The sequence below is a fragment of the Longispora fulva genome, assembly GCF_015751905.1.
GTDB classification, from domain to species: Bacteria; Actinomycetota; Actinomycetes; order Mycobacteriales; family Micromonosporaceae; genus Longispora; species Longispora fulva.
Window position 1 is genome coordinate 3,324,026 of record NZ_JADOUF010000001.1, and the last position, 56,849, is coordinate 3,380,874.

General features: G+C 71.7%; 53 protein-coding genes (2 of these 53 running past the window's edge). 23 read left to right on the forward strand and 30 right to left on the reverse strand.

Annotated elements, in window-relative coordinates; genetic code table 11:
- Together IW245_RS14600 and IW245_RS14605 are read right to left on the reverse strand one after the other, a co-directional pair.
- A protein-coding gene (locus IW245_RS14600; RefSeq protein WP_197003716.1) for a GDSL-type esterase/lipase family protein crosses the window boundary here: on the reverse strand, positions 1–429 show its 5' portion. Its footprint begins 258 nt before the window's first position; the window shows 429 of its 687 coding nt (coding positions 1–429); it begins with the start codon at positions 427–429; its stop codon lies off the left edge, out of view.
- A 27-nt stretch (positions 430–456) separates the two neighbouring features.
- Entirely contained in the window at positions 457–1,737 is a 1,281-nt protein-coding gene (locus tag IW245_RS14605; RefSeq protein WP_233473021.1) for a PKD domain containing protein, read from the reverse strand.
- Between the two features lie 200 nt (positions 1,738–1,937).
- On the opposite strand from IW245_RS14605, the gene IW245_RS14610 reads away from it, so the two are divergent.
- The gene (locus tag IW245_RS14610; protein ID WP_197003718.1) at positions 1,938–2,639 is read left to right on the forward strand and encodes a hypothetical protein; all 702 of its coding nucleotides are present in this window, start codon (positions 1,938–1,940) and stop codon (positions 2,637–2,639) included.
- Between the two features lie 71 nt (positions 2,640–2,710).
- Here IW245_RS14610 and pepN read toward each other — a convergent pair whose 3' ends face one another.
- A complete protein-coding gene (pepN, locus tag IW245_RS14615; RefSeq protein WP_197003719.1) occupies positions 2,711–5,224 on the reverse strand; it encodes an aminopeptidase N in 2,514 nt (837 codons plus the stop codon).
- A 172-nt stretch (positions 5,225–5,396) separates the two neighbouring features.
- On the opposite strand from pepN, the gene gap reads away from it, so the two are divergent.
- Positions 5,397–6,392, forward strand: a complete 996-nt coding sequence (gene gap, locus IW245_RS14620) for a type I glyceraldehyde-3-phosphate dehydrogenase (protein ID WP_197003720.1) — start codon at positions 5,397–5,399, stop codon at positions 6,390–6,392.
- A gap of 6 nt (positions 6,393–6,398) precedes the next feature.
- Here gap and IW245_RS14625 read toward each other — a convergent pair whose 3' ends face one another.
- Together IW245_RS14625 and IW245_RS14630 are read right to left on the reverse strand one after the other, a co-directional pair.
- Complete coding sequence (locus IW245_RS14625) at positions 6,399–6,968, reverse strand: TetR/AcrR family transcriptional regulator (protein WP_197003721.1); 570 nt, start codon at positions 6,966–6,968, stop codon at positions 6,399–6,401.
- 9 nt (positions 6,969–6,977) lie between these two features.
- Positions 6,978–7,193: a hypothetical protein gene (locus tag IW245_RS14630; RefSeq protein ID WP_197003722.1), complete on the reverse strand. Its 216-nt coding sequence runs from the start codon at positions 7,191–7,193 to the stop codon at positions 6,978–6,980.
- 132 nt (positions 7,194–7,325) lie between these two features.
- Between IW245_RS14630 and IW245_RS14635 the strand changes: the two genes are divergently transcribed.
- On the forward strand, positions 7,326–7,964 hold the full coding sequence (locus IW245_RS14635) for a TIGR03086 family metal-binding protein (RefSeq protein ID WP_197003723.1): 639 nt from the start codon (positions 7,326–7,328) through the stop codon (positions 7,962–7,964).
- 57 nt (positions 7,965–8,021) lie between these two features.
- Here IW245_RS14635 and IW245_RS14640 read toward each other — a convergent pair whose 3' ends face one another.
- The gene (locus tag IW245_RS14640) at positions 8,022–10,502 is read right to left on the reverse strand and encodes a collagenase (protein ID WP_197003724.1); all 2,481 of its coding nucleotides are present in this window, start codon (positions 10,500–10,502) and stop codon (positions 8,022–8,024) included.
- Positions 10,503–10,660: 158 nt separating this feature from the next.
- Here IW245_RS14640 and IW245_RS14645 point away from each other — a divergent pair, with 158 nt between their 5' ends.
- Entirely contained in the window at positions 10,661–11,608 is a 948-nt protein-coding gene (locus IW245_RS14645; protein ID WP_197003725.1) for a LysR family transcriptional regulator, read from the forward strand.
- On the opposite strand, the gene IW245_RS14650 is transcribed toward IW245_RS14645, so the two are convergent.
- Positions 11,587–12,402 carry an alpha/beta fold hydrolase gene (locus tag IW245_RS14650; protein WP_197003726.1) on the reverse strand — a complete coding sequence of 272 codons (816 nt, stop codon included), beginning with the start codon at positions 12,400–12,402 and terminating at the stop codon, positions 11,587–11,589. The genes IW245_RS14645 and IW245_RS14650 overlap by 22 nt on opposite strands.
- Before the next feature lie 9 nt (positions 12,403–12,411).
- Positions 12,412–14,187 carry a gamma-glutamyltransferase gene (gene ggt / locus IW245_RS14655; protein ID WP_197008509.1) on the reverse strand — a complete coding sequence of 592 codons (1,776 nt, stop codon included), beginning with the start codon at positions 14,185–14,187 and terminating at the stop codon, positions 12,412–12,414.
- Positions 14,188–14,368: 181 nt separating this feature from the next.
- Here ggt and IW245_RS14660 point away from each other — a divergent pair, with 181 nt between their 5' ends.
- Positions 14,369–14,797 (forward strand): hypothetical protein, encoded by a 429-nt coding sequence (locus tag IW245_RS14660; protein WP_197003727.1) that lies wholly within the window; start codon positions 14,369–14,371, stop codon positions 14,795–14,797.
- Positions 14,798–14,930: 133 nt separating this feature from the next.
- Here IW245_RS14660 and IW245_RS14665 read toward each other — a convergent pair whose 3' ends face one another.
- The gene (locus IW245_RS14665) at positions 14,931–15,470 is read right to left on the reverse strand and encodes a gamma carbonic anhydrase family protein (protein ID WP_203787564.1); all 540 of its coding nucleotides are present in this window, start codon (positions 15,468–15,470) and stop codon (positions 14,931–14,933) included.
- Between the two features lie 145 nt (positions 15,471–15,615).
- On the opposite strand from IW245_RS14665, the gene IW245_RS14670 reads away from it, so the two are divergent.
- On the forward strand, positions 15,616–16,071 hold the full coding sequence (locus tag IW245_RS14670; protein WP_197003728.1) for a hemerythrin domain-containing protein: 456 nt from the start codon (positions 15,616–15,618) through the stop codon (positions 16,069–16,071).
- A gap of 86 nt (positions 16,072–16,157) precedes the next feature.
- Here IW245_RS14670 and IW245_RS14675 read toward each other — a convergent pair whose 3' ends face one another.
- Both IW245_RS14675 and IW245_RS42195 read right to left on the reverse strand, forming a co-directional pair.
- Positions 16,158–16,829 (reverse strand): response regulator, encoded by a 672-nt coding sequence (locus IW245_RS14675; RefSeq protein WP_197003729.1) that lies wholly within the window; start codon positions 16,827–16,829, stop codon positions 16,158–16,160.
- Positions 16,826–18,175, reverse strand: coding sequence for a sensor histidine kinase (locus tag IW245_RS42195; protein WP_197003730.1), 1,350 nt, complete (start codon positions 18,173–18,175; stop codon positions 16,826–16,828). The genes IW245_RS14675 and IW245_RS42195 overlap by 4 nt, the downstream gene beginning before the upstream one ends.
- 188 nt (positions 18,176–18,363) lie before the next feature.
- Here IW245_RS42195 and IW245_RS14685 point away from each other — a divergent pair, with 188 nt between their 5' ends.
- The gene (locus tag IW245_RS14685; RefSeq protein ID WP_197003731.1) at positions 18,364–19,278 is read left to right on the forward strand and encodes a zinc metalloprotease; all 915 of its coding nucleotides are present in this window, start codon (positions 18,364–18,366) and stop codon (positions 19,276–19,278) included.
- A gap of 37 nt (positions 19,279–19,315) precedes the next feature.
- Here the strand turns inward: IW245_RS14685 and IW245_RS14690 are convergent, their stop codons facing one another.
- From IW245_RS14690 to IW245_RS14700, 3 genes are all read right to left on the reverse strand, one after another.
- Positions 19,316–21,343, reverse strand: coding sequence for a HelD family protein (locus tag IW245_RS14690; RefSeq protein ID WP_197003732.1), 2,028 nt, complete (start codon positions 21,341–21,343; stop codon positions 19,316–19,318).
- 103 nt (positions 21,344–21,446) lie between these two features.
- Positions 21,447–22,790: an acyltransferase family protein gene (locus IW245_RS14695; protein ID WP_197003733.1), complete on the reverse strand. Its 1,344-nt coding sequence runs from the start codon at positions 22,788–22,790 to the stop codon at positions 21,447–21,449.
- Positions 22,783–23,706 carry an alpha/beta hydrolase gene (locus tag IW245_RS14700; protein WP_197003734.1) on the reverse strand — a complete coding sequence of 308 codons (924 nt, stop codon included), beginning with the start codon at positions 23,704–23,706 and terminating at the stop codon, positions 22,783–22,785. The genes IW245_RS14695 and IW245_RS14700 overlap by 8 nt, the downstream gene beginning before the upstream one ends.
- 623 nt (positions 23,707–24,329) lie before the next feature.
- Between IW245_RS14700 and IW245_RS14705 the strand changes: the two genes are divergently transcribed.
- Positions 24,330–25,150, forward strand: a protein-coding gene (locus IW245_RS14705; protein WP_372445307.1) for an IS5 family transposase whose coding sequence is annotated in 2 segments (ribosomal slippage) — positions 24,330–24,678 and positions 24,678–25,150 — 822 coding nt in all. Because the reading frame shifts where the segments join, the coding sequence is not laid out codon by codon here.
- Positions 25,151–25,531: 381 nt separating this feature from the next.
- Entirely contained in the window at positions 25,532–26,626 is a 1,095-nt protein-coding gene (locus IW245_RS14710) for a hypothetical protein (protein ID WP_197003736.1), read from the forward strand.
- Between the two features lie 202 nt (positions 26,627–26,828).
- On the opposite strand, the gene IW245_RS41630 is transcribed toward IW245_RS14710, so the two are convergent.
- Both IW245_RS41630 and IW245_RS42200 read right to left on the reverse strand, forming a co-directional pair.
- Positions 26,829–26,951: a hypothetical protein gene (locus IW245_RS41630; RefSeq protein WP_267920063.1), complete on the reverse strand. Its 123-nt coding sequence runs from the start codon at positions 26,949–26,951 to the stop codon at positions 26,829–26,831.
- Positions 26,952–27,017: 66 nt separating this feature from the next.
- Positions 27,018–27,455 (reverse strand): NUDIX domain-containing protein, encoded by a 438-nt coding sequence (locus IW245_RS42200; RefSeq protein WP_197003737.1) that lies wholly within the window; start codon positions 27,453–27,455, stop codon positions 27,018–27,020.
- A gap of 244 nt (positions 27,456–27,699) precedes the next feature.
- On the opposite strand from IW245_RS42200, the gene IW245_RS14720 reads away from it, so the two are divergent.
- The gene (locus IW245_RS14720) at positions 27,700–30,024 is read left to right on the forward strand and encodes a YML083C domain-containing protein (RefSeq protein WP_197003738.1); all 2,325 of its coding nucleotides are present in this window, start codon (positions 27,700–27,702) and stop codon (positions 30,022–30,024) included.
- A gap of 35 nt (positions 30,025–30,059) precedes the next feature.
- Here the strand turns inward: IW245_RS14720 and IW245_RS14725 are convergent, their stop codons facing one another.
- Entirely contained in the window at positions 30,060–30,794 is a 735-nt protein-coding gene (locus IW245_RS14725; protein ID WP_197003739.1) for an alanyl-tRNA editing protein, read from the reverse strand.
- A gap of 120 nt (positions 30,795–30,914) precedes the next feature.
- Positions 30,915–31,148 carry a hypothetical protein gene (locus tag IW245_RS14730; protein WP_197003740.1) on the reverse strand — a complete coding sequence of 78 codons (234 nt, stop codon included), beginning with the start codon at positions 31,146–31,148 and terminating at the stop codon, positions 30,915–30,917.
- Between the two features lie 233 nt (positions 31,149–31,381).
- On the opposite strand from IW245_RS14730, the gene IW245_RS14735 reads away from it, so the two are divergent.
- Positions 31,382–31,711, forward strand: a complete 330-nt coding sequence (locus tag IW245_RS14735) for a YrdB family protein (protein ID WP_197003741.1) — start codon at positions 31,382–31,384, stop codon at positions 31,709–31,711.
- Between the two features lie 102 nt (positions 31,712–31,813).
- Here the strand turns inward: IW245_RS14735 and IW245_RS14740 are convergent, their stop codons facing one another.
- The 3 genes from IW245_RS14740 to IW245_RS14750 form a co-directional block, all read right to left on the reverse strand.
- Positions 31,814–32,341, reverse strand: coding sequence for a hypothetical protein (locus tag IW245_RS14740; protein WP_197003742.1), 528 nt, complete (start codon positions 32,339–32,341; stop codon positions 31,814–31,816).
- A complete protein-coding gene (locus tag IW245_RS14745) occupies positions 32,338–34,269 on the reverse strand; it encodes an RICIN domain-containing protein (RefSeq protein ID WP_197003743.1) in 1,932 nt (643 codons plus the stop codon). The genes IW245_RS14740 and IW245_RS14745 overlap by 4 nt, the downstream gene beginning before the upstream one ends.
- Before the next feature lie 311 nt (positions 34,270–34,580).
- Positions 34,581–35,594 (reverse strand): ferritin-like domain-containing protein, encoded by a 1,014-nt coding sequence (locus tag IW245_RS14750; RefSeq protein WP_197003744.1) that lies wholly within the window; start codon positions 35,592–35,594, stop codon positions 34,581–34,583.
- Between the two features lie 190 nt (positions 35,595–35,784).
- On the opposite strand from IW245_RS14750, the gene IW245_RS14755 reads away from it, so the two are divergent.
- Positions 35,785–36,666 (forward strand): alpha/beta hydrolase family protein, encoded by an 882-nt coding sequence (locus IW245_RS14755; protein ID WP_197003745.1) that lies wholly within the window; start codon positions 35,785–35,787, stop codon positions 36,664–36,666.
- Between the two features lie 54 nt (positions 36,667–36,720).
- On the opposite strand, the gene IW245_RS14760 is transcribed toward IW245_RS14755, so the two are convergent.
- Positions 36,721–37,398, reverse strand: coding sequence for a response regulator (locus IW245_RS14760; RefSeq protein WP_197003746.1), 678 nt, complete (start codon positions 37,396–37,398; stop codon positions 36,721–36,723).
- Positions 37,395–38,984, reverse strand: a complete 1,590-nt coding sequence (locus IW245_RS14765) for a sensor histidine kinase (RefSeq protein WP_197003747.1) — start codon at positions 38,982–38,984, stop codon at positions 37,395–37,397. The genes IW245_RS14760 and IW245_RS14765 overlap by 4 nt, the downstream gene beginning before the upstream one ends.
- A gap of 122 nt (positions 38,985–39,106) precedes the next feature.
- On the opposite strand from IW245_RS14765, the gene IW245_RS14770 reads away from it, so the two are divergent.
- The 4 genes from IW245_RS14770 (at position 39,107) to IW245_RS14785 (ending at position 42,671) form a co-directional block, all read left to right on the forward strand.
- On the forward strand, positions 39,107–39,916 hold the full coding sequence (locus IW245_RS14770; protein ID WP_197003748.1) for an ABC transporter ATP-binding protein: 810 nt from the start codon (positions 39,107–39,109) through the stop codon (positions 39,914–39,916).
- Positions 39,909–40,730, forward strand: coding sequence for an ABC transporter permease (locus IW245_RS14775; RefSeq protein ID WP_197003749.1), 822 nt, complete (start codon positions 39,909–39,911; stop codon positions 40,728–40,730). Before IW245_RS14770 ends, IW245_RS14775 begins: the two co-directional genes overlap by 8 nt.
- A 148-nt stretch (positions 40,731–40,878) precedes the next feature.
- Complete coding sequence (locus IW245_RS14780) at positions 40,879–41,913, forward strand: ABC transporter substrate-binding protein (protein WP_197003750.1); 1,035 nt, start codon at positions 40,879–40,881, stop codon at positions 41,911–41,913.
- Between the two features lie 119 nt (positions 41,914–42,032).
- A complete protein-coding gene (locus tag IW245_RS14785; RefSeq protein WP_197003751.1) occupies positions 42,033–42,671 on the forward strand; it encodes a DJ-1/PfpI family protein in 639 nt (212 codons plus the stop codon).
- A 79-nt stretch (positions 42,672–42,750) separates the two neighbouring features.
- On the opposite strand, the gene IW245_RS14790 is transcribed toward IW245_RS14785, so the two are convergent.
- The 4 genes from IW245_RS14790 to IW245_RS14805 all read right to left on the reverse strand — a co-directional run bounded on the left by IW245_RS14790 (position 42,751) and on the right by IW245_RS14805 (position 46,885).
- A complete protein-coding gene (locus IW245_RS14790; protein WP_233473022.1) occupies positions 42,751–43,605 on the reverse strand; it encodes a spermidine synthase in 855 nt (284 codons plus the stop codon).
- Between the two features lie 177 nt (positions 43,606–43,782).
- Positions 43,783–44,655, reverse strand: coding sequence for a phosphotransferase (locus IW245_RS14795; protein WP_197003752.1), 873 nt, complete (start codon positions 44,653–44,655; stop codon positions 43,783–43,785).
- Positions 44,652–45,995, reverse strand: a complete 1,344-nt coding sequence (locus IW245_RS14800) for a helix-turn-helix domain-containing protein (RefSeq protein WP_197003753.1) — start codon at positions 45,993–45,995, stop codon at positions 44,652–44,654. The genes IW245_RS14795 and IW245_RS14800 overlap by 4 nt, the downstream gene beginning before the upstream one ends.
- A 356-nt stretch (positions 45,996–46,351) precedes the next feature.
- A complete protein-coding gene (locus IW245_RS14805) occupies positions 46,352–46,885 on the reverse strand; it encodes a GNAT family N-acetyltransferase (RefSeq protein WP_197003754.1) in 534 nt (177 codons plus the stop codon).
- Positions 46,886–46,977: 92 nt separating this feature from the next.
- On the opposite strand from IW245_RS14805, the gene IW245_RS14810 reads away from it, so the two are divergent.
- The 6 genes from IW245_RS14810 to IW245_RS14835 all read left to right on the forward strand — a co-directional run bounded on the left by IW245_RS14810 (position 46,978) and on the right by IW245_RS14835 (position 52,723).
- Positions 46,978–48,333, forward strand: a complete 1,356-nt coding sequence (locus tag IW245_RS14810; RefSeq protein ID WP_197003755.1) for a YcaO-like family protein — start codon at positions 46,978–46,980, stop codon at positions 48,331–48,333.
- A complete protein-coding gene (locus IW245_RS14815) occupies positions 48,311–48,982 on the forward strand; it encodes a TOMM precursor leader peptide-binding protein (protein WP_197003756.1) in 672 nt (223 codons plus the stop codon). The genes IW245_RS14810 and IW245_RS14815 overlap by 23 nt, the downstream gene beginning before the upstream one ends.
- Positions 48,982–50,625 (forward strand): tpaE, encoded by a 1,644-nt coding sequence (locus IW245_RS14820; RefSeq protein ID WP_197003757.1) that lies wholly within the window; start codon positions 48,982–48,984, stop codon positions 50,623–50,625. The genes IW245_RS14815 and IW245_RS14820 overlap by 1 nt, the downstream gene beginning before the upstream one ends.
- Positions 50,622–51,365 carry a nitroreductase family protein gene (locus IW245_RS14825; protein WP_197003758.1) on the forward strand — a complete coding sequence of 248 codons (744 nt, stop codon included), beginning with the start codon at positions 50,622–50,624 and terminating at the stop codon, positions 51,363–51,365. The genes IW245_RS14820 and IW245_RS14825 overlap by 4 nt, the downstream gene beginning before the upstream one ends.
- 18 nt (positions 51,366–51,383) lie before the next feature.
- On the forward strand, positions 51,384–51,581 hold the full coding sequence (locus IW245_RS14830) for a hypothetical protein (RefSeq protein ID WP_197003759.1): 198 nt from the start codon (positions 51,384–51,386) through the stop codon (positions 51,579–51,581).
- An 80-nt stretch (positions 51,582–51,661) separates the two neighbouring features.
- The gene (locus IW245_RS14835) at positions 51,662–52,723 is read left to right on the forward strand and encodes a PqqD family protein (protein ID WP_197003760.1); all 1,062 of its coding nucleotides are present in this window, start codon (positions 51,662–51,664) and stop codon (positions 52,721–52,723) included.
- Between the two features lie 16 nt (positions 52,724–52,739).
- Here the strand turns inward: IW245_RS14835 and IW245_RS14840 are convergent, their stop codons facing one another.
- Positions 52,740–53,324 (reverse strand): CHAP domain-containing protein, encoded by a 585-nt coding sequence (locus tag IW245_RS14840; protein ID WP_197003761.1) that lies wholly within the window; start codon positions 53,322–53,324, stop codon positions 52,740–52,742.
- A 64-nt stretch (positions 53,325–53,388) separates the two neighbouring features.
- Here IW245_RS14840 and IW245_RS14845 point away from each other — a divergent pair, with 64 nt between their 5' ends.
- The gene (locus IW245_RS14845; RefSeq protein WP_231398804.1) at positions 53,389–54,423 is read left to right on the forward strand and encodes a BUD32 family EKC/KEOPS complex subunit; all 1,035 of its coding nucleotides are present in this window, start codon (positions 53,389–53,391) and stop codon (positions 54,421–54,423) included.
- A 40-nt stretch (positions 54,424–54,463) separates the two neighbouring features.
- Here the strand turns inward: IW245_RS14845 and IW245_RS14850 are convergent, their stop codons facing one another.
- The gene (locus IW245_RS14850; RefSeq protein ID WP_197003762.1) at positions 54,464–55,933 is read right to left on the reverse strand and encodes a tetratricopeptide repeat protein; all 1,470 of its coding nucleotides are present in this window, start codon (positions 55,931–55,933) and stop codon (positions 54,464–54,466) included.
- A protein-coding gene (locus tag IW245_RS14855) for a hypothetical protein (protein WP_197003763.1) crosses the window boundary here: on the reverse strand, positions 55,930–56,849 show its 3' portion. 16 nt of this gene lie beyond the right edge of the window; the window shows 920 of its 936 coding nt (coding positions 17–936); the start codon falls outside the window, past its right edge; its stop codon occupies positions 55,930–55,932. The genes IW245_RS14850 and IW245_RS14855 overlap by 4 nt, the downstream gene beginning before the upstream one ends.

Below are 56,849 nucleotides of genomic sequence, written 5' to 3' on the forward strand. Positions count from 1 at the left end.
GAGCGGAATCGGGCTGACCAGAATGGTCCGGGGAGTTCCGCCGTCCCGGTTCGCGGCGTTGTCGTCGACGTCGTCGATGTAACCGTCCAGAGCCGCGGCGATGTCCTCCGGGGACCGGTCGAACTGGGTCTTCAGATCGTTGGTCCCGAGCATGATGACGACGACGTCGACCGGGTGGTGCGTCCGCAGACAGGGTGCGAAGTAGGGCCGGCCGTTGCAGCCGGGACGGTCGGCGTAGTCCACGTCGGTGGTCCGGCCGTTGAGTCCCTCCTCGATGACGTGGAATCCGTCCCCGAGCAGGGCCTGGAGCCGGCCCGTCCACCGCACGTCCGCGGCGAGGCGGACGTAGTCCTCGTCGTCGGAGGGGATGCCGTTCGTGTTGGAGTCGCCGAAACACAGCACCGTGTACGCGTCAGGATCGATGTTCATCTTCCCGAGGCTACCGGGCCGGCGCTGTCATGGCAGCTCGAAGCCGCCCAGCCGCGCGTGGTACTCGTGGCCCATGTACTCGGTGTCGCTGCCGACCAGCAGCCCTCCGGGGTACGCGACGAGCGCCTCGACGCCGACGCCCCGGTCCTTGGTCGGGTTCCAGGCCAGCGCCTTGCCGGTGTCCGGATCGATCGCGCCGATCCCCGGCCGGGGCACCGCGCCCGGGCCCCGGTTCTTGTTGTGGCCGTAGGTGTTGTCGAGCCACTGCTGGTGGCCGCCGACGTACACGGCCGAGCCGGTCACCGCCACCGACAGCAGGGTGTTGGCCCCGGTGTGGTTGACCCAGGTCGGGTCGTGCACGCCGTCGGTGTCGGTCTCGAACCGGGCGGCGGTGTCGCACATCTTGGTCGGCTCGTTGATGTGTCCGCTGGTGACGACGACGAAGTACGAGCCGTCGGGCGAGAAGTCCACACCGCGCAGGTACGTGCTGGGCGACCAGATGCAGGTGGAGTTCCGGTACGCGTAAGTGTTCCAGTCCCGCACGTACGGCTCGGCCCCGGACACGTCCAGCAGGGCCAGGTTGAAGCGGTCCACGCCGTCGACGTGGGTGAAGGAGCCGTCGATCAGCAGGGAGGCGCCGTCCTGGGAGACGGCCATCGCCTCCACCCGGACCAGCCCGCCGCCGGCCCGCCGCAGGTCCGGCACGAAACCGTGGTCCGCCGCGCCGGTCGCGGCGTCGAGCCGGGCGAGCGCCGTGCGCCACACGCCGGAGATGCTGCTGAACCAGCCCGAGACGTACAGCCGGTCGCCGCGAGCCACCAGGGTGTGCACCTCGCCGTCGGCGATCGCGCCCGTGAACGCGCGATCGGTCCTCCCGGTCCGCGCGTCGAGCTTGGCCAGGCCCCGGCGGTCCTCGCCGTTGACCTGGGTGAACGCGCCGCCGATGTACACGCTGCCGTCGGCGCCGGCCGACAGGGCGTAGACCGTGCCGTCGAGGGTGGGGGCGAAGTCGGGCAGGATCTCGCCCGTGCCGAGCCGGAACGCGAACACGTAGCGCCGGCTGAGCGCGGTGCCCGAGGCGGCCGCGCGGACGGCGGTGAAGTCCCCGCCGACGACGGCGATGTCGCCGATGACCGCGATCGCGTACACCGTGCCGTCCAGGACGTTCGGGGTCCAGCTCATCGGCCGCTCGGACACCACGACGGACTGGGCCTGTTCGGCGGTCGCGGTGACGGGGGCCAGCAGGGCCGCGAGCGCCAGAGTGGCTGCGGTGAGCGCGCGGGGCGCGATCCTGTCGCGATAATTCACAACATGTACTGTATGCGGCGATTGAGGGCCGAGGGTGGAGCCGCGCCGGAAGTCACCGCCGCGCGCTGGTTGAGGCACCACGGGTGGGTGTCCTTTTTGTGACATGAGCTGGGGGATCCGGCCGGGGTTCTGTTGTGATGATGGTCCGGCCGGTCCGCTCGTCACACCACCACCCGGCCGCCGATCACGTGGAGTCGTGGATGGTCGAGGGTACTGACAACGCCAGGCAGGCGCGTTTCGCCACGTGGGTCACCCTGATCACGGCGCTGCCGGAGCTGATCACCGGTGGGGTGCTGCTGTGGAAGACGTTCGGGCCGACGTCCCCGGCCGAGGCCCAGAGCCAGCCCGCCGGCCCGAGCGCCACCGGCTCGCCCGCCGGCCCCTCCGGCCCGTCGTGGGCTGCGCCGACCGCGACCGCCGGGCCGGGCACCCCCGTCCCGTCGCCCGTCGTCGCCCCCGTGCCGTCCCCGACCGTCGACCGGCCGCTCGTCGGGACGGCGTGCGTGCCCGGGGTGTGGAAACTCCAGCACGCGGTCGGGCACGTGGAGAACCACACCGGCACCCTCAGCCTCGCCAGCGAGGGGTACGTGATGACGTTCACGGCCCTCGGCGGCGGCCTCGTCGACATGGGCGGCGGGGTGTGGTTCGCCGGCCAGATCGACGGTCAGTCCACGAAGGTCAGGACCACCGGGGCGACCGGCTTCCGCTGGCAGGCCACGGCCGAAGGGCTGTCCATCACCTACGGGGCGAGCTCACTGTTCGCCACCACCTACGTCGACGACGTCGCCAAGGCCTCCGGACCGGACGCCTACAAGGACGGCGTGGAGTCGTTCAGCTGCACCGGGGACAGTCTGCGGCTCGTCGACCGGCTGAGCACCAGCGAACTGACCCGGATCGGATAGCCGGCTGCTTTTGCGGCCCCGCCGGGGCGCCCGGGCGCAGCACCGTCAGCCGATCGCCCGGGCCGGAACCGTCAGCCCGCCGCCCGGATCCGCACCGCCCGGTGCAGCTCGTCGAGCTGGTCGGCAAGGGCCCTGCGCAGCGCCGGCGTCAGGTCCGGGCCGGCCAGGCACTCCTCCGCCGCCCGCACGGTCCCCGGCGTGGAGTGGCCCACCGGGAACAGCGCCCGGCCGCCCAGCGTCATCGCCACGATGTCGCCGCGTTCGCCGACGCCGGCAACGTCGGCGAAGTACCGGCGGACATACTCCTCCGTCGCGCCCGACTGCCAGAAGCCCCGCGCCGTGGCGGCGAGGACGTACGTGGACGGGGCGTCCGCACCGAACAGCACGCCCCAGGCGCGTTCCTTGGCCTCGGCCCCGGGCAGCGCCGCCCGGGCCGTCGCCGCGCCCAGGTGCGCGCTGCTGCTCGGATCGGCGGCCAGCTCGGCGGCGAGGCGGTCGTCGTCGATCGCGTCCCCGGCGGCGAGCCGGGTCAGGGCCGCCCAGCGCAGCTCAGTGCCCAGGTCGGCACCGGCCAGCAGCTTCTCCAGGCCGGCCGGGTCGCCGACCGCGTTGTCGATCGTCGCGCGCAGCGCCGCCAACCGCAGCCCCGGGGCCGCGTCGGGGGCGTCGAGCAGCCGGCGACCGACCCCGGCGAGCAGCTCGTGTCCGGCCGGACGCTCGTCCGGCGGGAGGTAGCTGTCGACGACCCTCGTGCCGGCGAAGGTGAGCACCGCCTCGACGATCGAGTCGAGGCGCTCGGCGGGCAGGTGCTCGGCGACGAGGTCGAGGTACGCCCGCGGGGCGAGGTCCGCGTCGCGCACCATGTCGCGGGCGATCGACCACAGCACGGCCCGGGTCTCCGGGTCGGCGATCCGGGACAGCGTCCGGGCGACCTCCCGCCAGGAGGAGTCGTCGAGGCGGACCTTGGCCCAGGTCAGGTCGCCCAGGTTGGGCAGCACGAATCCGGCTTCCCGCTCCCGGCCGCCGCCGGGTCGCGCGGAAGTGGCCTCCGAGGTGAAGCTGTGCGCCGGAGGCGCGGAGGCGGTCTGCGGCGGGCCGCCGCGCGCCGGCTCCGGGAGCGCGATCCGCCCGCCGGGCGGCACCTCCAGGTCGTGCCGGTCCCGGAGCACCGGCGGCTCGCCGTCGAACACGCCGACGGCCACCAGGTGCGGCCGGGTGCCGGTGGCCACGAGGGTCCCCCGCTCCACCCGCAGGGAGTCCATGCCACTGGTCCGCAGCCACAGCTCCGCCCAGCCGTGCACGTCCCGGCCGCTCGCGGCGGCGAGCGCGTCGAGCAGGTCGGCCAGTTCGGCGTTGCCGAACCGGTGCCGGGCCAGGTGCGCGTTGACCCCGGCGAAGAACGCCTCGTCGCCCAGCCACGCGACCAGCTGCCGGAGCACGGCCGCGCCCTTGGCGTAGGCGATGCCGTCGAAGTTGGCCATGGCCTCCGACAGGCTCTCCAGGCCGGTGGCGGCGACCGGGTGCGTCGTGGGGCGCTGGTCGGCGTCGAACCCGAAGTGCTTGCGGGCCACGGCGAACCCGGTCCACGCGTCGGTGAAGCGGGTGTTCTCCGCCGCGATCCGGAAGCCCAGGTACTCGGCGAAGGACTCGTTGAGCCACAGGTCGTCCCACCAGCGCATCGTGACCAGGTCGCCGAACCACATGTGCGCCATCTCGTGCGCGACGACCACGGCCCGCTGGGTCCGCTGGGCCTCGGTGGGCGGCGAGTGGAACAGCGCCTCCTCGGCGAACACCACGCAGCCGGGGTTCTCCATCGCGCCCCAGTTCAGCTCGGGGACGAAGGCCTGGTCGTAGCGGCCGAACACATACCGCTCGGCGAACAGCTCGTGCAGCCGGTCGAAGGACGCCCGGGTCACCTCGAACAGCTCGTCGGCCTCCCTGTCCAGGTCCGCGGCCAGCGAACGGCGGCAGTGCAGGCCGAGCGGGATGCCGTCGTGCTCGTCGTGCACCGAGTGCAACGGCCCGCCGACCACCGTCACCAGGTAGGTGCTGATCGGCAGCGTCGGTGCGAACTCCCACCGCCCGGCCCCGCGCGCCTCACCGGCGGCGTTGGCCAGCACCGTCCACTCCGGAGGCGCGGTCACCGCCACGGTGAACGGGGCCTTGAGGTCCGGCTGGTCGAAACAGGGGAACATCCGCGGGGCGTGGTCGGGGCCGCACGCCGCGTACACGTACCGGGCGTCGTCGGTCGGGTCGGTGAACCGGTGCAGGCCCTCGCCCGTCCGCGAGTACGCCATGTCGGCCTCGACGAGCAGCTCGTTCTCCGCGGCCAGGTCGGTGAGGGCGAGCCGGTGGTCGTCGAGGCCTGCGGGGTCGAGCGGCCGGCCGTTGAGCACGACGCGGTTCAGGGCCGCCGGCCGCAGGTCCAGGAACGTGTCGGCGCCGGGTCGGGCGCAGGAGAACCGGATCACCGTCGTGCACCCGAAGACGTCCTCGCCGCGGGTCAGGTCCAGGTCCAGCTGGTAGCCGTGGACGTCGATCAGGTGGGCGCGGGTGCGCGCCTCCGTGCGCTGAAGTGCTGGCATCCCCTCATGCTGCCCGGACGGGGGCCCTTCGCCAACACCATTCCCTTCGCTGTCGGCAGATCCCGGGACCCACGACGGTGGGCGGCCTCCGCTAGGGTCGAGCGCGTGCGGCGCGGCGGCCGGGGAACCCCTCCACCGATGCGGATGCGCCGCCGGAACGACGGGGGAACACGTGACCACACGCGTGGGCATCAACGGCTTCGGCCGGATCGGCCGGAACTTCTACCGGGCGGTCCTCGCCTCCGACGCCGATATCGAGATCGTCGCCTACAACGACCTCGGCGACACTGCCACCACGGCGCACCTCCTGCGGTACGACAGCGTGCTCGGCCGCCTCGGCCACGAGATCCGGGCCTCCGACACCGGCATCACGGTCGCCGGCCGCACCACCCGGGCGTTCGCCGAGCGCGACCCGGCCAACCTGCCGTGGGGCGACCTGGGCGCCGACATCGTCATCGAGTCCACGGGGCGGTTCACCGACGCGGCGGCGGCCCGGGTGCACGTCGACGGCGGCGCGCGGAAGGTGGTCATCTCCGCCCCGGCCACCGGCGCGGACCTGACGGTCGTCATGGGCGTCAACCACGACCGGTACGACCCTGCGCTGCACACGATCCTGTCCAACGCCTCCTGCACCACCAACTGCCTGGCCCCGATGGCCATGGTCCTGCACGAGGCCGTGGGCATCACCCGGGGCCTGATGACCACCGTGCACGCATACACCGGGGAGCAGAACCTCCAGGACGGGCCCCGCCCCGACCTGCGCCGGGCCCGGGCCGCGGCACTCAACATCGCCCCGACCTCGACCGGCGCGGCGAAGGCGATCGGCCTGGTCCTGCCGGAGCTCGCCGGCCGGCTGGACGGCTTCGCCCTGCGGGTGCCGGTCCCCACCGGCTCGGCGACGGACCTGACCTTCACCGCCGCGCGCCCCACCTCCGTCGAGGAGGTCAACGCCGCCATGCGGGCCGCGGCCGACGGGCGACTCAAGGGCATCCTGGCCTACACCGAGGACCCGATCGTCTCCTCCGACATCGTCACCGACCCGGCGTCCTGCACGTTCGACGCGGGGCTGACGAAGGTGATCGGCGACCAGGTCAAGGTCGTCGGCTGGTACGACAACGAGTGGGGCTACTCCAACCGGCTCGTCGACCTGGTCAACCTGATCGGTTAGCGCCGGTCATCCGGCGTCCGGGGTCGCCGCAGCCAGCAGTGCCGCGGCGATCGCCCTGGCCCGGCCGGCCGCGCGCGGCGACCGCTCCCGCAGTGCCGTGACCAGGGCGCCATCGACGAGCAGGGTGAACTGCTCCGCGAGGTCGCGGTCGCGGTGGCCGGCGGAGACCAACACCTTTTCCAGGTACGCCGTCACGGCCCGCTTGTGCTCGTCGGCCACCCGGTGCGCGGGGCTGTCGGGGTCCGCGGCCTCCACGATGGTGTTGATGAACGCGCAGCCGCGGAAGTCGGCGCGCGCGAACCGCTCGGCCAGCGCGTCGAACACCGCCAGGGGGCGGTCGGCGGGCCCGGCCCCACTGGCGTCCACGGCGTCGGCGAGCCAATGGCGCCAGTCGGCGTCGCGGCGGCGGAGCACCGCGAGGACCAGGTCGTCCTTGCCGGGGAAGTGCCGGTACAGGGACGCGCGGCCGACCCCGGACTCGGCGAGGATCCGTTCGACACCGACCGCGCGGATGCCCTCGGCGTAGAACAGCCGCTCGGCGGTGTCGAGGAGGCGGTCGCGGGCGTGGGTGGGCATGGCGCGAGCCTAGCGCCCGGCCGGGCGGGCCGGGGCCGTCGCGCGGGTCGCCCGGGCGGTGGCGAGGGTCAGGGCGACGGCGTTGGCCACGGCGTACGCGGCCACGGCGAACGGGATGAGGATCCGCTGGCCGGCGGCGAGCAGGACGACCGTGGCGAGCGCGAGGAGGACGGCGCGGGCGACGGCCCCGTTGCGGGCGAGGCCGAGCAGGACGGTGCGGTTCATGGTGGACGCTCCCCTCAGGAACGGTACCGATCGGTTCCGTTGTGAATACGGTACCGATCAGTACCATCAAAGATCAACGTGAGGTGGAGCACGTGCGGGACCGGGCGGGTCGCACCGACCTATCGTCTATCCATGCCTTCCACTCCTCCGCGCGAGCCGGCCGACGCGTTCGCCTCCGCCACCGACGCCGACCTGGTGGCGCTCGACGCCCAAGCCGTCGCCGTCAGCGTCGACCTGGTCGCCCACGTCACCGCCGCCGACCTGGATCGGCCCACACCCTGCGCCGGCTGGACCCTGCACGGGCTGCTGGCCCACATGGGCACCCAGCACCACGGATTCGCCGCGGCGTCCACAGGCGACGGCGACTTCGCCCGGTGGCGGCTGCGCCCGCTGGGCCCGGACCACGTCGCGACCTACCGCGAGGCGGCCGATGTCGTGCTGGCGTCGTTCACCGCGCCGGGCGTCCTCGACCGCGCGTTCCCGCTGCCGGAGCTGACCACCACGCGATCGTTCCCGGCCCGCGACGCGATCAGCTTCCACCTCATCGACTACGTGGTGCACTCCTGGGACGTCGCCCGCACGCTGGGCGTCGAGGTGCGCTTCGATCAGCGCCTGCTGGACGTGGCCCTCGGCGTCGCCCGGACCGTGCCCGTCGGCGGGTACCGGACCGCGCCGGGCACGCCGTTCGGGCCGGTGGTGCCGTGGACGGCGGAGACGCGGCTGGACGAGATCGTGGCCCTGCTCGGCCGCTCCCCCGCCTGGCCGCACTGAGGCGCGGGGCGCCCGGGGGCGGCGACGCTGTCCGTCAGCCGCCCCCGGGGCCGCGTGCTAGTAGCTGGTCGTGACGGTGACGCCGGAGAAGGCGGTCACCGCGTACAGGCTGATGTAGCGGTAGCCCGCGGTGGTGTTGGTGACGGTCAGGGTCTCGGTGTTGCCCGCGTTGGTGGAACGTGCGGTGTAGGCGGTGCTGGTCGCCCACGTGTTCGGGTTGTAGTAGAGGTCGGCGTTGCCGGTGCCGCCGCTGGTGGTGACCCTCAGGGTCGTGGTGCCGGCCGGCAGGTAGATCCACAGGTAGTCGAGGTTGCCCGCGGTGGCCGAGCGGTTGGCCCGGGAGCAGTTGCGGTCCATGGCCTGGGTGTTCGGGTCGGTGCACGGCTGTGTGCCGCCGACGGTGACGGCCCGGCTGGTGCTGGCGGTGGCTCCCTTGTCGTCGGTGACGGACAGGGTGACGGTGTAGGTGCCGGCCGCAGCGTAGGTGCGGCTCGGGTTGGCGGCGGTGGACGTGCCGCCGTCACCGAAGGTCCACGACCGCGACGCGATGGCGCCGTCGGAGTCGGTCGAGCGGTCGGTGAGGTTCACCGTCAGCCCGGAGACCGCAGCGTCGAAGGCCGCGACCGGGGGCTGGTTGACCCCGCCGTTCCCCCGGCAGGCGCCGGCGTTGCAGGCGGTCAGCCACGCGGCGAAGTCGGCGTCGTAGCGGTTGCCGATGGTGGTGGAGTAGTAGGCGTAGCCGCCCTGGTAGTCGCCGACCCGGAACTTCGCGAGGATGGCCAGCACGTCGGAGCGGTGTTTCTCCAGCATGTAGCGCACCGCCAGGTAGCCCCAGTTGTAGGTGCGGGTCTGGTTGGTGTTGGCGTAGGTGGTCTGCCACAGGGTGCTCAGCGCGTAGGTGTGGTTGCCGGCCTCGGCGATCGCGTCGTCGTAGTCGACGCCGCGGTAACTGTAGGAGACGTACTCGGCGAAGCCCTCGATCCACCAGATGTCCGGGACGACCTGGCCGGCGTTGAAGTCGCCGTAGGTGTCGTAGCGGCCGTCGAGGTAGTGGGTGTACTCGTGGTTGAGGTTCCAGATCGCGAAGGTGGGCCGCTGCCACTCGGCCTCGTAGGCGACGAAGTTCGCCTGGTTGCCGGCGACGGCCGGGTCACCCTCCAGGTACATGCCGCCGTTGTTGGTACTGATGTTGAAGATCACGCCGGCGTACGTCCGGTAGTCGGAGCTGGAGTTGAAGACGTTGATCCGGATGTTGGTGTTGTTGTCGTTGGCCACGGGACCGGAGTCGGCCACGATGGCGTGGAAGTAGGCGTCCTGGTTGCGCACGCTGGTGCACGTCGCGGTCAACTCGGCCGACGTGAGGTCCTGGGCCCAGATCGTGTGCCCGGCGTCGCAGTTGTAGCGGATCGGCAGGGCCGCGTCGGCCAGCCGGTTCGCCAGGTCGCACGTGCCGTAGTAGGAGCAGTTCGCCCGGTCGTAGTAGTCGGCCTGACCCGCGACCGCCACCCACAGCCCCGCCGTGGGGCCGGTGATCGACGACCGGTCGAGCAGACCCTTCGCGAGCGGCCGGGTCTTCACCCTGGTCGCGTCGTGCCACAGGAACCGGGCGGTCTCCGCGCCGGCGTTGGTCGCCAGCACCGACCAGTCGCCGCCGAGCAGGTTCAGGTGGTCGCGGGCGAACGCGTACAGGGTGTCGATCAGCGACGGGTCGGAGGTGACCGCCGTGACGTACGCGGCGTTCCAGTGCCCCCGGAAGATCGGGATGTAGACGTCGTTGACGGCCGCCAGCATGTAGTAGTACGGGTCGTAGGCACTGGTGTAGCCGGTGAGCATCCTCTTGTAGAGGGCGATGTAGCGGTGCTGCAGCATGGCGCTGTCGGTCAGGATGATCGACTCGCCGAGGACCTCGCCGTTGGCGTCGTTGACGTCGGAGCTGCGGGGGTTGGCGAAGAACGCGTCCAGCGCCGCCGCGTGCGCGGTGGTGAGCGCGGCACTGTAGGCGGGAATGGTGCTGGGATACTGCTCCTGCACGTACCAGCCGGCCCGCAGGAACAGCACGAGCTGCTCGGTACCCGTCGAGTTGTTGCCGGGGTAGGACTGCGCGTTCGTCCGGTACGCGGTGGCGATGGTGGTCATCTGCGCTTCGTTGAACACCCCGTACGCCTGGCTCTGCGCGACGCTGAACAGCGTGTTGATGCAGGTCATCACGTCGGAGGCCTTGACGTAGGAGACCAGGGCCGCACCGGTGCGGGAGCTGAAGTCCGCCGCCGTGCACGACGCGGCCAGCGAGGTCCCGCGTCCGACAGGCTCCGGCTGGCGGGACGTCAACGCCGTCGGTGGCAGCCGGTCGGGCGTGAGCGGCCTGGCCTGCCGGTGCGCCGGTTCGCGCACGCTGGTGACGGTCCGGGCACCGGACACCGACGGTGCGCTCGCGGAAGGAGCCTTGGTCCGCGTCGGCGCCTGGGGGGCTGCCGCCGCCGGGGATGCCATGCCCACCGCGATGAGTACCGCGGCGAGCATGCTGAGGGGTTTGCGCATCACCACTCCTTTATGGAATATCCGATCCACCACGCCGAATGGTGAGGTGTGATGCGCAGAATTTCACACAGGACACAGGCCAATACAGGGCCGGGGACATGTCAAACCACAGGACGGGCCATAAGATTCAAGCCCCTCCCGGAAGGAGGCATCCAACGATGGACCTCGAACTTCGGCATCTGCGGATCCTGTGCGCCATCGCCGACCTGGGCAGCGTCGGCCGGGCCGCCGCTGCGGCCGGCACCACCCAGCCGGCGATGAGCACCCAGCTCCGCCGGATCGAGAAGATCTTCGACCAGGCCCTGTTCCTGCGCGGCGGCAACGGAATGCAGCTCACCCCGCACGGGGTGCACGTCGTCGCCCAGGCCCGGGACCTCCTGGCCCGCGCGGACGCGCTCGGCCGGTACCCCGCCCCGCCCACCGTCGGAACGCTCCGGCTCGGTGCGACCAACCTCCCGGCCCTGCCCGGCTTCCTCGCGCGCCTGCGGGCAGCGTGTCCGGACCTCGCCGTGACCCTGCACAGCGAGTACAACATCGCCGCGCTCGTCCACCTTCTCGAAACCGGGCGGCTGGACGTGGTCCTCGGCGCCGACTACCCCGGCCACGAACTGGCCCACTCCCCGGCCCTGGCCTGCCGAGCCGTCGTCACCGAACCCGTGTTCGTGGCCCTGTCCGCCGAACATCGCCTCGCCCACCACCCCGAGATACCCCTGGCCGCGCTGGCCGACGACGCCTGGTTCGTCTCGCCCGACGACGGAGCCGGCTGGCCCGGGGTGCTGCACGACGCGTTCCGGGCCGCGGGATTCACTCCCGTCACCGTGCACGAGGTCACGGCGATCGACCAGCTCCAGGCGATGGTCTCCCAGGGGATGGGCGTCACCGCCATCCAACCCACCGCCCGCGCCACCGACCGGATGCTGATCAAGCCGATGACCGGCGACCCCCTGTGGTTCCGCCATCTGCTGATCTGGCGCCGCGACGGCCCCGCCGCCGAGGTCGCCGACAGCCTGCACCACTACGTCACCGGCGCCTACCGCGACCTCATCGCCCACACCCCGCACTACCAGGCCTGGGCGGCCCGCAACTACGCGGTGCCGCGGCCGTAGGAGCCGAGGACCCACGGGAGCGTGACCCGCGCGTACTCCTCCGGCCGGGTCACGTGCGGGACGTGGCCGGCGCCCGCGTACACGTGGCGGACCGACTGGGGCAGGGCGGCGGCGATCCGGTCGAGGATCGGGGCGAACATCGGCGGACTATCGTCGCTGTGCGAAAGCAGGACCGGCCCGGTGTAGGACGCCAGCGCGTCGAGGTCGAGACCGAAGGCGTCCGGATCGCGGAGCTCGTCCAGGTGGGTCGGCGCGTTGTGGACGAACGTCTCCCGCACCCGCGGCGGCAGCAGCGCCCACCCGCCCGGCCCCAGCGCGACCATCTCGACGAACAGCTCCGCTGCCGCGGCGTCCTCGCCGGCCTCCAGCAGCGCGCGGACCGGCGACATCCGGGCGGTGGCGTCCGCCAGGTCAGGGCCGGCGAGCAGGCCCGTCCCCGGCGGCTCGTGCGCCGCGACGCCCCGCACCAGATCGGGGCGGGTGTGCGCGAGCCGCAGGGCGACGAGCCCGCCGAACGAGTTGCCGCAGACGAAGACCGGCGCCAGGTCCAGCGTCTCCACCAGCGCGGCGAGATCCGCCACGTCCTCGTGCACGGACCCCTGCCCGGGCGGGCGTTCGCTGCGGCTGTGGCCCCGCCGGTCGTACGACGCCACCCGGCAGTGCCCGACGAACAGCGAGGTGACCGGGACCCAGGTGTACCGGTCGGCCCACGAGCCGTGCACCAGCACCACCGTGGGGCCCGAGCCCTCGATGACATGGTCCAGCGAAACGCCGTTCACCCGAACACGCGGCACAGCGGCAGTCTATGCGGGCCACGGGCGCACCACGGCCGCCGCGCCGCCACCCCGGCGGCTACGTTCGGCCACCGCCTGCACCCGGCCGTCGCGGAGGAACTCCACCCCGGTCGCCGCGCCGATCTCCGGGTTCGCGGTGAAGACGTGCCCGAGCGCGGCCAGCCCGGCGGTCGGGAACCCCGGCTCGGCCTGGACAGAGGCGGTGTTGCGCTGGGTGGCGCGCGGCGCGTCGATCGCCTCGGGCAGGCCCATGCCCAGGTCGAGACGGTTGACGAGTACCTGCAGCACGGTCGTGATGATGGTCGAGCCACCCGGCGAGCCGGTCGCCAACAGCGGCCGGCCGTGCGACAACACGATGGTGGGGGCCATCGAGCTGCGCGGCCGCCGGCCCGGCCCGGGCAGGTTGGGGTCCGGAGCGCCGCCCTGGGTGGGGGCGAAGTTGAAGTCGGTCAACTCGTTGTTGAGCAGGAACCCCCGGCCCGGCACCACGATGCCGCTGCCGCCGGTCGCCTCGATCGTCAAGGTGTACTCGACCACGTTGCCCCACCGGTCGGCCACGGTCAGGTTGGTGGTGCCGAGATCCTGGATGTTGGGCTCGCCGACCGGGGCCGCCGCGCAGCCGCCGTAGGTTCCGTCGGGCACGCCGGGCGCGACCGGCTTGGGCAGGGCGCGCGCCGGGTCGATCCGGCACGCCCGCTCGGCGGCGAAGTCCGGGTTCAGCAGCTCGTCCAGGAGCGGTCGGGCGGTACGGTCCCCGACGTAACGGTTGCGGTCGGCGAACGCCAGCGCGCTGGCCTCCAGGTACCGGTGCAGCGCCAGCGTGCCCGGCAGGTGGGCGAGGTCCGAGCCGGCCAGGATGTTCAGCGCCTCGCCCGTGGTCGAGCCGCCGCTGGACGGGGTGGCCATGCCGTACACGTCGAGGCCCCGGTAGGTGACGTGGGTCGGGGCCGGCTGGTGGACGGCGTAGGCGTCAAGGTCGGACCGGCGCAATGTGCCGGGCCGGACCGGGTACGGCCACGGCGTCGCCGGGGATGTGGCGAGCGGCGGGTGCTGCACGGCACGCGCGATGTCACCGGCCAGCGCGCCCCGGTACAACGCGTCGGCCCCGTCGCGGGCCAGCAGCCGGTAGGTGCGGGCCAGGTCCGGGTTGCGGAACACCGAGCCGACGGCCGGCGGCTGCCCGCCCCGCAGGTACAGCGAGCTGGTCGAGTCGAACTGGGCGAACACCGCCCGGTTGGCCGCCACCTGGTCGGCGAACGTCTGGTCGACCACGAAGCCGCGGTCGGCGAGCCGGGCGGCGGGCAGCAGCGCGTCGTCGAGGTCGGTGGTCCCCCACCGCTCCAGCGCCGTCTCCCAGGTCTGTGGTGTGCCGGGCACGCCGACGGACAGGCCGCTGACCCGGGCCTCGTCGAACGCGTACGGCTTGCCGGTCGCCGGGTTCACGAACGCCGTCTCCGTGGTGGCGGCCGGTGCCGTCTCGCGGCCGTCGAGAGTGTGGACGGTGCGGTGCCGGGCGTCGTAGTACACCAGGAATCCGCCGCCACCGACCCCGGCGGAGAACGGCTCGGTGACCCCGAGCGCCGCGGCCGCTGCGACGGCGGCGTCCACCGCGTTGCCGCCGTCGCGCAGCACGTCCAGGGCGATCCGGGTGGCGTCGGCGTCCACGGTGGCCACCGCCCCGCCGTAGCCGACGGCGACCGGCGACTTGCCCGGTGGGGCGGCCAGTGCGGGGTCGGGTGCCAGGACGGCGGTGGCGAGCAGGGCCAGGGCGGTGACGGTGCGCACTCTCACGGGACCTCCAGGGTCGAGACGATGCCTGTCCTGGATACCCGATCTGGATGATCCAGACAATGACCCCGAACCACAACCCTGTCTTCTATGGACACTCAACGTTCAACACCTATTGAATGATGGGGTCCGACGTTGCTACGCTCGCCCGACACATCCCCCCAGAGCGGAGATTCCCATGAAGTCTCGCTTGCGTTCCGTGCTCGTCGGCCTCGCCGCAGGTGTCGTCGCGGCGACATCGCTCACCCTCAGCTCCGCCTCACCCGCCGCGGCCTTCGGGGGCGAGACGTTCGGCTGCCGCATCGCACCGGGCACGATCTTCACCTGGAGCCAGTACTGCAACAACAGCGTGCCCGCGAGCACCTACAACGTGGCGTTCCAGGTCTTCGGCTCCGGCTCCTACACGTACTCGTGGAGCATCAGCGGGCCGTACACGTCCGTCATCACCGGCTGCACCTCGACCTCGCCGGCCTGCGCGGTCTCCGTCCCGGGCGGCATGTTCGACAGCGAGATCTACGCCACGGTCACCTACTCGCAGGGCGGCGAGAGCGCGACACGGTCCTCGGTCGCGATCCTCAACGCGTACTGCGGCAGCTACCTCTGCTAGTCGCGCACCGGTAGCGGACCACGGGGGCGTGTCCACCCGGCCTGCCGGCACGGCACGGACACGACAGGGAACCGGGGAGCCGGCGCACAGGACCGCGCCGGCTCCCCCGCCCAACCGTCACCAGTGAGTCGGATCAGGTGCGGTGGTTCTGGGTGGGGATCGCCGCGTGGGCCTGGGCCAGGACCAGGTAGCCCTCCCCGTTGGCCTTGATCAGGGACCGCTCGTCCTCGGTCAACTCCCGCTTCACCTTCGCCGGCACCCCCGCCACCAGCGACCCCGCCGGCACCACCATCCCCTGCGGCACCACAGCCCCGGCGGCGATCAGCGAACCCTCGCCGATGTGCGCGCCGTTGAGCACCGTCGCGCTCATCCCGACCAGGACGTCGTCCTCGACGACGCAGCCGTGCAGGACGGCGTTGTGTCCGACCGTGATCCGGTCGCCGAGCACCGCCGGAAAGCTGGGGTCGCTGTGCACCGTGCAGTTGTCCTGGATATTGGTGTCGGCGCCGATCGTGATGGACTCGGCGTCGCCGCGCAGGACCGCGCCGTACCAGACGCTCGCGCCGGGGCCGATCGTGACCGCGCCGAGGACGACGGCGGTGGGGGCGACGAAGGCCGTCGGGTCGACGGCGGGCTCGCGGCCAGCGACGGCGGCGATCAGGGGGCCGGTCATGCTGCTCCATCCGTGGGAGGGGTGGGTGCGGACGCACCCTGCCGCCACATTCTGCGGGTACCGGGCGCGACGGTGGATCATGGGGGTGTCCCCGGTGTTTGTCGGCCCGACCTCCCGGGTAGAGAGGCCACGGGGAGGTGGGGACATGGACGCGTTGACCGCGATCACCCGCGACCACGAGCGGCTCACGAAGCTGATGCGCTGTCTGCGGGACCACGAGGCCGAGCCGGTGACCGTCATGGCGGAGCTGCGGGCCCGACTGTCGGCGCACACCGCCGCGGAGGAGGAGCAGATCTACGGCACCCTGCTGGGCATGGACGCCGCCGAGGAGTACGCGGTGGCGCACGGGATCACCGAGCACCGCGACGTCGAGAACAGGCTTGCCGCCGCCCAGGCGGCGGTCGGCACCGCCGGGTTCGACACCCTGGTGGCCGAGTTCGTCGACGCCGTCACGCTGCACATCCGCGAGGAGGAGTCCCGGATCCTGCCGGACCTGGCCCGCGAGGTGTCCGACGAGCGGCTCGAACACCTCGGGGTGCTGTTCGAGGACCGGCGGCGGTCCGAGCTCGACGAGGCCGGCTTCGGCTACTCGGCCGGCTGAGACCGCACCGGGTCCGCCGGATCTTCCGAGGAGGCCCGGCGCATCAGGGTGCCCGGCCGCCCACGGAAGGCAACCGGCCAGGCCGGTCAGTAGCCGGTGGGGCGGACCAGGCCGGTCTCGTACGCGAAGACCGCCGCCTGGGTCCGGTCCCGCAGCCCCAGCTTGACCAGGATCCGGCTCACGTGCGTCTTCACCGTCTGCTCGGCCACCACCAGCCCCGTGGCGATCTCCGCGTTCGACAGGCCCTGGGCGATCAGCGACAACACCTCGGTCTCGCGTTCGGTCAGGTCACCGACCCTGTCCTTCAGCGGGGCCCGGGGCGCGCCGGCGATCCGGGAGAACTCCGCGATCAACCGCTTGGTGATGTTCGGCGCGAGCAGGGCGTCCCCGGCGGCCACGACCCGGACCGCCTGGGCGAGTTCGGCCGCCGAGGCGTCCTTGAGGAGGAAACCGGAGGCGCCGGCGCGCAGCGCCTCGTACACGTACTCGTCGAGGTCGAAGGTTGTCAGCACCAGGACCTTCACCGTGGCCTCGGCCGGGCCGGTGATCCGGCGGGTGGCCTCGATCCCGCCGAGTTCCGGCATCCGGATGTCCATCAGCACGACGTCGGGAGCCAGTTCCGCGACCTGGGCGACGGCGTCGAGCCCGTTGACGGCCTGGCCGACGACCTCGATGCCGGGCTCGGCGTTAAGCAGCACCGTGAAGCCCTGGCGGACCATCATCTGGTCGTCGGCGATCAGGACCCGGATCGGCGTCATGGGGTGTCCTCGGGGGTGGGCCTCGTGGGCAGGAACGCCGTGACCTCGTAGCCGCCGTCGGGGGTGGGGCCGGCCGTCAGGCCCCCGCCCAGCATGCTGGTGCGTTCGCGCATGCCGAGCAGGCCGTGCCCGGCGCCCGACGAGGGCGGGGCCGGCCGGTCCGGCGCGGTGTTGGCGACCCAGACGGTCAGGTTGTTCGGGTGGTAGGTGACCCCGACCAGGACCGGGGCGCCGGGCGCGTGCCGCATCGCGTTGCTCAGCGCCTCCTGCACGATCCGGTACGCCGTCAACTCCACTCCGGGCGACAGCGGGCGCGGCTCGCCGTGGGTCACGGCGGTGACCGTCAGGCCGGCGGCCCGGACGTTGCGGACCAGCTCGTCGAGGCGGTCGAGGGTGGGCTGCGGGGCGTCCTCGGCGGGGGACTCCTCGGAGCGCAGCACGCCCAGTACCCGGCGGAGTTCGTTGAGGGCCTCCACCGCGTTGCGCCGGATGCCGGCGGCGTTGTCGAGGAGTTCCTGGGGCGGGTCCTTGACCAGGTGCGGGGTGACCTGGGCCTGGATGGAGATGACGGACATGTGGTGGGCGACGACGTCGTGCAGTTCGCGGGCGATCCGGCTACGTTCCTCCAGCAGGGTGCGCCGGCCCCGTTCCTCGGCGGTGAGTCCGGCCTGCACGAGCAGTTGACCCCTGGCCACCCGGCGACCGCGCATCGCGGTGCCGAGGACCACTGCCGCCCCGAGGACCACGATCGCCTTGCCCACGTCGGAGTTGCGGCCCGGGGAACCGAACGCGACGCACAGTTGTCCGAGCAGGACGCTGATCGCCAGCGCGGCGACCGCCGACCGGGGGCGGACCCGCAGCGCCAGCAGGAACAACACGGCGGCGTGCACGGCCAGCGCGGGGAAGGTCCACGGGAAGACCGGGTTCGTGCTCCCGATCGCGTGGCCGTACTCGGTGGTCATGACCAGCGGAAACACAGTGTCCGGCGGCATCTTGGACTCGGTGACCCACGCGCCGATCACGACCGTGAAGGTGACCGCCCACCAGGCCGCCGCGGGTCGGACGGTCCCGACGACGAGCGCGACGCACGCGGCGCCGATGAGCAACAGGCCGGTGTCCATGTCCGGCGCGCCCAGCTGGTGCGCGGACAGGCTCGCGCCCTCGGTGATGAACGCCACGACGGCGAACAGCACCACCAGAACGTGCGGCAGCCGGGCGATCCACCGGGGCCGCAGCGGCGGCAGCGGGTCGACGGCGGTCGTCCACAGGTCCTCGCGCAGGACGCCGGGCAGCTCACGCAGGGCCGCCAGCAGCCGCCGCGTCTCCGTCGCACCCTCCCCCGTCACAAGATCACCCTATAGGTGGCGCGGTCGGGGTCAGCCAGGGTCCGGTCCACGGTGGCGATCCTCCACTTTCCCGAACATTCTCCGGAGATTGTCTTGAGTACCCGAAAAGCTTGCGGTCACTAGGGTGTCGCGCAACAACCATGGCCAACAACCCCTTGGGCCATGGGCACACGCACCGGGGAGACTTCATGCGCCTCACCCATCGGGCGGCCCGCCTCGCGGCCGTCACCAGCACCCTCGTCCTCGCCCTCGGCGTCGTCAGCGGCAGCGTCGCCCAGGCGCGCACCCCGTCGGCCAACACCGCCTGCGGACCGTCCTCGACCCTGCGGCAGCGCGCGGGCACCACCAGCACCGAACGCGGCCAGCTCACCCCGGCCCAGGCCCGCGAGCACGAGGCCCGGACCGCCGAGCTGCTCGCCACGCGGGGCGTGGCGGCCCACGCCGTGGCGGCCACCGTGACCGTGCCGACCATCGTGCACGTCATCATGAAGGACACGACCCGGGCGGGCGGCAACATGCCCGACGCGATGATCACGGACCAGATCACGGTGATGAACCAGGCCTTCGCCAGCCACGGCTTCCAGTTCACGCTGACGAAGACCACCCGGACCGTGAACAGCCGGTGGTACGACATGGACAAGCGCAGCGCCGAGTCCGCCGCCAAGAAGGCCCTGCACGAGGGCGGCATGGGCACCCTCAACCTGTACGTGACCGGCCTGGGCACCAACCTCGGATATGCGTACCTGCCGGGCACCGCCCCCAGCCTCGCCTACGACGGCGTCGTCATCCTCAACGAGTCCATCCCCGGCGGCACGGCCGTCAACTACAACGAGGGCGACTCCGCCACGCACGAGACCGGCCACTGGCTGGGGCTCTACCACACGTTCGACGGCGGGTGCGCCGCCCCGGGCGACTACGTGGACGACACCCCGGCCGAGGCCAGCTCCGCGAGCGGCTGCCCGGCGGGCCGCGACACCTGCACCTCGACCGGCGTGGACCCGATCCACAACTTCATGGACTACTCCTACGACCCGTGCATGTACGAGTTCACCCCGGGCCAGGGCGCCCGGATGCGCGCGCAGTGGGCGGCGTACCGGGCATAGGCCGGGCCCCGGCGGGTTTCCCACCCGCCGGGGCTCCCTACAGCGGCGCGGGCAGCGGTTCGGCATGCAGGATGTCCAGGGTGCTGACGGCGCGGGTGAGCACGACGTACAACCGGTGCAGGCCGCGGGACTCCGCTGCGGCGATCCGACCCGGTTCGACCACGATCACGGAGTCGAACTCCAGGCCCTTGGCCAGGCCCGCCGGCACGCAGACCAGCTGGCCGGACTCCAGCGCGTCCTCGTCCCGGCCCAACAGCGCCGCCTCGACGCCCGCGGCCAGCAACACCTCGTGCAGGGCGGCGATGTCCGCGTCCGCGGCGATCAGGCCGACCGAACCCTCGTCGGCGAGCCGGTCCCGGCATGCCCGGAGCACGTCCTCGCGCAGAGCGGTGCTCGCCGTGACCCGCAGCGCCCCGGAGGCCTGGCGCACGGAGACCGGCGAGGCCAGCCCGGGCGCGATGGCCGGCAGCAGGCGCGCGGCGTACTCGATGATCTGCGCCGGCACCCGGAAACCCCGGTCGAGGGCCGTCAGCCGGATGTCGGGCTTGCCGAAGTGGTCCAGCAGGGCCGGCCAGTCGTCGGCGGCCCACGCGCTGGTGCCCTGGGCGATGTCGCCGAGCACGGTGAGGGATCCGGTGACGCAGCGGCGGCCGAGCGCCCGGCACTGCATCGGGCTGAGGTCCTGGGCCTCGTCGACCATGACGTGGCTCAGCGACGCGGTGCGGTCGATCAGGCCGGCCAGCTCGTCGAGCAGGACCGTGTCGGCGGCGGACCACTTCGCCGACTTCGCCGACCGGTACGGCTTCGCCCACCGCAGCGTCGCCTGCTCCTCGGCCGTGAACAGCCCCTCGGCCGCCGGCCCCGGGTCCGTCAGCACCCCGAACAGCACCTGCTCCGGGGTGAGCTTGGGCCACACGGCGTCGAGGAGCTGGCGGACCGGCTTGGACCGCGCCACCGCGGCCAGGTCCCGGTCGTCGGGGGACGCACCGCGGCGTTCCATCTGCTTCAGGACCAGGTTGGCCAGGCGCTGGGCGAGTCCGGCGCGGCCGGGCCCGTAGCGGGTGCCGCCGCGCAGGTCGGCGACCGTGCGGGCCAGGTCGTCGCGGTACACCCGGTGCCGGGTGCCGCCGTGCACGTAGACCAGGTCCTCGTCGGGTTCGCCGATGTGGGCCCACAGCGCGCCGCGGAGCACCTCGGCCATCCGCGCGTCGCCCTTGAGCCGGGCGGCACCGTCGGTGTCCGTACCGGTCACGGGGCGGTCGAGGAGTTCGTCGACGGTCTTGTGCACGACGGAGACCTCGCCCAACGCCGGCAGCACGTGCCGGATGTAGCCGAGGAAGGACCGGTTCGGGCCGACGACCGTCACGCCGCCGGTGAGACGGTTGGGCTCGGTGTAGAGCAGGTACGCCAACCGGTGCAGGCCCACGGCCGTCTTGCCCGTGCCCGGAGCCCCCTGCACGCAGATGCTCTGTGCCAGCGGCGCTCGGACCAGCTCGTCCTGCTCGGGCTGGATCGTGGCCACGATGTCGCGCATCGGCCCGGCGCGCGGCCGTTCGATCTCCGCGGCGAGCAGCTGGCTGGCCCCGGTACCGGTGCCGCCGGTGAGCGGCTCGTCCTCGTACGCGGTGAGTCGGGCGGTGTCGGAGAACCCGTACCGGCGGCGCAGCAGCACGCCCTGCGGATCCTGGCGGGTGGCCCGGTAGAACGGCATCGACACCGGCGCGCGCCAGTCGACCACCAGCGGCGTGCCCTCGTCGTCGCGGACCCGTCGCCGGCCGACGTACACCCGGTCGGCGTCGGCGCCCCCGGCCGGGTCGTGGCCGTGGATCGTGCCGGGCTCGTAGTCGAGCCGGCCGAAGAACAACGGCACGTCCGGCAGGTCGACCAGGTCGTGGCCCCGGCGGGCGCGGGCCATCCGGTACATCGTGTTGAACCAGACCTCGTCGGTGCCCGAGACGAACTCCGGGGTCTCCGTGGCCAGCACGTCCGCGCGCATCCGGCCCAGCGCCGCCCGCGCCGCGGCGAGATACTCCGCCTCGCTCTCGAGTTCCGTTATTTCGCCCATGCTGACGCCATCCTTAGCTAGATTGGCGGCCCCGGTACCTCGGTGCTCGTCACCCGGTGCCGGCCGGGCCCAGCGGGGCTCCGACGCCCGGGTTCGACCGACGTCACGAAGTGGACCTGAGGCGGCGGCCGGTCCGGCCGCCAGGGGAAACGCGGACGATACCAGGACGAGCAGACCGCCTCAACCCATTTTCATAGGTACGAAACGTCGCCCAGCACCCCAGCAGCGCCACCGCGAACACCGGCAGCCACGCCAGCCGGGCGAGGATCCAACCGGCCCCCTCGGGGACGGTGTGCAGACCGGTCAGGGGCGCGCCCGCCAGCAGCCCGACGGCCGTGACCGCGATCATCGCCGTCTGGTGCCAGAGGAACACGGTCATCGCCGACAGGTTGACCAGCGCCACGGCCGCCCAGGCCGCCGGGCGGGCCAGCACCCGGCGCAGCGGGCCGAGCAGCAGCAGCGCGCCGCCGCACTGGGCGAGGCCGAACGTGACGGCCGCCAGGGTCGGCGGGTGCAGGTTGGAGATCGCGGCCCCGGGCACCCCGACCATCGACGCGGGGTAGCCGGCCCACAGGACCAGTCCGGCCGTGGTCGACGCGCCGCCGAGCAGCAACGCCCAGCCGGTCGCCCTGGTGCGCAGTCGCCCCCGCGACCAGGCCGCGCCGAGGCAGTACGGCACCAGCCAGGCCGCCGCCACGTTGACCCAGCCCAGCCACGCCGGCCCGTCGAACCCGAACCGGACCACGTCCACGAGGACGACGACGGCGAACGGCCACGCCGGGTGCAACCGGGCCACCAGCGGGGTCAGTGCGGTCAGCCCGGCCAGGACCAGCAGGAACCACAGCGGCGACAGCACCAGCTTGACCAGGGCGTGCACGGTCGACAGCCCCACCCCGGCGGCCAGCATCGCCCCCGTCACCACCGTCCACACCACGAGCACGGCGGCGACGGGGCGGAACAACCGGGCCAGTCGGGCCCGCAGCCAGCGGAGATAGGGCACGCCCCGGGCATGACTGGCCGCGCCGGTCTGCCCGCTCACCAGGAAGAACACCGCGAGGGTCTGGAACAGCCAGGACACCGGGGCCAACTGCGGCAGGTGCCACAGCGGGCTGGACGCGTGCACCGTCCCGCTGTCGACGACCAGGGCGGTCACCAGCCAGTGGCCGAGCACCACCCCGAGAATGGCCAGGGCCCGCAGGGCGTCGACGGCGCGGTCGCGGTCGGGCGGGGTGGCGGCGTCGATCCGCCGGGCGAGGGCCCGCAGCCGGTTCCCGACACGGACCCGGTCCGACGGGGTGGCAGCGCGGGCCGCACTCCCGGAACCGGGCCGGTCCGTTGCGGCCGCGGCGCGCGGGGCGCTCCCGGAGCCGGGCAGGTCGGGCAAGGCAGCGGGGCGCGGAGCGGTCCCGGCCGCGGTGCGGTCGGGGGAGGTGGTCGTGTCACGCATCCTGGCCGCCCGACACGATCCGGGCGATGGCGCGCAGGGCCGCCGACCCCGGTCTCAGGTAGTCGCTGTGTCCCCCGTCCCCGGCCGCGAACACCCGCGCACCGAATTCACGCGACACCGGGTCGGTTCCGAACCCGAGGGTGACGAACGGCAGGCGCACCCGGACGTGCGGCACCCGGGAGATCCCGTCGGCGGCGGCCCGCCCCGCCCAGACCGTCGCCCGGGTGCGCAGGGCCGCCGCGCTGGTCAGGCCGGTGCCGGGGCTGCCGTACAGGACGATGTCGGCGACCGGCAGGTCCGGGGCGGCGAGCGCGCAGACCACGGAACCGTAGGAGTGGCCCAGCACGGAGATCCGGGCGTCCGGCCGGGCCGCCGCCACCTCCCCGACGAACCGGCGCAGGAGCGGGGCGGCGTCGGTCGCCCGGCCGGCCGTCAGCGCGGCGAGGCTGACCATCGCCGGCGTCCGGTAGCCGAGCCAGGCGACGACCGCCGAGCGGGGGCCGAGTTCCTGGTGCAGGGCCGACGCGCCGTTCCACAGCCGACGGTACTGGTCGACGCTGGTGTCCGAACCCGGCACCAGGACCGCGATCCGGTCGGCGGTCGCCAGGTCACCGAAGACCTCGGCGGACCGGCCGCCGTCGCGACCGTCGAAGAACAGGAACTGGCGGTCCGGCGCCGCCATGGATCGCAGCGCGGTGGCGCGCGCCCGGGCGCCGTGGTCGTCGGCGACCGTGCCGGCGGTCCGGAGCGCTTCGCGGCTGGCGGCGTACCGCGCGGCGAGGGCGGCCGGGCTCGCGACGAGGGGGGTGCCGGCGGCCGGAGCGGGGGCCGGGACGGCCGAGGCCTGGGCCGCACCCGCCATGGGCACGGCCACCGAGGCGGCGACGAGGGCGGCGAGCAGCGAGCGGAGCGCCATGCTGGCGGGTCCTTCCGTACCAGGGGATGTCTGGTACGAAGCTATGGATCATGCCCTGTGGTCGTCGTCCCGCCGGAGAGCGCACCTGCGGCGTAGCTCGCAGGTACTACGGGTACCCCTACAGCCGTTGCTGCAGCGAACCGTGATCCAAGTACCGCCAACACACCCCGTCCGCACTGACATTCTGGCTGTGGCAGCCAGTTCGGCTGGCTGAATGTGCCAAACGTTCGGTGTCTCCCGGTAAGTGCATGCACGAAAGGACGAGAGTCGCACCTACCAGGTCGGTGGCCGGTTTGGCGGCATCGCACGACCGCGCCTTACTGCCGGGAGCGGCCGGCCCTGCCCGCAGGCCAGGTTCTGTCGGGAACGGTCAAGGGCGCTGACAATCGCAGAGGCACCTTCTTCCACCGTGTCGGTTCGCAGTTCCGACTCGTTTCGGATACTGGTCCTTTACTCCGCCACACCATCGACCCTTGCGAATTAGGCCGACACTGTGGAGGCCGCGGGCACGGCTAGAGGCGGAGCGTTCCAATCGGGCGAAGTGTCCGTACTTCACTGGCACCCGATCTAAGACCGTGTCTCAAGTCGGCGTCATAGCTGCCCGGTGAGTGCGTCTGGTGGGTATGAGTGATGTTGAGAAGTGGTGTCCGGAAGCGTTGTGGCAGCTCGCGCGTGGGTTGATTCCTCCACACCCGAAACCTTGGCAGGGCGGCGGCCGGCGGCGCGTCGATGATCGGGCGGTCCTGGCGGCGATCCTTTACGTCCTGCGATCTGGCTGCTCGTGGTGGGCGTTGCCGGCCTCGTTCGGGGTGACTCGGCCCACGGCGCACCGCAGGTTTAGCGAATGGACGAAGGCCGGGTTCTTCGCCCTGCTGCACCAGGCGATACTCGATCTGCTCGGCCAAGCCGGGCAGATCGACTGGTCGCGGGCCTCGGTCGATGCGATGCATGTACGGGCGGTAAAAGGGGGGACCTGACCGGGCCGAGCCCGGTGGATCGGGGTAAACCCGGGTCGAAGATCCACGCGATCAGCGAACGCGAGGGCCTGCCGCTGAACGTGGAGGTCTCGGCCGGCAACACCCCTGACATGAAAGTCCTCGAACAGGTCGTCGATGGTGTCCATCCGGTCCGTGGCCGCACCGGGCGTCCCCGGCGGCGGCCTTGGAAGCTGCACGCAGACAAGGGCTACGACTACCGGGTGTGCCGGGTCGCGGTGCGCCGGCGCGGGATCATCCCGCGGATCGCCCGCCGCGGCATCGAGTCCAAGACCCGACTCGGCCGCCACCGCTACGTCATCGAACGCACCCTGCAATGGGTCACCCGGTTCCGGCGCCTGGTACGCCGCTACGACCGCAAGGCCAGCCACTTCGACGCCTTCGCCCGCCTGGCCTGCGCCCTGATCTGCTACCGCCGACTCATCAAACTCGGACTACTCGCCAGTTGAGACACGGTCTAAGGCAGCGTAAGGGCGAGCAGGTTATGGATGTATCCCCGAGAGGATGCTCGGTGAGCATATAGTGCCGACAATCGCTTCAGGATCGGTGTCACATCTACGATCTCCGCAGCGCGAGTAGCGGCGTAGGGCGCGCCGTGAAGTCCAGCCCTAGCACGAGGCTCTGAAGCCAGAGCCAACCACCAACAGCGATACCGAGGTAAGAGATGCCCGTCGATCGAACGCCACCGATCAAACTCCTCCGAGACGGCGTCAACTCACGGGCCCAGAACATTCCCTCTGGCGACAACAAGGCCTCAATCGATGCCGAGATCGCCTACAGTGAGGTTGTCCAGTTACCGCAGCAGCCATCTAATTCAAAGGTGAACCTCGATGAGCGATGATCGCGGCGATAGCTACCGGATCCATTGGCCACTGGTGGCAACCTGCTTCGCAATAGGTGCCAGTCTAGCCGTGATTGCATTTTTCGTACCGAAAAATTGGTCCAGCCAACTAGTAATACAGTCGATCTTAATTGAGGTTGGCTCAACAGTGGGACTCTTTGGGCTTCTTGCTACCCTCACACCAAAAATCTACCGCGTCGTGGTTGACATCTCCGAACGTGCCGCAGAAAATGTTGCCGACCAGGTTGACGCTCGCCTTCAGGCACAATCAGATGGCACCTCAATGAACCTGGCCGAACTGCAGGATCGAATTAAAGAACGCCAGCAACGCCGAGCCCAAATGCAAGATCAAGTAGTTGAAGCGTTGGATATTGTATCATTCGAATCCGTCGCAATGGCTCTTCACGAGGCAAACCGCAACGACGCAATCGACCAGGGTCGGATCACCGTAGCCGCCAACGCTGGCGCTGAGCGCACTTCGGCGACATTTTCTTGGGGAAGCGTACCAAAGGACTTCAAAAGAGGGCCCGCGCCGCGGCTCTTGATTGAGGTTCGCACGGGCATGAGGCAGGACTCTAACCCGCCAACGAAAATCGAGACCGTGTGGGAGCGGGGACAAGCAGCGGACGAAATAGCCGACATTATCATTCAGGAGTTGTACAAGGCGGGTCAGTGGAGAGGGGAGGAGAGCCTAAACTTTCCATTGACGCTCGAAAATTTCCAAAAGGCCTTGAAGATTGCCATTGCAGCCAAACGCAAAGACCAGAATTCCTGGCAACTTCAAGGCACGCCCATTGAGCTATTCAATGATGAATTGATAATTACGACTGCCGGCATCGAAGCCCCAGGGCATGACTTCATCCTCAGAGGCGAGGAATTCCCATATTTGAACGGCCGCTGGCGACCAACTCGACCTAAATTCGTGAGCCCGTCCGACTGGGAGCAGACGATCCGCATCGGGCAAGAAATATTCCCTCGCAGACAGTACCTCATGGATTTGTTTTCGCATCGCTTTATTCCATGGGGAAGTTCACCCATGCACGAGCCCCCCGTCGCAATAGAAACCATTCCGAGTCACGTTTGATCGTCATGCAACAAGATAGACTGCGGGAGCCACCCATTCAAGCCAGACAGAGCACCCCCAGAAAGGGCCGCCTACAGCCGTCCCGAGGCGAAGTGGGTACGCCCCAGCAGGAAATGCGAGACGAGATATGCGAGGTGCAACGCCACGCATATGTTCGATAGGTATCCGCCGAGTCAAGGGGCTGGAAATCCGACTGGCTTGCCTAGGTCAGGAGCAGCTCGCGTTCCGGCAAGTCGGTGATGCGTATTGGGGATCGCACTGCGTTCACGTCCTTCACCGAAATCGGCGACGCGCGCAGGAGGAAACCACCGCCAATGCTCGCCATCGCTTTATGGTTCACGTGGTCACCAACTCAATCCATCACATCCTGCGCTTGGCCGCGCACGAGTCGTTAGCGCTCTTCCCAGTCGGCGACGCTCAGCGACTCGCCGCTGTCGAGCAGTTCCAGGCCCCGGACGGTGTTGGGCGAGGCCTTCTCCGGGGGCTCCTCCATCGGGAACCACCGGATCTCCGCGCACCGCTCAGGGTCGGCGTTGACCGGCTCGCCCTGCAACTCCGGCACGTTGAGCGCGTGGAACACGAACGCCATGTTCGCGCGCTCCGGGCCGTGCCGGCGGTGGATGACGCCGACGAACTCCAGCTCCTCGGCGGTGAGCTGCACGTCGACCTTCTCCCGGGCCTCGCGGACCGCGGCGTCGAGGACGTTCTCGTCGCCGACCAGCGGGCCGCTGGGCACGGACCACTGGCCGGTGCCCTTGTGCAGGGTGAGCAGGACCTCCTCGTCACGGGTGAGGATGATCAGGACGCCGAGCGCGTGAAGATGGGCCACGCCGTCAAGATAACGGCAGCTCAGCGCGGCCCGACGGCCGGGGATCACCGCGCGCGCCCCGGGACCCGGGACCACGGCTCCTGACCGCTTCCGCGCGCCCCGCTGTCGGGACCGACGCCGGACGTTCGCGGGCCGGTCTCCGACTGTGCCACCAGAGGGAGCGCCACGTTCCCCTTCACAGTCCACTTTAGACAGTGGTCGGTTTCGACCCCCGGACCGGCCACCGCGACGCAAGGAGAGACGCGTGTTCGCACAACGATCGATCCTCCGCACCCTGGCGACGACCACCGTACTGTGCCTGGCCATCGCCGGGCTCACCTCGACCACCGCGCACGCGCGGCCGCCAGCGCCCACCGGCTGCACGCTGCGCCCCAACCCGCACACCCCCGCCCCGTCGGAATGGACGAGCTGCCTGTCGGTCAGCGCCACCCTGGCCACGCCGCCGGCCGTCGGCCAGGTCGTCTCGTTCACCTTCGACGTGACCGCCGAACACGCCGCCGACGCGGTCACCGTCGAGGCCGACCTGCCCGGCACCCTGCGCTGGGTCACGCCGCCCACCGGCTTGACCAGCACGGACCGCGCCTCGGCGAACCCGCAGGACCACGGCCGGATCGCCCGGGCCTCCGGCACCCGCGCCCTGCCGGCCGGGACCGTGCGCTACTCGGGCACGGTCACGGCGACCGAGCCGGGTCCGGCGGAGATCCGGGTCCGGGCGAGCCGGACCGTGCCGGGCGGCACCGACGCCGCCCAGGACACCGTCTTCCTCACGGTCGGCAGGCCCGGGGAGCGCTCGGTGCGCGACATCCGGCCCGCCGCCACCGGGGCGACAACCCCGATCACGGGGGTACCGGTGCCCGCCGCCGCGCCCCGGCACACCGCCCTCCCGGCCACCCCCGAGCCGGCCGGCCAGGCCGGGGGCACGGCCCTCGCCGCGACCTCCTGTGTCACCGGCGGCTGGTTCTATGTCGACCACCTCGGCGCCACCCGACCGTCGATCAACACCCGGGTCGAGGCCTGGGACGGCGGCACCCTGCTCGCCAGCGGGTTCACGGCCTGGCCCGACGGCCGGTACAACCTGTGCTTCGCCAACGCCGCCGCCGGGCGGAACGTGCGGGTGCACTTCGCGATGTGGAACTGGGTGTGGCGGCTGCGCGCGACCGGGACGAACAACGACTACGTGTTCGACTCGGCGGCCGCGTTCGTCCCCGACGGCGGCAACCGCGAGTTCGGCGACCTCAAGCCGACCGACCCGACCATGATGCGCGGCCTGCACGCGTTCGACGAGGTCGACGACGCGTGGGGCTGGCACCCGGGCCCGTGCTGGTCGAGCAACCACAGCGTCAACTGCCGGCAGCTGAACATCAACTGGTCGCCCACCTCCACGGACGGCACCTACTACTCCCCGCAGGACAACGACGTCCACCTCGCGGCGGCCGACCCGGACGCCCCGATGGTCGTGGTGCACGAGACGGCGCACGCCATCATGGACGAGACATACAACGACGCGATGCCGCCCGAGCCGAACTGCGCCCCGCACTACATCCAGATCGCGTCGTCGGCCGGCTGCGCCTGGGTGGAGGGCTTCGCCGAGTGGTTCCCGGTGAACGTCTACCACGACCCGTACTTCCGGTGGCCGAACGGTTCCTCGCTCAACCTGGAGAACACCAGCTCGTTCGGCGCCGGGGACACGGTCGAGGGCCGGGTGGCCGGCGCGATGATCGACATCACCGACACCGGCACCGAGGCCCCCTGGGACAGCTACGTCGAGGAGCCTCGCGGCGGGCCGATCTGGACCACGTTCACCCGGCACCCGGTCGGCACGTTCGCCGAGTTCTGGAACCAGCGGGCCGCCGACGGGTTCAACGTCGCCGACAACGGGGCCCTGGCCTGCCTGTACCAGAACGCCATCGACTACGGCTTCCGCAACCCGCTCGCCGACTACTCCCCGCTGACCCGCCCCACCCCCGCCCCGCACAACTACGGCTACGCCACGACGACGCGCTACTGGTCGGCGGTCGCCGTGCGCCCACCGACCGCCGGTGGCGACTACGCCATCGACCTCTACGGCGACCGGGGCCAGAGCACGCTCCTGGACACCAGCACCACGGCCAACCACACGATCAACTTCATCGCGGTGGACTCCGATCTGCGCCCCCGCACCAGCTACTACCCCCGGATCCGGCCCACCGGCACCGGGACCGGCGACTACCAGATCGAACTCGCGCAGGGCAGCGACATCCTGCAACCCGCCGCCCCGCAGAACCTGACCATGTCCGCCACCGACCTGGTCGCGGTCCGCGACGCGTTCATCGCGCGGGGCACCACCGCGACCCTGACCGTCACCCCGTCGAACGCCGGCCAGGACGTCGAACTGTTCCTGCTGGCCGACGACCGGCCCGACGGGACGTCGACCGGGATCGTGCCGCGCGCCCTCACGGCGGCCACGTCCTCGTCGGCGGGCCCCGGCGGCACCGAGCAGATCGTCTGGACCGCGCCCCGCAGCGGCTGGTACGGCGTGCTGGTCGTCAACAAGGCCGGCTCGGGCGCCTACACCCTGAGCCGGTACTGACGCCGGTGGCCGCCCCGCCCCGGGGCGGCCACTCCTCAGTCGACGACGCGGATGCGTACCCGTCGATTGGCCTTGCCCTTGTTCTCGATCTTCACCAGCTCGATCCGGCCGATCTGCGCCGTGGACGCCACGTGGGTGCCGCCGTCGGCCTGGGTGTCGAGCCCGATGATGTCCACGATCCGGATCTCCTCCTCGCCGGGCGGGATCAGGTTCGTCTGGGTGCGGATGATGTCGGGGATGGCCAGGGCCTCCTCGCGCGCGAGGACCCGCACGTCGACCCGGCGGTCGGCGGCGATCTCCACGTTGACGGCCGCCTCCAGCAGCGCCTTGAAGTCGGCCGGCACCTCGGGCAGGTTGAAGTCCATCCGCGCCTCGCCCGGCTCCATGTTGCCGCCCGTGACGAGCGCGCCGAAGTCGCGGAACACGACCCCGCACAGCAGGTGCAGGCCCGAGTGGGTGCGCATCAGCCGGCTACGGCGGTCGTCGGCGACCGCCCCGGTGACCGCGGTGCCGACCGGCGGGACCGGGTCGCCCTCGGCGGGCAGCAGGAAGAAGTCCTCACCCTTGCGGGTGCCCACGATCCGCGTCTCGACGCTCTGCCACAGCAGAACGCCGTGGTCCGGGGGCTGGCCGCCGCCGCCCGGGTAGAAGGCGGAGCGGTCCAGGACGATCCCGTCGGGACCGGACTCCAGGACGACGCACTCCCACGTCCGCAGGGTCGGGTCGAGCAGGTCGAGCCGGTCGGTCCGGCCGTGGTGTGTGATCCCCATCTCACCAGGTTAACGCGGGCCGAGGACCCCACCCTGGCAGGGCTCGCCCGTCGGCCGACAGGGGCGATGCCTCCACTGTGGTCCCCGGCAGGACCGCCGCCGTCCGGTCAGACCCTTCGCTCAGGTCGCCGCGCACGGCGTCGGGTGGGCCTGGTCCGGCGGCCGGTCCCGGCTCGCGGGCCAGACCCGCCCGTCCGGTCCGGCCACCTGGTCGGGTCCGCCGGCCCGGTCGCGGCAGACCGTGGAGCCGTCCGCGCGGGTCCGGCGCGGACGCCGCCGGTCCGTGTCCGCCCAGGCCGCGTCGATCGCGGCGAGGAGTTCCTCGATGCTGCCCGGCCGGTGTGGTGCGCTCATCAGGGATCCTCGCCTCGGTGCCGCCGCAGGGTCGCGGGGTCATCCTCACCGACGCCGGCCCGGACGCCTCATGACGCGACTGTGCGCAACATGGCTCGCTCACCATCTGCGAGACATGGGCGGCGGACGTATCCGACCAGGTCAGTGGCTCGTTGAAGGTGAACCGCGCGGGAATACAGGCGACGTCAAGCGTCCTGGGCTACGGTCCGCCCAGCCGACCCGCAGGAGCACCCGTGAAGAACCTCAACCTGGCCGTCCTCTTCCTCCTGGAACTGGCCACCCTCGCAGCCGCCGGGTACGCGGGCCTCACCCTCGACGCCGGCTGGCCGGTCCGGATCCTCGTCGGCCTGGGCGCCCCGGCGGCGCTCGTCGCGCTGTGGTGGCTGTTCGGCGCGCCCAGGGCCAGCCGCAAGACCCACGGCATGGTACGGGTCGCGTTCGAGGTCGCCTGGTTCGGGAGCGGGGCCGTCGCGCTGGCCGTGGCGGGGCGGACCGTCCTGGCAGCGGTCTTCGCTGCGGTCTTCGTGGTCAGCAAGGCGCTGGCGCTGATCTGGCGGCAGTGATCCGGCCAGGCCGCCGGGCCGCCGCTGGCAGCGCTGGCACCGACGGCCCCCACCGGCGACCCTGGTGGCCGATGGGGCCAGGATCGCCGGTGGGGCACACGTTCACTTCCGTGCGGCGCGGACCTTGTAGACCACTCCGCCGAGGACGAGGACCGCGATGATCGCCCCGATGGCGTACGGGCCCCAGTCGAATCCTGAGCGCTCCCCCGGCGGCGCCGCGGCTTCTACCGTCCGCTCCTGGTACACGGCCACCGGTTTGCCGGGCACGGCCTCGACCCGGGCCTGGGCGTACGCGGCGACGGGAGCTCCAGCCTCCACCGCCACGTCCCAGACGCCCGCCGGCAACGCGCTCGCCGCGACGAGCACCCCCGGCCGCCCGGCCACGGCGGTCAGATAGTCGGGACCTGACATCCGACCGTCCGTGGCCGAGGCGGTCACCACGGCGGCGATGCCATCGGTGACGGGATGGTTGTCGTCCACCCAGGTGCCGGCCACCTCGAGCCGGCCCTGGGCGTCGGCCGTGATCTGCAGCCGCATCTGCTTGCCGTGCGCCCAGCCCGGCGTCGCCCCGAGGAGGACGGACGCCAGACCGAGCGCGACGGCGAACAGCACCCTGACCAGTCGGCTCACGAGGAGGTCAGGCTCCAGCGCTGGGCGCGGGTGTGGGCGGGCGTCTGGAGCACCAACTGGCCGCCCTCCCCGATCCCCACGTCGAACCGGCCGTTGGACAGCGTGTACCCGTCGGCGGTCGCGGTGATCTTCCACCGCTGCCCGGCCGACTGCGGGTCGCACGCGTACTGCACGAGCGGCACCCCGGCCGCCGGGTCACCCAGCGACGAGACGCACTTGCCGCTGGCCACCGAGCGGATCAGCACGGTGTCCCCGGCGGCGGGCGTGAGCACCCAGCGCTGGTTGGCGTAGCCGTGCGGCGCGTAGGCGATGATCGGCGTGCCGTCGGCGCGGCGGCTGGCCGTCAGGTCGACGTTCTGCCCGGTGTACGCGTTGGCCATCGTCAGTTCCTTGCCCGTCGGCACGCCGGCCGCCGAGGCGCTGGTGAACGTGACCTCAGGCGTGTACGCGGCCGACCCGACCGTGATCGCCACCCGGTACTCGGTGCCCGGCCGCAGGCCGGTGACCCGCACGGCCGTCGACTGCACGGTGCCGATCGCCCGGCCGTCGAACACCACGGTGTAACGGGTGCCCGGGGCGGCGGCCGGCCAGGTCAGGCCGACGCTGGTCTGCCGGATGTCGCGGACCGTGAGGGTGGGCTTCGGGTTGCCCGTACCGGTCGGCGTCGGGCCGGCGGTGCGGGTCGGGGAGCCGGTCGGCGACGGCTTCTCGGTCGGCCTGTCCGTCGGCTTCGTGGTCGGCTTCGTCGTCGGCGACGTGCTCGGGGACGGCGACGGGTTCGGGTTCGGGTTGCCGGTGCCCTCGATCAGCCAGCCGCTGCTCGCGACGTTCCAGTTCGACGCGAGGTAGCTGCCGGACTTGGCCGCGGTGGTGAAGTAGTCGTCGTGGTTGCAGTCCAGACGCTCCTCCATCGTCTTGTCCGTGCAGACCGAGCGCATCACGGTGCCGGGTCCGTCGTTGTAGCACATCAGGTCGTAGTCGTCCGTGCAGTGCCCGTACTTGCTGTGGTTCGGGGAGTTGTCCTGCACCGCGCCGAGGTTGTGGGTCAGCTCGTGCGCGGCGACGGCGGCGCCCCAGCAACCGGAGTCGACCCGGGAGTAGGAGGCCACGTTGTTGTTCGTGTTGTCCTGAGTGGGGCGGTGGTCGTTGTAGAGGGTGCCGATGCCGCAGTACACCTTGGACTCGGCGAACAGCACGTACTTGCGGTCCTTCGAGGAGTAGCCCAACTTCTTCAGCGCGTTGATCGTGCCGTCGAAGTTGCCGAAGGAGCCGGCCGGCAGCTCGACGGCGAGCACGTCGACGGTGCAGTCGGCGCTCGTGACGAACCGGACGTGCCGGGAGCCGCCGGTCTGCTGGGCGCTGAGGTCGTAGATCTTCTCGATGCCCGCGGCCCAGGTCCGGAACGAGTTCAGGTACTCGTTGAAGCGGTTGGCCTGGCCGGACTCGTAGCCGTACAGGAGCTGCACGCGCTTGCCGGTACGGCCGTCGCCGTCGCACACCACGCCGGACGCCGCCGGGGTGACGGGCGCGCCGGGCTCGGAGCCGGCGGCGGCGAGCAGCGGGCTGTCGCTGGCGACCGGGGCCAGCGCGCCAACGCTCTGGGCCAGCTCGGTCAGGGTGGGCACGGCGAGCAGGCCGGCCGTCGGGGCCTTGTCGGCGGCGCGGGCCGGGGCGACGGCCTTGACCTCGCCGCGCGGGTTCAGGCCGGCCGGGGCCGGGTCGGGGCCGTGGCTGCACTGGTCGCCGACGAGGTACTCGCCGACGCACTTGTTGCCCTTCGGCGCCGGCTTGAGGCCCTCGAAGACCAGGCCGGCGGCCGGGTCGTCCGCGGGAACGCCGGTGAGCGCCTCGGGCTCCGACGAGGACGCGCTGATCAGCTCGCCCCAGGAGGTGTCGGTGAGGGTGGGGGTGACGGACAGTCCCAGCACGGCCACGAGGCCGGTGACGAACAGTATCCGACGGAGACGACGACGCTGGGGAGCCGCATGATTCCGCGGCAGGGGGGATGACACGCGATACCCCTTAGGGAGGGAGTTAGGGATCGGCCACGGGTCACCTTATGGTCGTTTCGGCCAGGGTCTAAGCCTTCTTAGGCAGATTTAATGTACGGACCGTCCACATCGCGCACAGGGCATGCTCGGATACTCTCCGTGTGCGTCGGAGGTGACGGAACGTGTGCACACGCACCGGGCCGGGCACACCCTCCGTAGGGGCGCGCCCGGCCCGTGGACCGGAACCGTCACACGATGCGGAACTCGGGTCCGTACCGCAGGGCCGGCTCGTTCGGAAGCGGCATCGCCATCAGCTTCGCCGCGAGCGGGCCCAGGTCCCACATCTTGCCGACCGAGGCGCCGAGGTCTCCCGAGCTGCCCTTGCGCCAGGCGCTGTCCAGGAACGTGATCATCGCGGTGTACGCCTCGTTGAACTGGCGCAGGGCGGACTTCGCCGGCTCCTTCGGGTCGGGCCACGTCGGGCCGGTCAGTACACCCATCGGGTACGTCGCCGGGAACTTCAGCTTCTCGTCGACCCCGGTGAACTCCCACTGGTCGCCGACCTTCTGCAGCCGCCGCTCGTGGTAGATCTCGCCGAACTTGTAGTAGTGGGCCAGCTGGCCCTCGACGTGCGGGTCGTTCGGCAGCTTGTCGGTGCCCTCCCCCTGCTCCTTGATCACGTCGATCCTGTCCGTGATGTCCTTCACGGTCCGCAGGACGTCCAGGTGGTTGGGGCCGATCTGGAACGTCTGCTGTTTCGCGGTCTGGATCGTCGGCGCCGGGCTGAGTTGCTGGAACGCCTGGCTGATCCCGCTGTAGAAGTTGCCGATCGTGGGTTTCGCCGACCTGGCGTACGCGAGCGGGTTCTCCGGCTCCTCGATCTGCATGAACGTCCGCACGGACTCCTTCGTCAGCCCCGACAAGCTGACCGTCAGGTCCGGCCACACGCCACCGGGCAGGTGGCCCGGGTAGTCCAGGGACCTGGCCGCGGCCAGGACGTTCGGGACGGTGCCGACGGCGGTGAGCATGTTGCACACCAGGCCCAGGTGGTACATCTCGTCCATCACGACACTGTGGATGAGACTCGTGGTCTCGCCGGACTTCTGGATCGACCAGTACGCGCACAGGTACGGCGGCAGGGTCGACAGCTCCAGCGCGACGGCGGTCTGCAGGCAGTTGCGGATCCAGTCCAGGTCACGGGCCGGCTCGGGCACCTCCAGCAGGACGGCGATCGACATCGGTTTCTGCGCGACTGTGGTCATGGCTTCCTGTCTGTTCGGGGCCCCGGTGCGGCCCGGTGGCGGTCGGGAGCGGACATGGGTGCCGCCCCGACCGGATGCCGGGGCGGACGCGCCCAAAATGTAACCTCACCAAACGGACTTAGTACGCCAAATTCCAAAAGTGCACCGGATGACTGTGGCGTGATGTCATTTGTGACTGCACAATGACTTCATGATGACCTTCGAGGTGTCGATCCCCGACCTGGGTCGCGCAGGCCTGCTGCGCGTGCCCGACGGCCCGGTCCTGGCCGGGATGGTCGCACTGCACCCGGCGAACGACCCGGGCCGCGACCAGCCCACGTTCGAGCACCTCGCCGCCACCGTGGTCCCGCTCGGCTACGCCGTGCTCAGCTACGACCGCCGGGCGGACCCCGACGGCGGCGACGTGCCGTTCGCCCTCCAGGCCGCCGACGCCCTCGCCGCCCTGCGCTGGCTGTCAGACCATCAGGGAGTACCGGTGGGCCTGTGGGCCTTCAGCCAGGGCACCTGGGTCGCCGGCCTGGTCGCCGCGGAGTCGGACCTCGTCTCCTTCCTCGCACTGCTCGGCTGCCCCGGGGTCAGCCCGGCCACCCAGATGCGCTTCCACACCGACGAGCTACTGCGCCGGGCCGGCCACGACGCCACGGCCCGCGCCGAGGCCCTCGCGCTGCGCGCGGCCCTGGAGGACCTGATCCGGGGCGACCTCGACCGCGAACGGGCTGCCGCGCTGCTCGACGCGCACCGGGACCGGCCGTGGTTCCCCCTCACGTACCTGCCCGACGACGTGCCGGTCGGCCTCCCGGCCTGGACCGACATGGACCACGACCCCGCGCCGGTCTACGCCCGGGTGACCTGCCCGGTCCTGCTGGTGTACGGGGCGGAGGAGAACTGCGTCCCGGTCGCGGCGAGCGTCGGCGTGTGGCGGCGGGCCGCCGAGGCCGCCGGCAACGCCGATCTGACCATTGTGGAGGTGCCCGGGATGGGGCACTGGCCCGCCGAGGGCAACCGCCGCGACGTGGCGGGCATCAGCCCCGACTACACCCGAGCGCTCGCCGACTGGTTCGCCAGGACGTGAGCCACCGCCCCGGGCACGCCGACGTCCGCCCCGGCCGTCGCCGGGCGGTGACCGCTACCGGGAGGTGGGCCCGCCGCGCCAGCGGTAGAGGTGCTCGGGGCGGCCCGTCGAGCCGTAGCGCAGGCTGAGTTCGACCTTGCCGGAGTGCGCCAGGTCCGCGAGGTAACGCTGGGCGGTGGCCCGCGACACCCCGGTCGCGTCCGAGATCTCGATCGCCGTCATCGGGCTCGGCGCGTCGCGGACCGCCTCCAGGATCCGCTGCGCGGTGACCGCCGAGCGCCCCTTCGGCAGGCCGGCGGCGGGCGCGTCGGCGTCGTGCAGCAGGGCCGCGGCGCGGTCGATGTCCTCCTGGGCGAGTTCGCGTTCCCCGGCCAGATGCGCCCGGAACCTGCCGTACGCCGCGAGCCGGCTGCCGAGCTGGGCTGCGGTGAACGGCTTGACCAGGTAGTTGAGCGCTCCGCCGGCGAGCGCGGCGCGCACGGTGGCCGCGTCCGCCGCCGCGGTGAGCATGATGACGTCGGCCGACAGTTCGCGCAGCACGGTGGTGCCCAGCCGGTCGGGCAGGTACTGGTCCAGCAGCACCAGGTCCGGCCCCAGCTCCGCGCACCTGGCCACGGCGTCGGCGGCCGAGTGGGCCACGCCGACGGAGGAGAAGCCGGGGATCTGGTCCACGAACGAGGAGTGCAGGGCGGCGACCCGGAAGTCGTCGTCGACCACGAGTACCCGGATCACGCGGGGGCCTCCCAGCTCAGGGCGGTGGCGGGGCTCAGTACCCCCGGAAGCTCAGCGACGAACACGGCGCCGCGACCCGGGGTCGCCGGGCCGAGTCGCACGTCGCCGCCGTGGTGCCGGGCGGTCCGCAGCGCCAGTGCCAGGCCCAGCCCTCGACCGGGTTCGTCCTTTGTGGACGCCCCTGCCTCGAACGGGTCGGCGATGGTCACCCCGTCGCCGCTGTCGGCGACGTAGACGTGCAGGTCGCGGTCCTCGGCGAGCAGGCTCACCTCGACCCAGCCCGGCTGGCGGGCCCCGGTGGCCGCCGCCCGGATCGCGTTGTCGAGCAGATTGCCGAGCACCGTCACGGTGTCCAGCGGGGACGTCAACTGGCCGGGCACCCAGGTGTCCTCGCCGAGCCGCACGGTCACCCCCGCCTCGGACGCCACCGCCGTCTTCGCCGCCAGCAACCCGTCGAGGTACGGATCCCCCACCCGCCCCTCGGGCGCGCCGAGCGCCGTGGTGGCCGTCAACTCCCGCAGGTACGCCTGCGCCCGGCCGACGTCCCCCAGGTGCAGCAGCCCGTCGAGGGCGTGCAGCCGGTTGGTGTGCTCATGCGCCTGGGCGCGCAGCGCGTCGGTGAGCGCGCGGGTCGCCTCCAGCTCGCGGGCCAGGTCGTCGAGGTTGGTGTGGTCGCGCAGGGTGAGGACGGTGCCCAGGTCCTGGCCGCCGCGTTCGACCCGCCGCCGGGTCACCACGACCACCTGCTCGCCCAGCAGGCGCAGGCCGCTGGTGAGCGGGGACCGGTCCTCCAGCAGGGCAAGCACCTCGGCGGTCGCCGGCCCGCCGACAGTCAGCGGCTCCGTGAGCAGCGCGGCCGCCTGGGCGGTGCACACGCTCACCCGGCCGGCGGCGTCCACGGCGAGCACGCCGTCGCGGACCCCTTCGAGGACGGCGACCTGCTCGCGAACCAGGTCTGCCAGTTCGGTGGGCTCCAGGCCCAGGGTGCGCCGCTTCAGCCGGACGGCGAGCAGCGCCGCCCCGCCGACGCCCACGCCGAGCGCGATCGTGGTGAAGATGCCGGCGGCACGGAGCAGGACGTCCAACCGGTCGGAGATCTCGTCGGCGTGGATGCCGACGCTGACCTCGCCGACGATCGCGCCGGAGGAGTTCCGCAGGGGCACCTTGCCCCGGGCGGACAGGCCCAGGGTGCCGCGTTCGATCGTGACGACCTCCTTGCCCGCGAGGGGCCCGGACGGGTCCGTGCTGACCACTTTGCCGATCAGCGCCGGGTCGGTGTGCGAGTACCGGATGCCCCGGACGTCGGCGACCACCACGAACAGGGCGTCGGTGGCGGCCCGGACCCGTTCGGCGGAACGCTGCACCTCGCCGTCGGGGTCCGGCGCGCCCGTGGCGACCCGCTCTGCCAGGCCGGGCTGCTCGGCGACGGACCGGGCGATGGCCAGGGCCCGCTGCTCGTACTCCTGTTCGATCTCCTGGCGGAGCAGCAGCGTGGCGAGCGTGAACCCGGCGGCGGCGACCACGGCGATGACAACCACCTGCAGCAGCATCGTCTGGGTGGCCAGTCGGAGGGGACGGCGCGTCACCGCACCCACGCTACCTGCGAATACTCCCTGAGCAGAACGCGCAGAAAGCGATCTACGGAACTCAGGTGCGCAACGTGCGTAACCGCGCGGAAACCTCCCGGCCACCTCTACGGTTCCCGGCTATGACCCAGAGCACACCAGCCATCCGGCTGCACCGGGCGACCAAGGTCTTCCCCGACGCGTCCGGAGGCTCCTTCACCGCCATGCGGAACGTCACGCTCGACGTGGCCCCCGGCGAGTTCGTCACCGTGGTCGGCCCGACCGGCTGCGGCAAGTCCACCACCCTGTCCCTGGTGTCCGGTCTGGAACCGGCCAGCGCGGGCGCCGTCGAGGTCGGCGGGGTGCCGGTCACGGCCATCCCCCGCAACGTCGGCTACATGTTCCAGCAGGACGCGGTCCTGCCGTGGCGCACCGTCAGCGACAACGTCGGCCTCGGCCTGCGCTACCGGGGCGCGTCGAAGTCCGACGCCCGGTCCCGGTCACAGGACTGGATCGAACGCGTCGGCCTGGCCGGCTTCGAGAAGTACTACCCCCACCAGCTCTCCGGCGGCATGCGCAAACGGGTGGCCCTCGCCCAGACGCTGATCACCGAGCCGGAGATCATCCTGATGGACGAGCCGTTCGGGGCCCTCGACGTGCAGACCCGCGAACTGATGCAGGCCGAACTGCTCCGGCTGTGGGCCGGCACCGGAGCCGCCGTCGTCTTCGTCACCCACGACCTGACCGAGGCCATCGCGCTCGCCGACCGGGTGGTCGTCATGACCGCCGCCCCGGCCACGGTCAAGACCATCGTCGAGGTGGACCTGCCCCGGCCGCGCGACGTCGACGAGATCCGCCTGCAACCGGCGTTCCTCCGCCTGTACCGCGCCGTGTGGCAGTCACTGCGCGAAGAGGTCGAGATCGCCCGCCAGAAGGGAGCCTCCCGTGGCTGAGCTCGTCCTGACCGAAACTCCCGTCCTGCGCGCCGTCCGCGGACCCCGCCGGCTACGGGTGCACCTCACCCGGCTCGCCCTGGTCGCGCTGTGGCTCGGCTCCTGGGAGCTGGCGTCGACGTACTGGATCGACCCGTTCTTCTACTCCAAGCCCAGCGCCATCTGGCACAAGCTGGTCGTCTGGTTCACCGAGGGCACCGCCTCCGGATCGGTGTGGGCCCAGATCTCCGTCACCCTGCAGGAGGCGGTGTGGGGCTTCGTGCTCGGCGCGGTCACCGGCGTCGTGATGGGCGTTCTGCTCGGCCGGGCCCGGTTCCTCGCCGACGTGCTGGCCCCGTTCATCAAGGCCGCCAACGCCATCCCCCGGATCGTGCTGGCCTCCCTGTTCGTGATCTGGTTCGGGCTGGGCATGAGCTCGAAGGTCGCCACGGCGTTCGTCCTCGTCTTCTTCGGCGTGTTCTTCAACGCCTTCCAGGGCGCCCGCGAGGTGTCCAAGGTCGTCGACGACAACGCCAGGATCCTGGGCGCGTCCCGCTGGCAACTCCTCGGGACCGTGGTGCTGCCCAGCGCCACGTCGTGGATCCTCGCCAGCCTGCACACCGCGTTCGGGTTCGCGCTGATCGGCGCGATCGTCGGCGAGTACGCCGGGGCCGACAAGGGGCTCGGGCTGCTGATCGCCCAGTCCCAGGGCGCGTTCGACGCGCCCGGCATCTACGCCGCGATGATCATCACCACGGTGCTGGCGTTGCTCGCGGAGTCGGTGCTCACGGTGGTCGAGCGGCGGTTGACCCGCTGGCAGCCCCGTCAGACGTAGTGGTCCGTTCCGCCGGCGGCACCGTCAGTTCCGCTCCCCCGCCCGCGGCACGCTCCGTTTCGCTCCTCCGCCAGCGGCCCGCTCCGTTCCGCGGCCGGCACCACTGGTTCGCCCCTCGCTCATTCGCCCCCTCACCAAGGAGTTCACCATGCGTAGGTCCCTCATCCTTCTGGCGGTGCCCGCCCTGGCCCTCAGCCTCGCGGCGTGCCGCGGTCAGGCCCCGGCAGCCAAGGATTCCGCCGAACAGCCCGTCAGCATCAAGATCATGGTCGGCGGCCTCGACAAGGTCATCTACCTGCCGGCCAAGCTCACCGAGCAGCTCGGCTACTTCAAGGAGGCCGGCGTCGACGTGTCGCTGCTCAGCGAACCGTCCGGCGCGCAGGCCGAGACCGTGATGCTGGCCGGCGAGGTCGACGGCGTCGTCGGCTTCTACGACCACACCGTGGACCTCCAGGCCAAGGACAAGTGCGTCACCAGCGTCGTCCAGTTCGCCGACGTGCCCGGCGAGGCCGAGATGGTCGCAGCGGACAAGGCCGCCACCCTCACCTCGGCCAAGGACTTCACCGGCAGGAAACTGGGCGTGACCAGCCCCGGCTCCTCGACCGACTTCCTCACCCGCGGCCTGGCCGTACGCAACGGGGTCGACCCGTCGAAGTACACCACCGTCAAGGCCGGCGCAGGCTCGACGTTCCTCGCCGCGATCGACAACGGCGGCATCGACGCCGGCATGACCACCGACCCGACCATCGCCAAGCTGACCAACACCGGCAAGGCCAAGGTGCTCGTCGACATGCGGACCAAGGAGGGCACCCGGGCGGCGCTCGGCGGGCTGTACCCGGGCTCGTCGCTGTACATGCCGTGCGACTTCGTCGCCGCGCACAAGCAGACCATCCAGAAGATGGCCAACGCCTTCGTCCGGACGCTGGCGTTCATCAACACCCACAGCGCCGCGGAGATCGCCGCCAAGATGCCCACCGACTTCGCCGGCTCCGAGCCGAAGCTGTACGAGCAGGCGATCAACGACTCGAAGGGCATGTTCACCGCAGACGGACTGATGCCCGCCGACGGGCCGAAGACGGTGCTCGACGTACTCAAGGCGTCCAACGAGGCGGTCAAGGCCAAGGCCGACAAGATCGACCTGAAGCGGACCTTCACCACGGAGTTCGTGAAGGCCGCGCACTGACGTCGCCGTCCGTAGCGGGTCGGGCGCCCGACCCGACGGGACAGCGTGGACCTCCGGCCCCAGATAGGGTCGGGGGTCACCGCTGCGGACGCCGTACGCGGGACGACAAGGGAGTAGCGATGCAGGTCGCCGTGGTCACGTTCGACGGGTTCAACGAGCTGGACAGTTTCATCGCCTCCGCGATGATCAACCGCTGCCGCCGCGAGGGCCTCACCGCCTACATCACCACCCCCTCACCTGTCGTCACCTCCATGAACGGGGTCGAGGTGACCGGGCAGCGACCCCTGGAGTTCGTCTCCGAGGCCGACGTCGTCCTGATCGGCAGCGGCGTCAAGACCCGCGACGTGGTCGCCGACGACAGCCTGCTCGCCGCGCTGCCCCTCGACCCGGCCCGGCAGCTGATCGGCTCGCAGTGCTCCGGGGCGCTGGTGCTCGCCCGGCTCGGCCTGCTCGCCACGATGCCCGCGTGCGCCGACCTCACCACCCGGCCCTACGTCGAGGCGTGCGGCGTCACGGTCCTGGACGCGCCGTTCCACACAGAGGGCAACATCGCCACGGCCGGCGGGTGCCTGGCCTCGCAGTACCTGGCGGCGTGGGTCATCACCCGCACGTTGGGCGAGGACGCCGCGCGCGGGGTCATCGAGTATGTCGCGCCGGTGGGAGAGCAGGAGGCGACCGTCGAGCGGGTGCTGCGAGCCATCCGGATGGAGGAGTCGGCACTGCGGTCCGGGGCCTCGCGCACGTCGGCGACGGTGTAACGGACGACCGCCCTCGAGGCGGCGGTCTCTTCCCGGCACCGGGAGCGCCTGAACCGCGCGCAGATCTGGCCCGTGCCGGTCAGCCCGGGAACATGCCCGCCGGCGGGGGCGGGGACGCGACGGCCTCGGCGTCCGAGACCGGCCTGGCTCCCCCGGTGAAACGGTCGAGTTCCTCCCCGTGGAGCAGCCGGGCCGGGAACGCGTCCCGGGCGGCCGCCGACGCCAGCTCCGCGACCGGCAACGGGGCCGAACTGGCGACGAGCACGACGTTGCCGTACCGGCGGCCGCGCAGGACCCCGGGCTCGGCGAGCAGACACACGTCGGCGAACACCGCGCGCAGCGTGGCGACCTGGCCGCGGGCGAAGTTCAGGGGCGCGCCGTCGGCGAGGTTGGCGACGTACCGGCCGCCGGGGCGCAGGACCCGGGCCGTCTGGCCGGCGAACTCGACCGACGTGAACGGGGCGGGCACCCGTGAGCCGCCGTAGACGTCGGTGACGACCAGGTCGTAGCGGGCCGGGCCGGAGGACTCGACGGCGGCGCGGGCGTCGCCGACGCGTACCCGGATATCAGCTCCTCTGGGGGTGGGCAGCACCCGGCGCACCAGGGCGACCACCGCCGGGTCGAGTTCGACGACCTGCTGGGCGGAGCCGCGCCGGGTGACCGCGACGTAGCGGGGCAGGGTGAGCGCGCCGCCGCCGAGGTGCAGCACGCGGAGCGGCACGCCGGGCGGGGCGGCGGCGTCGACGACCGAGGCGAGCCTGCGCATGTACTCGAAATGGATCGTCGCCGGGTCGTCCAGGTCGACGTGCGACTGGGGGGTGCCGTCGACCCGCAGCGTCCAGCCGCCGGGCCGGTCGGCGTCGGGGACGACCTCGAGGAGGCCGTGCTCGCTCGGTTCGCTGATGGCGGCCGGTCCGCGGCGTGTCCTGCTCACGCTGCCAGTATCCGCACCGACCCGTAGCCGTTCGCTGTGGGGCACTGTTGGAGACTTGCTGCCCTTGCCATATGGCTCCGGAGATGATCGGCGCCGGGCAGCTCTAGTCTGGGTCTCAGGGCAGTTCAGCACTGGACGAGCTTCCCAGACTATTGGAATCCGGGACCGTGTGAGTTCTCAAAACGAACTCCACTGCTCCCGGCCCTCCCCAAACTGCAAGCTCCGTACCCGATGATGGAGTTCGTCTGCCACGTCCGGCCGAATTTCGGCGATCCGCAGCGGAGCGCTGAGCGTGTGCAGGTCGCGCATGTCCCGGAGAGTGGCGTAGCCACGCCACCTGCGGACATCCCACCCGTAGCTGGCGGCGAACTCGCTTAGCTTCGCCTCCGGCCGGCCGTAGCGCACTCCCTGGTAGGTGGGGATCAGATCGAGTTCGCGCGGTCCCGTGCTGACCGAGTCCCAGTCGCCGAGCACCACCTGTTCGCCGTCCCAAAGCAAATTGCCGGTACGGGCGTCGGCGTGGATAAGGCCGTGCCCGAGCGCCGAGTCAAGCGAGTCGTACGCCTGGAGCAGATCTGCGGCCCGCTCCTGGAGGAAGGTGTACTCGTCCTGCCAGAGCACGGCAGGACCACAGCGCTCCAACTCGTCGCGGAAGGATTCGAGTGGCTGGTACTGCGGCACCGGGAACGGCGGCGAGCCATGCTGGTGAAGCTCCCGCACGATCTCCGCAAGTGCTCCCGTTGACGGCAGCGTCCGGTCGCCCTGCGGGTAGTAGCGCCAGAAGGTGACGACGTGTTCTCCGTGCAGGACTGGCTGCTCGACGTCGAGTGGTTCAGTTGCCGGGAACCCATGGCTGCGGAGCCAGCGTGCCGTCGCGATTCCGAGTTCGGCGCCGATGCTGCGCTGCTTGCTTGCCATCCGAGCGACTGCGGCGGCTGCCGGCAACACATACACCGTGTTGACGTGCCTACGGATGAGCTTGGCGCCTTCGGCGTTGAGCCCTACCTGTGCGCTTGCGGCAGCCAGGGCGTCTCGTTCGGAACTGTTCATGTCGAGGAGATCGCTCGGGTGCTGGTCAGGAAGCCGTCGATCTTCTCGCGCAGCTCCGCGCCTACTGCGGACTGCCCCAGACCGCCACGGTCGAGCTGCGCCTGTACCCGGCGCAGGGGCTTCTGGAGTCCCGCGATCCGTTGTTCCTCGGGCAGCTGCATGACGCTGGTGAGCGCTTCGTCGGCGGCTCCCGCGTCCTGGTCGCGCCGGGGTTTGATGAGCTGTGCCTGCGCCAGGTAGATCCGAGACAACGCCAGGTCGCCGTACGAACGGAGTTCAGGGGCTGCGGCTTCGTAGCTGGCGATCGCTCCGAGCGCGTGGCGCTCAGCCAGCAGTCCGTCAGCCATGAGCGCCGCAGTACTGGCGGCGTAGTAGTTCTGCTTGGCCTCCGGGAACATCAGGATGCCGCCCAGGCCGTCGAGCTCGTTGTCGAGCGTGACGCGTTCACGTTGCACCGCCGCCTCGGCGAGCGCCCGTCGAGCCGCTGAAGCATTGCCCCACGAGGCGTAGGCGCGGGCCTTGAGTGCGGTCAGCCGGACGGTGCTGGTGCCGGCGGTGGCGTAACGAGCGCCGCGTTCGGCGCACTCGACCGCCTTGTCAGGCCGGTCGAGGCAGTAGGCGATCAGGCTCTGTGTCCCGAACACCCACGCCATGAGCCCATGATGCCCCGCCTCGCTCGCCAGCCGACCTGCGACCCGGGCGTGCCGCGCCGCTGCCCGCCGGTCGCCCAGGTCAATCGAGGCGTGGGCCAACATGCCGCAGGCGACGCCCGCAACGAAGAGCAGCGTTCTGGTGTCGGCCGCCCGGCGCCGCTCACTGAGCAGTCGGCAGGCTCGATCCCGCACGCCGACCAGCTCGTCGAAGATGCCCTCCATGGGCCGATGCACATATTCGCGTGCCAGCCAGCCAAGATCTTCGGCGAACTCCTCGACCGTGCCAGCTCCCAACGAACGAGCCTCCCAGTCCGCGAGGAACACCTGTGATTGGTTCGCTGCGAGGATCAGCCGCTGCCGCACCGTCCCAAGGTGCAAGTTCCGCGTGGCCGCAGAGCGCTCAGTTCTGGCGATCCGCGCCGCGAGCTCACGCTGATGGCGAACTTCGGCCTCGACTTCGTCGTATCCCGCCGTTAGCGTGCCACCCGCCCCAAGGACCGCGTCGCATGCTTCCCAGAATGCTCGGGCTGGCCTCTGGCGTCCCGTCTCCACGTTGGCGATGGCGCTGCGGCTGTAGGCGATCAGCGGGGCAAGCTGGTGTTGGTTGTAGCCGGCGGCAAGGCGAGCCATGGCCAGACGCCGGCCCAGGGCCCGGCGCGTTTCGGTGATCTTGTTCTGGTCGATCATGGGCAAATGACCTCCGCGACCAGTTAACGGACGACAGATGCGGTTGTCAACGGATTGTCACCGACCGCTGACATTCCCGGGTGACATCTGATCCGCGCGTAGACGATCCGCCACGAGATCGGCCGCAGGGCAACATCCTCCCCAGGTCGCACCTGGCGGCCGTTCTCCCAGATCTGGCACCGGGACGGGTGCCGGGCTCCGGACAGATGTCGGCATGCGCGCCCCGGCCCGATGTCCGCCCCCGCTCGTCTCGGTGCCCTCCAGGGGAGGAAACCGCGGTGCGTCGAGCGTGAAGGACAAGCGGCATGGGCGAATTCAGGAGAGCCCCAGGTCCTCGCCCAGAAGCCCGCCGTGGGTCAGGCCGGCGGCCAGTGCTCCGCGAGCAGCCCGAACAGCAGGTCGTCGGTCCATTCGCCCTTGATGAAGGTGTAGGCCGGCCGCAGCCCCTCCCGGCGGAACCCCACCCGTTCCAGGAGCCGGGCGGACGCCCCGTTACGGGCGTCGCACTCGGCGGACACCCGGCGCAGCCCCCGGCCGAACAGGTGCGCGAGCAGCCCCCGGACGGCCTCGGTGGCGTAGCCGTGGCCGTGGCGGTCGGCGGCGAGGGTGAAGCCCAGGTCGGCCTGCATCAGGTTGTCGTCGAGGCGGCAGCCGAGGTCGCCGATCAGCACGCCCTCGGAGCGCAGCTCGACGGCCCACTGGAACCAGCCCGGCGCGCCCGGGTCCCCCGCGGCGAACCGGCGGACGAGGTCCGCGGCGTCGGCGGGCGTCAGCGGCGTGGTCCACGACTGGTAGCGGGCGATGGCCGGGTCGGAGCGGTAGGCGGCCAGTGCCGGGGCGTCGGCGGGCCGGAAGCGGCGGAGGACGAGGCGGTCGGTGTCGAGGTGCACGAGCGCAGTATGCCGGCTATGGTCCAGCGAATTCCCGCGCCATCTGACACAACATTGACAGAGATGATTCCCTCGGGCTAACGAGCGTTAACGTGACCCCCAACGTGAGCCGAGCGCACGTTCTCCGGGAGGGTCGGATGCTGGTGGGTGGGCTGGAGAGCCTGGTCTCTCCGTACGGACTGGTGGGGCAGGTCGCCCGACTGTCCATCGCCGACGGTGAACCCCGGTTCCCCGTGGTCAGCGGCAGCGTCGGCAACCTGGGCGCAGTCCTCGACATGCAGGTCGGCCTCGCCGCGCACGACCCCGGCATGGGCAACATCGACGGCGCCGGCGGCGACCTGGACCCGGAGCGCGCGGCGTTCCTGGCGATCGCCGAGTCGCTCGAACGGTACTCGTCGTGCGCCTGGCGGCCGGAACGGATGGTCTGGGCCAGCGCCCACGACCTGGGCGTCGACCTGTCCCGCTGGCCGGCGTGCTCCCCCGCCGAGCTGGCCGACCCGGACAGCACCCTGCTGGCCCCCGACCCCGACGGGCCGATGCGCTGGGTCGAGGGCTGGTCGCTCACCCACGACCGGCCGACGTACGTGCCGGCGCTGCTGGCCTGGCTGAAGAACCCGCCGCAGTCGCGGGCCGAGCGGTTCGCGCACATGGTGTCCACCGGCTGCGCCACCCACACCGACCCGGTCGCGGCCGTGGTCGGCGGCCTCCTGGAGGTGGTGGAGCGCGACGCGATCACCCTCGCCTGGCTGCACCGGCTGCGGCTGCCCCGCCTGGAGGTCCGGCCCGGCGAACTGTCCGCGGACCAGGAGGCGGCCGTCGCGCGCGGCACCGTGCAGCACCTGCGGATGGAACTGTTCGACGCGACCACGGACCTCGGGATCCCCGTCGTGTACGGGCTCCAGCTCGCCGACCACGACCCGGCACTCGCCCAACTCGTGTCCGCCACCTGCGACCCCGACCCGGGCCGGGCGGTGGCCAAGCTGTACCGGGAGGCCACCTCCGTGCGGATCGCCCTGCGCAGCATGATCGCGACCGGGGCCCGCGACTACGCCGGGGACTCGATCAGCGTCGTCGCCGGGGCGCTGCGGATGGGCCGGCGCGAGCAGCGGTCCCGGTTCGGCTTCCTGCTCGACGGCGACCGGCCCACCCACTCCCTCGCCGACCTGCCCCGTCCACCGTCGACCGCACCGGTGGCGGTCCTGCGCTGGCTGCTGGAGCGGCTCACCGCGCGCGGCTGCGAGGTGATCGTCGTCGACCTCACCACCGACGAGGCCGCCCAGGCCGGCTCGACCGTCGTGCACGTGCTGGTGCCGGAGCTGATGCCGCTGTCCTTCGACCCGCACGCGCGCTACCTGGCCCACCGCCGGCTGTACGACGGGCCGGCGCGGATGGGGCACCCGGTCCTTGTCGAGGAGGAGCTCAACCGTGACCCGCAACCCTTCGCCTGAGGGAGTGCCCCGCCTGACCCTGCTGGCGGTGGGGGACTTCGGCGCCCGAATCGCCGCGCGGCTCGCCGACCGGTACCCGGGCAGCGAGGTCACCGACGCGACCGGCGGCGCGCATCTGGCCGACTGGCCGGCGCTCGACGTCCTCGTGGTGGCGGCGGAGTACGACGACCCGGGGCTGGTCGAGCTGGCCGAGCGGGCGGCGTTCGCGTGGCGGCGGCCGTGGTTCCCCGTGCTCCTGGAGCAGGCGCAGCTGCGGTGCGGCCCGGTGGTGGTGCCCGGAAGGACGGCGTGCCACGGATGTTTCCGTCGGCGGCGGCGTCAGCACGCGAAGAGCCCCGAGTTGTGGGCCGACACCCCGGCGCCCGTGCTGCCCGGGACGCGCCCACAGGTGACGGGGTGGGCGGAGCACCACCTGGGACTGGGTGTCGGGTTGGCGGTGCGGGCGGTGCACGACGCGGTGCGGCCGACCGACGAGGCGCCCGGTGGCTGGGTGCGCACCGTCGGGCTCGTCGACGGCGGGGTGCAGCGGGCGGGGGTGGTGGCCGTGGACGGCTGCGTCCGGTGCCGCGACGCCATGGCCCGGGACCGACGACGTGCCGTGCTCATCACGACGCTGCGGGCCGCGGCGTCTGCGACAGGGGGCGAGTGATGGCCGACCAGCCGATCAGCGCGCAGACCATGGCCCGGGCCGCCCGGCACGACCCGCAGTTCGCGGTTCCGGCCCGGCCCCGGGTCCGGCGCGGCCTGGTTATCCGTCGGCACGACGACCGGCTCGTGGTCGAGGGCGCCCCGACCCGGCACGTGCTGCGCGGCCGGGCGGCGACCCAGCTGGTGCCGCGGCTGCTGCCGCTCCTCGACGGGGTCCGCGACCATCCGGCGATCGCCGCCGATCTCGGGGTGAGCGAGCAGACGGTGTTCACGGTGCTGAGTCTGTTGTGGACCTGCGGCGTGGTCGAGGAGGCCGCGCCGCCCGGCGCCGATGTGTCCCGGGTGCCGGGGCACCTGGCCGACTACCTGTCCCGGATCGGGGACGCGACCGAGGCCAACGCCGCCTGGGAGGACGCCGCCGGCCGCCTGGCCGCCGCCCGGCTCCGGATCGAGGGCGACCCCCGGCTGGTCGCGGCGCTGCGGACCCAGCTGGCCGGGACCGTGCCGGACCTCGACGCCGCCGAACCGTCGCTGGTGGTCGTGTGCGCCACCCCGGACAACCCCGTCGATCGGGTACTGACGTCGCAGTGCTGGTCCCTCGGCACCCCCGTCCTGCACGTGGGCCTGTCCGGTGACGTGGTGGAGATCGGCCCGTACGTGGACCGCCGGCTCGGCCCGTGCCTGGACTGCCTCCTGGACGACGCCGACCCACCCGAAGAGTCCACAGTAGAGGATGTCGAGCTGGGCGCGGCCCTGGCCGCCGCCGACCTGGTGGCCCTCCTCAGCCGGGCCGCCCGGGTCGGACTGCCCGGCAGGTGGCGGCGGATCGGCCTCAACCGGCTCGCCCAGTCGGGCCGCAGCGGGGTCAGCCGGCCCGGCTGCCCGGCGTGCTCGGCGGTCCCCGACGAACCCCGCCCCACCCCGGTGTCCGCCCGCTACGAGGCCGCCGTCGCCCTGCCGCCCAAGGAGTACGCCGACGCCAAGGCGCACCAGGTGCACTACCAGCCGGCGAACGTCGCCCTGCAACGCGGCCACAAGACGTGGCCCGTCGCTCCCCGGCAGAAGATCCCCCCGGCCGACCTGGACCTGCTCACCGCGCCCGCCGCGCCCCTGGACCCCGAGCGCCTGGCGTTGCTGCTGGCCGTGGCCGCCGGGTGGCGGCACGAGACCCCGGACCGGGTCTGGCGGTGGACGGCCAGCGGCGGCAACATCGGCTCCGTCGTCGCGCACGTCCTCGTCCGCGACCTCGACGGCGTCCCGCCCGGCGTGTACGGCTACGTCCCCGCCGGCCACGAACTGGCCCTGCTGCGGCCGGGCACCCCCGCCCCGTGCTCGCCGGACTGCACCGCGCCGGTGTGCCTGCTGTGCACCGGTGACCTACCCAGGGTCGCGTCGAAGTACGGCGCGTTCGGGCTGCGGGTCGTGCTCCTCGACGCCGGGTGCGCCCAGGCCGCCGTGCTGTCGGCGGCCGACGCGCTCGGCGTACGGGCCCGGGTCGCGGTCGACATCGACGACGAGCGGCTCGGCGACCTGCTGGGCATCGACCTGGACGCCGAACCGTTCACGGGCGTGATCCACCTGGCGGAACCCGACGCGCACCACCCGGAGCCGAGCGCGGGACACCAGCGAGAGGAACGGCGATGAGCGCGATCAGCCTGACCGTCGACGTCCTGCGGTCCTTCCGCGAAGAGGACCGGCCGGCGTCGGCGCAGAACCCGCCCGGCACGCCGGGCGTCCACGGACCCACGCCGCCGCCCGACCCGATCGGCCCCCCGATCGCACTCCCGACGCCCGCCGCGCCCCGGTCCGGCGTCCTCGCCGAGGTGCTCCGGCAACGCCGCGCCATCCGGTACTTCCGCCCCGAACCCGTCGACCTGGCCACCCTGCTCGGCGCGGTCACCGAGGGCCTCGCCGCCGACCGGTCCCGCTGGCCGGGCGAACACCCCCTGGTCCCCGTCGTCGTCGCGCAGAACGTCACCGGCCTGCCACCGGCCGTCTACCGGCTCGACGGGGACACGGCCTCCCCCGTGATGGCGCTGTCCGGCCCGGCGGCGTACGAGGAACTCACCCTGCAGAAGGAGTTCGCCACGGCCGGCGCGATCGTGTCACTGCTCGGCGACCTGGAGGCCGCCGGGCACGCGCACGGCGGGGCCGGGTTCCGGACGCTGATGACCAGGGCCGGCGCGGCCGGGTACCAGATGTGGCTGGCCGCGATCGCCCACGGCCTGGTCGGCAGCGTGTTCGCCGGTTTCCTGCCGGCGGCGATCCGCACCCCGCTGCGCTGCGACGGCGTGACCCGGCACCAACTGTTCGCGCTGGCCGTCGGCCATCCCGGCGTGGACCTCCCGACTTCCGCCGGTGCCGGACCGGCGGACGAGACCTGAGGAGAGGGGGTGAATCCCATGGATCTGGAACTCGAGCTGTTCGCCGAGGTCGCCGACGGCCCGTTGGTGATCGAGGAACTGCCCGACGGCAACTCGCTGTCGGTCGTCGCGTGCATCATCAGTTGCGCCGTGACGCACGCGTGCGCCACTGAGTGTCTCGGCACGGCCAGCACCGTCACCTGCGGACCGTGCGCGTCGTCCATCGTCGGACACTGACAGACGGGTGCCTGGTTCCGGGATGTCACCACCACCCCGGAACCAGGACCTGCGTGCAGTATGACCGCGACGGGAGGACCGTGTCGTACCCCAGATTGCGCGACGGCGTCCAACTGCTCGTCGGCATGGACGACCTGCCCCTGGCCTACGACGGCCGGACGGGCCGCTACCACCGGCTCAGCCGCGCGGCCGTGGCCACCCTCCGGCTCCTCGACGGCACCCGCTCCGCCGAGGAGGTCACGCACGCGCTCGCCGCCGCCCGCCGGCAGGAACCAGGGACGGCCCGCGCCGAGCTGGACCTGTTCCTCGCCACCCTCGACCGCGCCGGTCTGCTGCACGGCCCGGCCGCGCCCGGCACGCCACCGGCCCGCCGGTCCCTGCTGCTGCCCCGATTCGTCGTCACCCGCGCGCTCCCCCGGGCCCTGGAGCCCCTGGCTGACCGGCTGCGGACCGGCCGGCGGGGTGCCGTGGCGATGGCCGTCCTCGCCGTGGCCGGGGTCGCCGGCACGGCACTCGGGATCGCCGGGTTCCTCACCGCCGCCCGGCCGCCCGGCTGGAGCTGGGCGTTCGCCGTCGCCGCTGCCCTCCTCGTCCTCCAGGTGTGCGTGCACGAGGCGGCGCACGCCCTGGTCTGCCAGGTGCTACGGGCACCGGTCCGGGGCGCCGGGTTCGCGCTGCTGCTGTGGCTGTTGCCGGTGGCGTTCGTGGACCGCACGGACGCCTACCGGGTCCGGTCCCGGCGCGGGCGGCTCGCCCTGACCCTGGCCGGACCGCTGTGCGACGGAGTGTGCATGGGGGTCACCGCCGCGCTCGCGCTCACCGGGCACGGGACCGCCGTCGCCGGGCACCTGCTGGTGTTCCAGACGTTCGCGCTGCTGCTCAACGTGAACCCGCTGCTGCCCAGCGACGGGTACGTGGCCGTCGAGGTCCTGTTCGGGCTCGTCGACCCGCGCGGCCGGGCCCTCTCGCTCCTGGCCCACACGGTGCGGGGGCGGACTCTGCCGCCGCACCTGGCGAGCCTGCCCCGGCGTACCCGTCTGGTGTTGGTGGGTTACGGGGTCGTCTGTGTGGCGTATCTGGGGCTGGTCGCGGCCACCGCCGTGTCCGGGCTGCTGTCGCTCGCGGCCCGACTCCTCAGCTGATCACGTACCCGAAACGTCACCCGGCCGGTGACGCGAAGCCCTCGATGGTGCCGGCGACCCGCGGCACGAACCGGCGCTCGGTGACCCCGCCGGTCACGTTGCCCTCGACCGTGGACACCCAGCCCAGGTGCGCGGCCACGACGACGCCGACGTGGTCGGACGCGCCGTCGGGGACCTCGAACGCCCCGTCCCGGTACACGATCAGGTCCCCCGGCCTGGGCGTGTAGTCGGAGTCCGCCGGATGCCAGGTGCCGTGCCGCTCGCCGTACTTCCGGCCGGAGCGGGCCCAGCTGTCCAGCTCGTCGGCACCAGGCACTCCTGCACCCTTCCACACGTACCGGGCGAAGTCGGCGCACCACGGGCCGCGGCTCCACCCGGCCGGGCAGCCCTTGGCCTGGCCCCGCGCCTGGCCGGAGTAGAAGATGCAGTCGTCGACCTGGTGGTTGCGGCCCGCGTCGTCGAGCTCGGTCTCCGCGACCTCGACGGCCCGCCCGGCGGCGGCGCTCGCCGGACTCGACACCGGCCAGGCGAGAACGGCCACCGCCGCCAGCCCGACGGCCACCACGACGGCTCCGACGACCGGCCATCTCCTGCGCGCCATCCACACCTCCCCGTTTGGTCGGCCAACGGTAGCCGACGCCCGCCGCGGCCGGATAGTCTTCCGGATGCGCAGCTCCCGGTACGCCACGGTGTCCACAGCTCTCGCCCTGCTCGACGACGACCAGCTCGCCCGGCTGGTGGACGCGGCCCCGGCCACCGGCGTCGGCATCGGCGGCACCTCGGCGCACCTGGACGTCGACGGCGTGCCGGTGTTCGTGAAACGGATCCCGCTCACCGACCTGGAGCGCCGCCACGTCCGGTCGACCGCGAACCTGTTCGACCTCCCGGTTCACAGCCAGTACGGCGTCGGCGGGCCCGGCTTCGGCGCGTGGCGCGAACTGGCCGCGAACACCATGACCACCAACTGGGTACTGGCCGGCCAGACCGAGGCCTTCCCGCTGCTCTACCACTGGCGGGTGCTGCCCGGGGCACCCCAGCCCTCCGAGGAGCACGCCGACATCGACGCCACGGTCGCCTACTGGGGCGGCTCGGCGGCGGTCCGGGCCCGGCTCACCGCGGTGGCCGCTGCGTCGGCCAGCCTCGTCCTGTTCAGCGAGTACGTGCCGCACAACCTGAGCGAATGGCTGCGCGGACACGCCGACGTGCCGGCGGCGTGCGCGATGCTGGAGGGCCAGATGCGCGAGGCCGTCGCCTTCATGAACGCCCACGACCTACTGCACTTCGACGCCCACTTCCGCAACCTGCTCACCGACGGGGAGCGCCTCTACGTCACCGACCTGGGCCTGGCCACCTCGCCCCGGTTCGACCTGTCCCCCGAGGAGGCGGCATTCGTCGACCGCAACGCCGGCCACGACGCGGCGTACGCGCTGATGCTTCTCGTCAACTGGCTGGTGACGAACGTGTGCGGGGTGCCGGTCGCGGCCCAGGGCGGCCCGGTCGAGCGCAACGCGTACATCCGCCGGTGCGCCGAGGGGGTCGCGCCAGTGGGGGTGCCGGCGGAGGTCGCGGCGCTCGTGGTCCGGTACGCGCCGGTGGCGGTCGTGATGAACGACTTCTACTGGGAGCTGTTCGGCGGCAACCCGGCCGCGCCGTTCCCGGCCGGGCGTGTGGCACGGGCTATGGCCAAGTGCCACGGATGACGGGCACACCGGGGCCGTAGCCACGGCGTGCCCGTACCGGTCAGGGGCGGGTACCGCGGGTGTGCCGGAACGCCGCCGACCTCCATGGGGGCACCAGCCCACCGGACTCACTCACAGGGTCGGGCTGGTGGACCTCCCGGTGGTGGACCTCGTCCTCCCGGTCTCCGTAGAGCATCGTGATGTTGACCCTGAGATTCTCGTAGCCGGGGCGGAAAGCGACACCCGCGCTGGCGTGGAACAGGTCCGAGTTGAAGATGACCGCCCGATTTGCCCGGTACGGTATGTTCATGGAATGTGAATGCTGCCGCTTCAGGTACGGCTTGATGACGTCCGTGCGGCCGTTGTAGGTGTCGAAGTCCCAACTGAGCGGGGCATCGACGTCATAGACCACCAGGCCACCGGACTCAGGGTCGAGATTCGCCTCGTCCGGGGTGATCCAGAAGTTGACGTTGACCGCCGCGAAGTCGGCGTGCGTGGTGGCGTCAGCGGGCAGGTCCGGTCCACATTTGAAGCCCCACAGTTGCCGCAGCGGATAGCGGTCACCGATCACCCGCGGCAGTGCCTCGCGCAGTTCCTCGCCGATCTGGAGCAGGAGCGGGCAGTTGAAGCCGTCCTGGAAGAACGCGCCGAGCCTTCCGTGCGCGTACCTGCTTCCGGACCACACAGTGGACTCCAGGCAGAAGCGCCGCAGCCCGTCCAGCGCCTCCGGCGAGAGGAAGTCGTCGACGTAGACGACACCCGGCGCGGTGTCCAGGTACTTGCTCTCCACCTCAGCCGCGTCCCAACTGTTCGACAACGCCCGCGCGACCCGAGGAGTGTCCCGAACGTGCAGCAGCCGGTTGTACGCGTGGCCGATGGCGCGACTCTCGTCACTGTCCAGCGGCTGGCGGGTCTCCGGTCCTTGCGGTGCCATGTGAGCGATCAGCCGCTCGTACGACTCGATCACCGGCGCGAGCTCCCCGCCCAGCACACCGGTGCGCTGGAGGTACCGGAACTGCTCGACGTCGTGACGCAACTTGGGAATGCTGGGCGGGTACGACGGTGAACGATCCACCTGACCTGGCGGGTTGAGCCCTGTGCCCCAGCGCAACCGGGCGACGATCGCGGCGTACCTGCCCGCGAGGGTCAGATCCCGGGCGCCCAGGGCAACGTTGACCAGCCCCTGCATCCAGCCGAGGCCGTCGGCCCCCGCGTCCAGTTCCGCACGGAAGAGCGGGAAGGCCTCCTCGTCGCGGCCCAGATCGACCAGGAGCTTGGCCAGGTTGCGGCGGGCAATACGTAGCTCAGGCTCCAGCGCCAGGGCCTGGCGGTACAGAGACTCGGCCGACGACGGGTCACCCTGCATCTGGCGGGTCCAACCCAGGTTGCTGTATGCGATGGCCCTGCCCGGGTCAAGGTCAAGGGCTTCGCGGAAACAGCTCTCGGCGTCCGCGAAGCGACGGGCCCGAGACAACCGGTGTCCGGACTCGACCAGCCGGACAGCATCAGTCGACGCGGGCTGCACGCTCACCGAAACCCGCCCAACGTGCCATTCTCGCGAAGTTGGGTGGCGTAACGCGCCAGGGCGTCCAGCGTCACCATCACGTAGCCAGGACCGAACTGCCCGAACCGCTCACCGGTACCGGCATGGGCCGTGCCGGGATCGGTGTGAGTGAAGGGGCTTCGAGTGAAGGGGTCGGTGTGGCCCGTACCGGTGCCGGTGCTGGTCCCAGTGATGAACGTGGACCAGGTGATGGCGGTGAGGGTGCCGGTCCCTGTTCCGGTCCCCGTTCCAGTCCCCGTCCCGTCGTCAGTTCCGGTCCCCGTGCCGGTCCCGGTCCCGGTCCCGTCATCAGTCCCAGTGCCAGTCCCAGTCCCGGTTCCGGTTCCGTCATCAGTCCCGGTCCCCGTGCCGGTCCCGGTCCCGTCATCAGTCCCCGTGCCAGTGCCCGTCCCGGTTCCGTCATCAGTTCCGGTCCCGGTCCCGGTCCCCGTCCCGGTCCCGTCGTCAGTCCCGGTTCCGGTCCCGGTTCCGGTCCCGTCGTCAGTCCCGGTTCCGGTCCCCGTGCCGTCGTCGGTACCGTCTTCGCCGAGCACTGTGAGGTTGAAGATGAAATGCAGCAGATCCTCGTCAAAGGCCGCGAGGCCCCGGTCCGGACCCGAGACGCGGACGAGCGCATGCACAACGTCCGTCCCGCCATGCCCGACCACTGCCGCCGAGAAGTCCTTGACGAACTCCTCGGCCGACGGAACATCACCGTGTCGCCTGGTGGCGTAACCGTGAATCCACGACCGAAGCTCGGGATTGGCGACGACGGAATAGATCAGCTGATTACTGGCCGCCGCCTGCTCCGAGTTCACCTTCTCGCCGTAGAGGTATTCCGAGAGCACCTCGGTCGGCCCGGTGATGAACTGCTCCCGCAGCAGGAAGTCCGTGGACATGGCCC

Bases quoted from the DNA above. Each gene is read 5' to 3' on its own strand.
- IW245_RS14785 (WP_197003751.1), top strand. From the start codon at position 42,033: ATGCAGGTCGCCGTGGTCACGTTCGACGGGTTCAACGAGCTGGACAGT.
- IW245_RS14820 (WP_197003757.1), top strand. From the start codon at position 48,982: ATGGCCGACCAGCCGATCAGCGCGCAGACCATGGCCCGGGCCGCCCGG.
- IW245_RS14845 (WP_231398804.1), top strand. From the start codon at position 53,389: ATGCGCAGCTCCCGGTACGCCACGGTGTCCACAGCTCTCGCCCTGCTC.
- IW245_RS14825 (WP_197003758.1), top strand. From the start codon at position 50,622: ATGAGCGCGATCAGCCTGACCGTCGACGTCCTGCGGTCCTTCCGCGAA.
- IW245_RS14730 (WP_197003740.1), bottom strand. From the start codon at position 31,148: ATGAGCGCACCACACCGGCCGGGCAGCATCGAGGAACTCCTCGCCGCG.
- IW245_RS14625 (WP_197003721.1), bottom strand. From the start codon at position 6,968: ATGCCCACCCACGCCCGCGACCGCCTCCTCGACACCGCCGAGCGGCTG.
- IW245_RS14795 (WP_197003752.1), bottom strand. From the start codon at position 44,655: ATGAACAGTTCCGAACGAGACGCCCTGGCTGCCGCAAGCGCACAGGTA.
- IW245_RS14640 (WP_197003724.1), bottom strand. From the start codon at position 10,502: ATGCGCAAACCCCTCAGCATGCTCGCCGCGGTACTCATCGCGGTGGGC.
- IW245_RS14770 (WP_197003748.1), top strand. From the start codon at position 39,107: ATGACCCAGAGCACACCAGCCATCCGGCTGCACCGGGCGACCAAGGTC.
- IW245_RS14840 (WP_197003761.1), bottom strand. From the start codon at position 53,324: ATGGCGCGCAGGAGATGGCCGGTCGTCGGAGCCGTCGTGGTGGCCGTC.
- IW245_RS14675 (WP_197003729.1), bottom strand. From the start codon at position 16,829: ATGACGCCGATCCGGGTCCTGATCGCCGACGACCAGATGATGGTCCGC.
- pepN (WP_197003719.1), bottom strand. From the start codon at position 5,224: ATGCCAGCACTTCAGCGCACGGAGGCGCGCACCCGCGCCCACCTGATC.
- IW245_RS14635 (WP_197003723.1), top strand. From the start codon at position 7,326: ATGCCTTCCACTCCTCCGCGCGAGCCGGCCGACGCGTTCGCCTCCGCC.
- IW245_RS14780 (WP_197003750.1), top strand. From the start codon at position 40,879: ATGCGTAGGTCCCTCATCCTTCTGGCGGTGCCCGCCCTGGCCCTCAGC.
- IW245_RS14610 (WP_197003718.1), top strand. From the start codon at position 1,938: ATGGTCGAGGGTACTGACAACGCCAGGCAGGCGCGTTTCGCCACGTGG.
- IW245_RS14700 (WP_197003734.1), bottom strand. From the start codon at position 23,706: ATGGCGCTCCGCTCGCTGCTCGCCGCCCTCGTCGCCGCCTCGGTGGCC.
- IW245_RS14685 (WP_197003731.1), top strand. From the start codon at position 18,364: ATGCGCCTCACCCATCGGGCGGCCCGCCTCGCGGCCGTCACCAGCACC.
- IW245_RS14690 (WP_197003732.1), bottom strand. From the start codon at position 21,343: ATGGGCGAAATAACGGAACTCGAGAGCGAGGCGGAGTATCTCGCCGCG.
- IW245_RS14830 (WP_197003759.1), top strand. From the start codon at position 51,384: ATGGATCTGGAACTCGAGCTGTTCGCCGAGGTCGCCGACGGCCCGTTG.
- IW245_RS14670 (WP_197003728.1), top strand. From the start codon at position 15,616: ATGGACGCGTTGACCGCGATCACCCGCGACCACGAGCGGCTCACGAAG.
- IW245_RS14660 (WP_197003727.1), top strand. From the start codon at position 14,369: ATGAAGTCTCGCTTGCGTTCCGTGCTCGTCGGCCTCGCCGCAGGTGTC.
- IW245_RS14630 (WP_197003722.1), bottom strand. From the start codon at position 7,193: ATGAACCGCACCGTCCTGCTCGGCCTCGCCCGCAACGGGGCCGTCGCC.
- IW245_RS14695 (WP_197003733.1), bottom strand. From the start codon at position 22,790: ATGCGTGACACGACCACCTCCCCCGACCGCACCGCGGCCGGGACCGCT.
- IW245_RS14645 (WP_197003725.1), top strand. From the start codon at position 10,661: ATGGACCTCGAACTTCGGCATCTGCGGATCCTGTGCGCCATCGCCGAC.
- IW245_RS41630 (WP_267920063.1), bottom strand. From the start codon at position 26,951: ATGGCGAGCATTGGCGGTGGTTTCCTCCTGCGCGCGTCGCCGATTTCG.
- IW245_RS14710 (WP_197003736.1), top strand. From the start codon at position 25,532: ATGAGCGATGATCGCGGCGATAGCTACCGGATCCATTGGCCACTGGTG.
- IW245_RS14755 (WP_197003745.1), top strand. From the start codon at position 35,785: ATGATGACCTTCGAGGTGTCGATCCCCGACCTGGGTCGCGCAGGCCTG.
- IW245_RS14750 (WP_197003744.1), bottom strand. From the start codon at position 35,594: ATGACCACAGTCGCGCAGAAACCGATGTCGATCGCCGTCCTGCTGGAG.
- IW245_RS14725 (WP_197003739.1), bottom strand. From the start codon at position 30,794: ATGGGGATCACACACCACGGCCGGACCGACCGGCTCGACCTGCTCGAC.
- IW245_RS14800 (WP_197003753.1), bottom strand. From the start codon at position 45,995: ATGATCGACCAGAACAAGATCACCGAAACGCGCCGGGCCCTGGGCCGG.
- IW245_RS14665 (WP_203787564.1), bottom strand. From the start codon at position 15,470: ATGACCGGCCCCCTGATCGCCGCCGTCGCTGGCCGCGAGCCCGCCGTC.